Raw genomic sequence first — 57671 nt, forward strand, 5'->3', positions numbered from 1 at the left:
CTTATAACCCTGAGGTTGATCCAGGAGCTTGGGGACCCGTCGATTGCCAAGGTGTGGATCGGCTGGAGCGGCTATCAAGCCCAGATGCAGTTCAGCGACATCCTCTCTGACACCAATCGCATCGATGACCTCTCGCTACGCTCCATGCTCGTGCGGGCAGGGGAGACATCCACCTTTGAGGCGGGTAGTGAGGTGAGTTACACGAGGTTCATCTACAAGACCGACGCCGAACCCTTTGCCACCTATAACATCGAGGGTCGGCCGCTTTATTCTTCCCTGTATCTCTCCTGGCGCTACAAGCCGCTGCCTGTATTCCTATTCCAGGCAGGCGGACGCCTAAGTCTCTACTACGGATCGTATCCTGACACCCTGCGGGATTCGCTTACAGGTGACGTTCTGGGTGTTGATACCCTGATAAGGCGTGATCTTCAACCCGAACTGAGGCTCTCAGCCAAGTACTTCCTCACCGCGGACGACGCCTTCAACCTCTCGGTGGGGAACTTCTACCAGAACCTTGCGATGATCATGCCGCAGGGAGGACGCATACCCACAAACTTCTGGATACCGGTGTTCGGCAAGTACGAACCCCAGCAGGCGATCCACCTAATCGCAGGATACGAGCACCTGTTTGCCGACGGTTCACGTGCAAGGATCGAGCCTTACTACAAACACTACCCTTATCTCCTGGTCTTCAACGAGGAGTTGGACATTGCGGACGCGACCGGGAACATCTTCACCCCTGGTGCAGGCCGCGCCTGGGGGGCCGACTTCAGCATTGAAAAGGCATCAGGCAATCTTACCGGCTGGATATCCTACTCGCTTGCGTTCAGCCGGTTTATATCCGACACGCTTGAGTTCTACACGAACTTTGACCGCCGCCACAACCTGAATGTCCTGGGTACTTACGACTTGGGCAAGAATTGGCGTGTAAATGCGCATCTTACCTTTGCCAGCGGCATGCCCTACGCCGGAACCCTTGGCCGCTACAGGATGTGGTACTGGGACACTGTTCGTCAGGAGTGGCGCTACCGGTGGATGACCATCGAAGCGGATCGCAACAGCCTGCGGTTTCCTGCCTATCACCGGCTGGACATCGGCGCAAGCAAAGCCTGGGAGTTCCGCTGGGGGACCCTGACCGTCCGCGCCGACATAATCAACCTTTACAACCACAAGAACGTCATGCTTTATTACTACGATTTATCTAATGAACCACCGGTGCAGCGGAGTGTGAACATGATTCCTTTCTTTCCATCTGTTGGGGTAGAGGCGAGGTTCTGATGAAGAGGTTGCTTCTTTTGGGTCTGACTTTGTTGTTATTTGCCAGATGTGAGTCGAGCGAAGATTACATTTTTGAATCCCAGCCGAACATCCTTGCCTTGATGCGGATAAAGGGAATTGAGCATTCTTATCAATACTCTGAGCAGGTTATTACCGTGAATCAGAGTTATGATATTAAGGATACAGTTAATCAATATGGTGTTAGAGGTGCACAGGTTACAGTGTGGGGTGAGGATGGATCCTTCTTTTTCTTTTCATGGCGTTCCCCTGAAGAAGACTATCGTACTAAAGCCAATTTCAACGATACAACTCTCTATCACCTGGAAGTTGCCTTACCCTGGGATGATACCGTAACTGCCGAGGCTTATATGCCTTCGCCTATTCAAATCTCTTCACCCGCGGACTCGGATACGGTTTCCATCTCGGCAGAGCCCTACGATCCGCATGTCATTACCTGGAACTCGTGCAAGAACACCGAGCTTTACGCCCTTTACTGCATCCCTGACGTGGATGACTCACTCTACAAGAACTACCCGAATTTCCTGTTCTTTCCGTCCTTTACCAACGACACGAGCTATGCGTTTTTCCTCCAGCGTGCGTTAGCCCCCTGGATTTATGATGAATACTACGTCCTGCGGGTGATGGCCGTAAGCCCTGAATATGCAGCCTACATGGGGTTCTTCGGCCCTGGCGAAGTCTATAGCAACCTTTCGGCTGGCTACGGCATGTTCGGCGGCATAGCCGAGGACTCGGTGCGGGTATATATTGTGGAGTAAGGGGAGCATGAGGTCAAGGCAATTTCTGTTACTGATGACAATTTTTCTTCTTCAATGCCAGGATTACAAGCAGGAGTTTGAGCCGGAGCCGAACATCTTTGCGGTGATGAAGATCAGCAGTCCTAAGTATGATTATCAAGAGATCTTGGTTGACCAGACCTATGATATAAAAGATACTTTGGAAAGTCCTGAGTTCTTTGAAGATGTGATCGGTGTTACAGGAGCGAAGGTGACTGTGTGCGGTCTCGACGACACCTTCTACTTTGAAGAAGCCCCTTGGGGATTGGATCAGCCTGGCCATTATTTTACTCTTTATCAATCGCCTCTATTCAATGACACCACTCTCTACACCCTAGAGGTCCATCTTCCCTGGGGAGATACGGTAACCGGCCAGGCCTTTATGCCTACCCCGCTTGAGATAATCTGGCCTGAGGAAAGAACATATGAAACCATCTCCATCTCCGCAGAGCTTCGAGATTCCCACCGTATCTCGTGGAATTCCTGTAACAATGTCAGCAAATATGTAATCTATTGCGAGCCATATTTCGGCCTTATCTCGGAAGGGATGTATTTCCCTTCGTTTACCGGAGATACCTCTTATGCGTTTTTTGCTGAACGCAACGTTTGGCCTTGGTCTTTCGGCAAAGAGTACGAGTTGATAGTAGTGGGTATAACCCCGGAATACGACCGGTATACCTACTCCTCCAATCCTGGAAAAAGCAACCTTTCATCCGGTTACGGGTTGTTCGGAGGGGTTACTTTGGACACCAGGCTTATATACATCGTAGAATGATCGATTAATATTAGCCTCAGAGAGCGATTTATCTTGAGAGGAGTGGGAAAATTAAGTATTATTGCGGCTTGACAAGCCAAGCCTCGCCGCTACAATAAACTATGTCAATGATACTCGACGGGAAGAAAGTGGCTGCCGAGAAGCGGGGACTCCTTAAAGCCAGGATAGAGGAACTCGGGGCTAAGGGGGTGACCCCGCAGCTTGCATTCCTTTCGGTGGGTGCAGATGAGGCCTCTCTTTCCTACCAGCGTTCCCAGGAGCGTGCCTGCAAGAAGGTGGGTATAGTTACCAGTCCTATCAACCTTCCTGCCGATGTCTCCGAAGACGAGTTGCTCAACACCCTCTTCGATCTCAACGAGGATAACAATGTTCACGGGATACTCATTACCCTGCCTCTACCCAAGGGGATAGACGAGGAACGCATACTTGGGGCTATCGAACCCACCAAGGATGTGGATTGCCTGAGTCCCATAAACCGAGGCCGTCTGGCTTTTGGCAAGTCTACATTTCTGCCAGCCACACCCGCGGGTATCGTCTCACTGCTTGAGGCATACGAGATTTCACTTACCGGCAAGCACGTCGTCATATTGGGTCGAGGCAAGGCGGTTGGTTGGCCACTGGCACAGATCCTTCTGCGCAAGACCAAGATGGGCAACGCCACCGTTACCGTCTGTCATTCACGCTCAAGCGATCTTGCCAAATATACCCGTAACGCAGATATAGTAGTTGCGGCGATCGGAAAGGCGCGTTTTGTAGGCCCTGAATTCGTACATGCCGATCAAGTAGTCGTAGATGCAGGTATCAACGGTGAAGATACGCCTGAAGGGTGGAAGATGGTTGGGGATGTTGACTTTGGGCGCGTTTCGGATATAGTTAACGCTATAACACCGGTTCCAGGCGGGGTCGGGCCTATGACCGTGGCTATGCTTCTCGCAAACGTAACCGCCGCGGCAGAAAGGAGACTTATAGAGAACGATACTCGTGGATGAGTGAACCGATCAATCATTTAGTGGTGAGGAAGGAGGTAAGGTGGATCTGGCCGCTTTAATAGAGGGGAAGTGTCGGACTATCGAGGCGGCACTTGAGCAATATCTCCCCGATGACGGGCACACGCTTACCGAAGCGATGCGCTACAGCCTGTTCGCAGGCGGCAAGCGGTTAAGGCCGATACTTGCGCTTCTCGCTTATGAGGCGGCCGGGGGGAAAGAGGCGGATAGAATTCTTCCCGCTGCATGCGCTTTAGAGTATGTCCATACATTTACCCTGATCCACGATGATCTGCCCTCGATGGACGACGACGACTTCCGCAGGGGTAAGCCCTCCAACCACAAGGTATTTGGTGAGGGCATGGCGGTTCTGGCAGGCGACGCCTTGATGATTGACGGCCTTGGTCTGATGGCGCGTTCAACTGCCCGTCCCGATTTAGTCAATCGTGTTTTGGCCGAGTTCAGCCGTATCCTGGGGGCTCGAGGTGTTACCAGAGGGCAGGCGGATGACCTCTACGGTGGTGAGGTAAACCCCAAATTCCTGCGTCATATCCATCTTCGCAAGACCGCACTTTTTATATCGTTCACCATGCGTTTGGGTGCGATTCTTGCCGGGGCGCAAGACGAGCTCATTGATTCCTTAGGTTGGGCCGGGATACTGGCCGGGATGGGATTCCAGGTGCGCGACGACGTGCTTGACGTAACCAGCTCCCTCAAGGAGCTGGGTAAGACCCCGGGGAAGGACGAGGCGGAAGACAAGCTCACCTACCCGATCCTATACGGAGTCGAGCGTTCAGAACACATCGCAATAGGTTATGCCCGCCGCGCAAGACGGATATTTGCTGATTTGGGTTCCGCGTGGTCCCGGCTTGCAGACCTTGTGGATTATCTCGTGGACAGGCGCAGATGAGTATCCTGGGTAGGATAGATTCACCCGCCGAGATCAAGGATTTGAAGCTTGCCGAGCTCAAGCAACTGGCCCACGAGGTGCGCCAGCGGATACTTGAGGTTACCAGCCGCAGGGGGGGCCACGTTGCCCCCAATCTGGGAACGGTAGAGTTAACCATCGCCATGCATTACGTGCTCGATGCCCCTGAGGATAGGATCATCTGGGATGTTGGGCATCAATGCTATACCCACAAGCTTTTAACAGGCAGGCGCGAGCGCTTCGATACGCTACGCCAGTATAAAGGCGTAAGCGGGTTTCCCAGACGAGAAGAAAGCATCTACGACGTATTCAATACCGGCCATGCGGGAACCTCAATCTCCGCCGCTTTCGGTCTGGCAAAGGCTCGTGATATGAGGGGCGAGGATTTCAAGGTGGTTGCTGTAGTCGGTGACGGCGCCATAATCTCCGGCATGGCCCTGGAGGCGCTCAATCATCTGGGAGATTCTCAGACGAATCTTTTGGTTGTTCTTAACGATAACGCGATGTCCATCGCCCGCAACCCTGGTGCGCTCTCCACATATCTTAACCGTTTAATAACAACCAAGTTATACCAGAGTCTTCGCGCAAGGGTGTGGAACTTTCTTGGGCGTTCCTTCCGCACCCGAGGTGACTACTTTCGCGGCTGGGCAAGGCGTTTGGAGAGTGCGTTTAAAGGCGTTCTTACTCCTGGAGCACTCTTTGAAGACCTGGGGTTCCACTATTTTGGGCCTATCGACGGCCATAATCTCAAAGAGTTGATTCGCTACTTCGAACGCATGAAGGAGATTCCCGGGCCGGTGTTGCTCCATGTAGGGACAGAGAAAGGGCATGGATTCAAGGGAGCGACCGATAATCCGGAAGTCTTCCACGGAGTAGGACCTTTCGATCCCAAATCATGCCTCGTTGCTCAAAGCAAAGCTCAGAGTTACTCCAACTTCTTTGGTTGTATCCTTACCGAGTTTGCGAAAGACGATCCACGAATAGTTGCCATCACCGCTGGAATGGCCCTCGGAACCGGTCTTACTGAGTTTCGCGAGCAGTTTCCGGACCGCTTCTTCGACTTCGGGATAAATGAGGAGCACTGTGCCACCTTTGCAGCTGGCCTAACCCTACGCGGTATGAAACCGGTTTATGCTGTCTACTCGACTTTTCTTCAACGGGCCTTTGATCAGATCATACACGACGTTGCCCTTCAGAACCTTCCGGTTGTGTTTGCCATAGATCGAAGCGGTGTGGTTGGGGCGGACGGTCCAACTCACCATGGGGTATTTGATCTCTCCTACCTGCGTATGATCCCCAACATGATCGTTGCCGCCCCGAAGGATGAGGCCGAACTGCGGGACCTTCTCTATACCGCCCTTGGCTACGAGGAAGGCCCCTTCGCCATCCGCTATCCCCGCTCGAATGTCGTAGGGGTAGGGGTGCCGTCACAGCCAAGAGAGGTCCCGATAGGCTCTTGGGAGAAACTTGTAGAGGGTAAGAAGGTCGCGATACTTGCGACGGGTACAGGGGTGCAAATGGCTGCCAAGACTCTAAAACTTCTTGGCAAGAGATGCCCTACACTCGTGAACGCAAGATTCATAAAGCCTTTGGACGAGAAGTTACTCGAAGAGATCGTCAAAAGGCACAGCGCGATTGTGACCGTGGAGGAGAACGCCCTTGCAGGAGGTTTTGGCTCGGCTGTTCTCGAGTGGTTACATGATCACAAGGCTGGTATCCCTGTAGAGCGCATCGGGTTGCCGGATCGCTTCATAGAGCACGGGTCGCAAGAAAGGCTATTAGCAGAATGCGGAGTGAGCGTTGAGGGGATCGCTCGCACGGTGCGCAGGGTGTGGCAGGCAAGATGAGTCTAATTTTGGCGTTCCTCATCATCGTGCAGACCGACGAGATCCGCGAGTCCGGTTATGGGCTGGAGATTCGTCCGGTGGTCGATTATGAGGCGGGACTGGTTTACTACGAGGAGTGGGTGGACTCGGTGTATCTGGGGGTGGAGGCTGTCCAGACGCTTGATGAGTATCTTGCATCTATGGAGCGAGGTCTCTCGTTTGAGAAGTTTAAGAAGCGTCTGCGCGAGCTGGCAGCTGAGAGCGAAACCAGGGGGGTTGAGGGGATTATACCGGACATAAAGATCCAGATAGGGAAGGAACGAACCGACGTTCAGGTAAGCGGCCAGGACAGGATTACCATGGGTTCATCGGCCTCCTTCTACAAGGAGCGATATCTTTTTGAAGAGGAGGAGAAACCCAACTTCCTATCCGGAATCAAGTTGGAGCAGGAGCTTGACGTTTCCGTAAAAGGGGTGATTGCACGAAAGACCGAGGTGGTGATAGATCATACCTCAGGAGGAAGCGAGCTTACCGATAAGAACAAGGTGCGCATCGCCTATACCGGTGACGAGGACGAGATCGTAAAAAGGATAGAGGCGGGTGATGTTGCCCTGAACCTGCCCTCGCACCAGTCCCTTCCGGCTCACCAGGGGCTTTTCGGTATCAACACCCAGGCGAAACTCGGCCCGGTTGATCTTTACGCGGTGGCTTCTCGTGAACAGACAAAATCAGGCACCAAGGAGTTCACAGGCAAATCCGAGTCGCAACAGGGCGAAATTCAGGACCGAGACTTTATACAACGCCGCTACTTCTACGTTTTCCATGCGGGGCTGCGCGACACCGTGAACCAGACGGGTATAAAGAACAACTTCCGGGTCTATCTTGATGATGGAACCGGTAGGGTACCTGAGAATCGGCAGGGATGGCCTGGTTCGGCATGGCTGTATCCCAACGATACGACTATCAGGAATGAGGTGCAAGAGAATAAAAACTTCTATCTGCTTATCGGCGGTGCTGATTATGAGCTGCGACAGTATCGGGAAGGTTGGGTTATCGAGCTTAAGAAAAGCGGTGTGCTTGCAGTGGCTTGTAAGAACTCTTCAGGGGTTACCTACGGTCGGATAGATACAATTCATGTTTCAGACACGACCGACAGTGTCGTAGCGAATCTTTTGCTTGTATGGCCCAAGAACCCTGATACCGATAGCAAGTGCTGGACGAACATGCGCCGCAATCATTACAACCTGCCTGGGAAGCTGTGGGTCGACGAGATCAAGGTTGAGGTTTACCATCTGGATCACGGGGTGTGGGTTCCGAGGGACAGCAAGGGGAACCGCTACTCCCACCTGCTCGGTCTTACCACAAACAACAGCACAAACATACACGAGCTCACCCCGGACGAGCAGCGCCTGGGAGAGTTGATCTTTGATGACCTCTATCCCTTTACTTCTTCTGCGCTTGGGTCGGATACCGTTCACGAGATATATTGGACGAGAAACCTGGGCCCCGAGCACGGTGGCGTTTATAAGATAGCGTATGAGTATGAATCGCTTGTCCAGAGCTATACACTTGATCCTTTTATAGAGAAGAACAGCGTAGAGGTCTGGGTGAACGGCGAGAAGCTCGATTCCACCCTGTACAACGTTGACTACACTACCGGGACAGTTACTATTCTTAAGGCGATCCAGAAAACCGATGAACTCAAGATAACCTATGAGACCAAGGAGATTCTTGCGCTTGACCGCAAGTCTCTTCTGGGCCTCAGGGCTGAGAGTGAAGTCGCAGAGGGGGTCAAGTTGGGAGGAAGCCTCCTTTTCCGCAAGGTAGGCTACTCGATTGAAGGCAGGCCTGTGCTTGGTCTTGAGCCCTTCTCCCGCACCATAGGGGAACTTGACCTTGCCGTTGAGCGCAAGCTGGGGTTTCTTACACGCTGGATTGACCGCTTACCGTTGGTTTCCACGGAGGCCCCTTCACAGTTTAATCTAAACGTCAACTCGGCGATATCCATGCCCAACCCTAATACACATAAGTCTGGATCTGTGTGGCTTGACGACTTCGAGAGCACAAGAGAGACTCGTGCCGTGGGGCTGAGTACCCCTGCCGATTGGTATACGACCAGCCTTCCTCTTGATGAGGAGACGAAGCTGCCGCTCGATACGGCTTACTACTCACGCAGACGCCCCCGCTGGCGCCTGCAGGATATCCCGGACGTGAGGTATGAGATATACGCAGAAGAGACCCCGGTAGGTCAGCTGCCGCAGCAGGGCAGCGCCCTGAAGATTACCTGGGACCCGCAAAGGGATACTTCTCACTGGACAGGCATAATAGGTTCAACATACGGCCGACTGCCTCTGGATATCAGCGAGGCCGAGAACCTTGAGGTTATCATAAAGACCGGAAGCGCCGGCGGCAGGATACACTTTGAGTTCGGTTCAGAGATCGACGAGGACCAACTCAGGCGGAACAAGAGCGGTGAACTGGTTGGGCTGGGTTATCTGAACAAAGAAGATAGAGACAACAACAACGAGTACAGCAACGATGAGGATACAGGTCTGGACGGGGTTGCGGGCGTGGATTCACTCGAGGTATCCGGTGACGATGCCAACGACGATTACAGCTCGGGTTCGAATCCGAATGGAACCGAACGCAATGGACGTCTGGATTCCGAGGACCTTTTGCGTGACGGTTTCAGCCGCAGCAACGACTACTATTCATTTACCCTTGATCTTAGAGATACCGCGTTCTTTTCCGAGTATGTTGACAACCTGGGGGAGAGGGGTTGGATTAAGGTAAGTGTGCCTCTGGGTGATACGTTTTTCCATGATACGTCCGGCTCGCCGGACAAGTCTGCGATCTCGATGTTCAGGATCTGGTTTGACGGGATGGATGATGATATCGAGATACTCTTGTACTCCTGGGATTTCGTGGGCAACAAGTGGAAAGACGCGAAGGTCTTCAGTCTTGACTCCACCGAGGTCGATACTTTGAGCGAGCGGGTATTTATAGACGTTATCGGTTCCCGAAGTGCAGGCTACACCCGGCCTTTTAAAGCTGGCAAGACAGCCACCGGAGAGACGGAAGAGGATAACTCGCTTCAGGTAAGGTATGAAAACATTGCCCCTTCGCACGGCGCAAAGGTATCTCGCTGGGATTACACCGCCGAGGACTTTCGAGGCTATCAAAGGGTTAAGCTTTACGTGCATAACGATGCGAACGATCCTTTATTCTACCTGCGCATAGGCACTGATTCCATGAGCTACTACGAGGTGCGCAGCCGCATCTCTGAGGGCCAGGCGCCCGGCCAGGCAGAAGATACCCGGTGGCAGGAGTTTACCTTTGAGCTTGAGGACCTTGCCAAGCTGAAGGTTGATTTCTACGACAGCCTTCGTTATCGTGATTCGCTGAAGTTAGGGGTTACCTCTGAGGACGACCCTCGGCTTCGTGTCCGCGGCGTTCCATCCTTTGCACAGATCAAGTACTTCGAGTTGGGTATAATCAACGAACGGGGTTCGGAGTCTATTACAGGCGAGATATGGTTCAACGACATCCGTCTTGAGGGACCATACAGTGAGGTGGGCACGAAGCTTTCGGCGAACAGCAGTCTGGTTCTGGCGGATGTGGGCCGGGTTTCAGCCAACTACAGCCGCGACGATGGTAAGTTTATTGACTTTATAAGTCCGCAGGGTCCCCGCACGAGAGGAAAAACCCACAGGGCAGGCGTAAGCGGAAACGTAAACGTCGAGAAGTTCGGTCTTGACCGCCTGGGCTTCAAGCTGCCCTTGAACTTTGGTTATTCCCTGACGCGCTCCATGCCGCGCTACTCTGCGGAGGTCACCGACTACATACTCGATGGGGAGGAGCTTGAGGTTCGTGAGGAGCGCAGCGACGTCAAGACCCTTTCCTTCTCAGCCTCACATCCACAATCCAAATCCAGACTCCTGAAGTATACCCTCGATGCAGTCAGGGCCTCGGCAAACTACAAGGTAAGTGCTTCAAATACCAACGCCGGGCTTGCGAAGGATACGTCCTTTACCCAGAACTACGCGGCCTCCTACTCCATTAACCCGGACCTTTACTTCACCATCTTCGAGAAGGAGAAGATTCGTTACTTCCCCAACTCAATCAGTCTCTCGGCGAACTTCGACAAACTCAACTCATCCTCGGAATATCGCAGCACCGTGGACGATACGGCAAGATGGTATCCAACCAAGTCAAACAACTCCTCCCTGAGTTGGGGCGCAGGGACCTCCTATTCACCGATCAAATATCTTCCCATTACAGCCAACTACTCTGAGGCGAGGTCTCTTAAAGGCGATTCAATCAAGCCGGATATTCGGTTGGATGATCTTTTCGATTCCGAATACGCCGTCAGAAACACATCGCTTTCAAGCGGTATCAAGAATATAAATCTTAGATCTTTTGGTCGGCCTTCGATCTCTGTATCCAGTTCGTTTACGGAGGATCGTTCAGAAGGTATCCATGAGCAGTTTGTCAATCTAGGTTATGAGTCCGAGACCGTTCGCAACCTCACCAACAATGGGAGAATAACCTTCGCCTGGAGCGGCTTCAACCCCAACGGGCTTATTACCGATGCCAAGAGCAAGGTTGAGAAGAACTTAAGGGAGGTAAAGGAGCAGCTAAGAGAATCGGGCAGAGATTCATTGAAGGATGCTGAAGAACCGAGGGACTCGTTGCCTCCGGATACGCTGGATTCCCCGCCTCCTGACAGCTTGCCTAGAGACACCTTGTCCGTCGACACCTTGCCACCGGACACCTTATCCACAGATACCCTGCCTCCTGACTCGGTTGCTGAAGAACCGCAGAGGAAGCTCTCGCCCGAGGAAAAGCTATACGAGGAACGTCTCTCACGCTTGGAGACCATAGGCAAGGTCACCAAGATCTTGATGCCTCTGAGTGCAGACGCGACCTTTAGCCGCTCCTCCGGCTATGGATGGTATACCGGTGATTTCGATTGGAGCAAGGAGTGGGACTATATTGTTGGTTTAAGTGACGTTATTGTGAGCGACTCCGTGGATACATTGTATAGCCATAGCCAGCCTAAGGCAAGCAGGGGGTGGAGCCAGTCATATAAAGCAAGCTCTGGCGTATCCTTGTTTGGATTGGTTGCAAACGGAAGTGTGAGCTACACCTACTCGGAGAATACCCAGTATTCAGGAAGGCTCGCTTACAACAACTCCTGGACTTTGCCTTCGGTCTCGGTTTCATACAACAAGATCGGGGAGCTTCTCAAGAAGTGGGCCAACTCTTCTCAGTTACGCATGAGTGTTTCTCACATCCTCACCCAGAAAGGCGAGATCTACGATTCTCTCGGCGTAGACACCATTTTGCCTACAGAGGAGTATCCTGACACCACATACAGAGACTACTCTGTCCAGGTGAAGGACACATACGAGACCTCAACTCAGCTTAACTTCTCGCCGCTTCTCGCCTGGAGCACCTCATGGAAAGGACGTGTGAACACCGACGTTTCGGTCAACTACAGCATCGGAGAAAACAACAATACCTACGGTGGGCAGGACGTTACCAGTGAGATGATCTCCAAGGGCGGCTTGCTCTCAGTGGGCTATACCTTTAACAAACCTTCGGGTTTCAAGCTTCCGTTCCTTAAACATCTCAAGTTCAAGAACGATCTGAGCTTAACCGGAACCATTAACTATAACGAAACACTCACCCGCTCCACTCTACGCTTGGACACTACCGGTAACAAGAAAGATTTGAAAAATACAACCACCTCGGGGACCGTTCATGCGCAATACACCTTTTCTGACGCCTTTGACGGCGGTGCCGACTTTACGGTTACCAAGTTCACCGATTCGGATAAATCAATAAACGACCGCACCGACGTAAAGTTGGACGTCTTCGTGGTCTTCAGGTTCTGATGATGAAGAGAGTTTCGCGTGAAGGGGTAGTGCTTGTTATTCTTGCGACAGTCCTTGGGGTAGGAATATTGATCGGTGTGGTTCGTCATGGTGCCCGCTCGGAGATAAAACTTGAGGCTGTCTCGCATGCACCGATGAGGATCCATCTAAACCAGGCAACTGCAGAAGACCTCTCCCGGCTTCCAGGCATCGGCCCCGAACTCGCTTCACGGATCATTCTCTATCGAGAGGAGCATGGGGATTTCCTGCACCCCGATAGCCTTTTGAACGTGCGCGGGATAGGCGAGGCAAAACTACGAGAGATCAAGCCCTACCTGGAGGTTCCCTGATGGGGCGCGTGATGGCGATTGATCTGGGTAAAAAACGTGTGGGCGTGGCTTTTTCGGATGAGCAGGCTCTTATGTGCGTGGATGCGTTGGCTTTTGAGGTCCGTGACGATCGTGATCTTATGAGAAAGATAGAAAAACTGGTAGCAGGGCGGGATGTTGCAGAGATTGTGGTTGGTTACCCGATAAACCTCAACTGTGAACGCACCGAGACTACCCGTTGGGCCGAGAGGATATACACACTCCTGCGGGAACGCTATCACTTCCCGGTAAACCTGCTGGATGAACGCATGACCACCGCACTTGCCGAGCGGTTCGTGCCTGTAAAAGAACGAAAGAGGGATAAATCCAAGGTGGACGCTGTTGCTGCATCTTTACTCTTGGCCGACTACCTCAGGAGGCGCTCTGAAACGTAACCTTGTGCTTGCACTGCTCACCCTTTTGCTGCTGTTGCCTTTTTGTAAGAAGAAGGAACCCGAGGAGTCGATCGGGGAGGTGTTCTTCGAGGTCAAGGCAGGTGAGTCCACCTCACGGATAGCCATGAGGCTTGACTCCCTTGATATCATCTCACACCCCAGACTCTTCGTGATAAGTGCAAAGCTCAAAGGGCTTGATAGAAGCCTGCAGCAAGGGGTGTACCGTCTGCATACCAACATGAGTGAGGATTCGGTTCTTCTTATGCTTTCTCGAGGTGCGATTGCAACCGTTGCGGTTACCATACCCGAGGGTTTGAGGCTTAGAGATATCGCTTCCCGGCTTACCAAGGCCGGTGTGGTGAATCAGGATACATTCCTTGCGCTCTGTAGGGATAAAAAACTTCTTTTGGAGTTCAACATACCCTTTGGGTCATTCGAGGGGTTGCTTTTCCCTGATACGTACAGCTTTCCCTTAGGCATCTTGCCCGGGGATGTGTTACGGGTAGGCATCTTGCCTGAGGATGTGTTACGGGTCATGGTGCGGCGCTTCTTTGAGGTTGCAGAGCCGATGCTTCGGGAGGTTCCTCTGGATACCCTCCTTATCCTTGCCTCGATCGTTGAGCGCGAAGCCTATCTTGAAGAGGAAAGGCCTGTGATCGCTTCGGTTTTCTTGAATCGGTTGAAGGAAGATTTACCCCTTGAGAGCTGCGCCACTATCGAGTACGCGCTGCCTCGCCACAAAGAACGCTTGACATACGCCGATTTACGGATACCCTCACCTTACAACACGTACATAAACACGGGGCTGCCGCCCGGTCCTATCTGCTCGCCGGGCAAGGCCTCGCTTGAAGCGGTTGCAAATCCCAAGAAAACGAAGTATCTTTACTTCGTTTCGAAGGGGGACGGTTCGCACCACTTTTCCGAGACCGCTTCCGAGCATGAGCAGATGAAGCGCAAGCTTAACAAAGAAAGGAGCCGGAATGGGGCATAGGATCCTTGCCTTAAATCCGGGAGGAGGCTCAACCAAGGTGGCACTTTACGAGGACTCAAAGGCAATCCACGAAGACAAGATCCGTCATCCAGCAGATGAGATCGCCGGGTTCGCGTCCACCTTAGAACAACTCGATTACAGGCGCGAAGCGATCGATTCACTCCTTGATGCGTGGAAGGTAGATAAAACAACGTTTTCCGCGGTTGTGGGCCGTGGAGGGCCGTTCAAGCCTCTTGTTTCAGGCACCTACCGGGTGAACGAGCGGATGCTTTCAGATATCCGCGAAGGCCGGGTGGCAGCGGATCATCCCTCAAACCTGGGAGCGCTACTGGCCGCAGAGATCGCATCACCTTTGGGGATACCTGCGTTCATAGTTGATCCTGTTTCGGTGGATGAGTTCATCCCTGAGTCCCGCATCTCAGGCCTGCCTGATATCGAACGGCGTTCCCTATCTCACGCCTTAAACATGAAGATGGTGGGCCGCAAGGCGGCGGCCAAGCTGGGCAAGCGATATCAGGACCTCAGCCTGGTCATCGCCCATCTCGGGACCGGAATCTCCATAGGTGCGCACCGCAAGGGCCGACAGATAGACGTCAACAACGCAAACGACGGCGGACCCATGTCCCCACAGCGTACCGGTTACCTTCCAGTTACCCAGCTAGTCAAGCTCTGCTTCTCTGGTTTCTACGACGAAAAAGCCCTGAAGAAGAAGATCACCAAGGAAGGCGGATTACTTGCTTACCTCGGATCAGATGATATATCACCACTTTATCGTAAAGCTGAAGCGGGTGATGAAAAGGTTGGGCTGGTCCTTCGTGCCATGGTCCAGCAGATAGCCAAGGAGATTGCGGCACAGTCTGCTGTCCTGGATGGGGAGCTTGATGCTATTGTTCTTACCGGGGGAATGGCGTATGAACCCAATCTTATAGAAGCGATCAAGCGCAAGATTTCGTTTATTACCCCGAACATTCTAGTCTTCCCGGGCGAGGATGAGCTTGAGGCGCTCGCCTTGGGCGCTCTGCGTGTCCTCACCGGAGAAGAGGAGGCCATGACGTATGAGTGAGAAGAAGTTCCTATCCGGAGACGAAGCGGTTGCGCAGGGAGCCTGGGAGGCAGGCTGTCATGTAGCGGCATCGTATCCTGGAACACCGGCTACCGAGATACTTGAGGCTGTAGCCACCTACCCGGAGATCTACTGCGAGTGGTCGGTAAACGAGAAGGTGGCCTACGAGGTGGTGCTTGGTGCATCCATGGGCGGTGCCCGCGCTTTATACGCGTCCAAGCACGTCGGTTTGAACGTAGCCGCCGACCCCTTCTTCTCATCGGCATACATCGGCTCACGCGGCGGCCTGGTGGTGGTTACCGCAGACGATCCTTCCATGCACTCCTCCCAGAACGAGCAGGACAACCGCTACTACGGCATCGCGGCCAAGGTGCCTGTGCTTTCCCCATCTGACAGCCAGGAGTGCAAAGACTTCACCAAGCTTGCCTTCGAGATATCGGAGCGTTTCAACATACCGGTTATCGTTCGGTTAACCACCAGAACCTCACACGCCAACGGCGTGGTGACCTGCGAGGACAGAGTCGAAGTCCCGGTCAAGGGCTACGAGAAGAACATCCAGAAAAACCTTATACTGCCCATGTTTGCCCGTAAGCTGCACGTATCACTTGAGGAACGCATGCTGGCTCTCAAGGAGTTTTCAGAAACCAGCGATATTAATCGAGTTGAAAAAGGGGAGGAGGGCGTGGGCGTTATCGCCGACGGCGTAGCCTACACCTATGCCAAGGAGGTCTATCCTTCCGCGTGGTTCCTGAAGCTGGGAATGATGCACCCTCTGCCTGAGAAGCTGGTGCGTGAGTTGGCCTCCAAGGTGAAAAAGATCTATGTGGTTGAAGAAAACGATCCGGTGATCGAGCAAGCGGTCAAGGCGATGGGTATTGCATGCATCGGCAAGGAAAAGGTGCCTCGTGTGCTTGAGCTTAATCCGGATCGTCTGCGCTCCGCGTTCTTCGATGAGGAGCCTGTCAAAATAGATACCGGTGACGTTCCTGCACGTCCCCCGGCCCTCTGTCCAGGTTGCACCCATCGCCCTGTGTTCCACATCCTCTCCCGATTGAAACCCGTTATCACCGGTGACATCGGCTGCTACACCTTAGGGGCGCTTCCTCCGCTTAACGCGATGGACACCTGCGTGGACATGGGTGCCTCCATTACAGTAGCCCACGGCATCCGCAAGGCGCTTGATCAGATCGAAGATGAGAAGCAAAAGCAGAAGAAGATCGTTGCGGTTATCGGCGACTCAACCTTCTACCACTCAGGCCTTACCGGGCTTGCCAACGCGGTATACAACTCCTCGCCCATCACGGTGGTGATAATGGACAACCGGATCACCGCGATGACCGGTCATCAGCAGCATCCTGGCACCGGCAAGACCCTTATGGGTGAAGAGACCACAGAGATCGACGCAGCAGAGGTTGCGCGTGCATTAGGGGTCAAACACGTATGGGTGGTTGATCCCAACAACTACAAGGAGACCAAAGAGGTGCTCAAGGAGGCGATTAGTCTTGATGAGCCCTCGGTTGTGGTCGCCAAACGAGCTTGTCCACTCTACGACCGCAGCGAGTGGCAAAAGCCCTACTGGATAAACACAGACGAATGCAACGGCTGCAAGATCTGCGTTGGCCTGGGATGTCCAGCCATCAGTTTCGACGCTGAGACTGAGAAAGCCAAGGTAACCGAGGTTCTTTGCACGGGCTGCTCGATCTGCGCCCAGGTCTGTCCGAAAGGAGCGATCCATGCCTCAGAAGACAACTAATATCTTCGTTGCCGGCGTAGGCGGCCAGGGGATTATCAAGTTCTCCAACCTTCTGTGTGAGGTTGCCATGCGTGCCGGTCTGGACGTGAAGAAGTCCGAGATCCACGGCATGGCCCAGCGCGGCGGATCGGTAACCACCCACGTTCGATTCGGCGAGAAGGTTTACTCACCCCTGATCCCCCAGGGCGGTGCCGACTTCATCTGCTCCATGGAGCACCTGGAGGCGGTTCGCCACATTGCGTTCCTAAACCGTGAGCAGGGTCGCCTCATCTACGACCCCTATGAGATCGCTCCGCCCGAGGTCTACACCGCGCAGCGCTCCTACCCCAAAGACATTGAGGAAAGACTTGCCAAGCTCGCTCCCAATCGGATAGCGCTGCCTGCGTTCGAAAACGCCTTGAAGATCGGCAATTCCCGTGCGCAGAACGTGATCATGCTGGGAGCACTCTCCACCTTCCTGCCGTTCGAGGACTCACTCTACGAGGAAGCGATCCGCGCCGGATTCAAGCCCAAGTACGTGGATATAAACATCAAGGCGTTTCACCTGGGTAAGGAACTTGCGTCACAGTGAAGAAGGAATAAAACCGCAGATTACGCAGATTATAGGATGAATCATAACCAGACTGATCAAAGGAGTCCACACTTCGTCATACCCTGCCGATTTTTACTCTGTGTCCTCTGTGGTTATTGTAAGGTAAATCATGCAGGATAAGATCACCAAGGCCCGCGATGCGATAGCGCAAGCCTCGAAGATTCTTGTGTTCACCGGAGCCGGTATCTCCAAGGAGTCAGGCGTCCCCACCTTCCGTGAGGCAGACGGATTGTGGGAAAAGTTCAAGGCCGAGGATTTTGCTACTCTGGATGCGTTCAAACGCAATCCTCGCGAGGTGTGGAAGTGGTATCGCGAGCGTCGTGCTCTGGCACTAAAGGTCAAGCCCAATCCCGGACACTACGCGGTGGCCAGTCTGGAATCCCTGCACTCCGATTTCCTGGTGGCCACCCAGAACATCGACAACCTCCACACCCGGGCTGGTTCAAAGAATGTAATAGAACTTCACGGCAACATCATGCACTCCTACTGCATGAAGTGCGGACACCTGGTGGACGAATCCGCTGGTGAACTCCCTGGTGAAGTCCCGAGTTGTCCCTGCGAGGACTGCGACGGCCTGATGCGGCCCAAGGTGGTATGGTTCGGTGAACAGCTTGACCCGCATGACCTTGAACGTTCATTCCAGTTCGTCTCGGAGTGCGACTGCTGCATAGTTATCGGCACCTCGGGTCTTGTCTATCCTGCCGCCCAGATTCCTTTCCTTGCGCGCCGCAACGATGCTACAATCATCGATGTAAATCCTGAGCCATCCGCGATTACACCGATCGCAGATTACTTCCTTGCGGGCCCTGCTGGCCAGATAATGCCTCAGCTTGTTGAAGAATAGGGGAGAAGTGCGTTACACATACGGACCCGTAGCCTCGCGCAGACTTGGGCTGTCCCTGGGCGTGGATATACTGTCCTACAAGACCTGCAGTCTTGACTGCATCTACTGCCAGCTGGGACGGACCTCGGATCTCACTATAGAACGCAAATCCTTTTTCCCCAGGGAAGAAATCCTTGCCGAAGTCGTGGAAATAGCAGCCCAGAATAACCTCGACTACGTCACATTTTCAGGCTCGGGCGAACCGACGCTCAATTCCGACATAGGCTGGCTGATCAGGGAGATCAAAAGCAAAAGCGGTAGACCGGTTGCGGTTCTTACCAACTCCACGCTTTTGTGGATGTTGGAAGTCCGTGAAGAGCTTATGGCAACAGATCTTGTTGTTCCCTCTCTCGATGCCGCCACCGAGGAGACCTGGCGCAGGCTGAACCGACCACATCCGGATCTGGAGTTCGATAAGGTTATCGAGGGTCTTGTGACCTTTGCCAACGAATACTCCGGCAATTTATGGGTTGAGATACTGCTGGTGAAGGGGGTAAACGATTCATCTGAGCACATCAAGGCATTACGTAGGGTTTTATCCCGAATGCGCTACACCAAGATTCACCTGAATACGGTGGTTCGGCCGCCGTCTGAAGGTTCTGCAGTAGCTCTTAGTTATGGGGAACTTGAGGAGATCGCCAAGCGCCTTCCTGCTGATACCGAAGCAGTGCTTCCCTTTCGTGAGAAGGTCAAGCAGATCAGCGCTCACGGCGAGGCTGAACGCATTCTTGCCGCAATTGCCCGTCGCCCCATGACTGTCGAACAGATTAAAGAGAGCCTCGGCATCACTGCAACCCGCGCGGGGATCATTCTAAGCGAGTTGATATCTAACGGCAAGGCAAAGCAAGTAACCCACGAAAATAAAGAGTTTTACGAAGCAAACCAAGAAGTTGCTTGAAGAGATAATGTGGAACAGGCTCTCCAGTCTGTTGAATAGTATCCGCAGGAACTGAACCACAGATTGAAACTCGTTTCACTCGTTTCCCTTCAGTAGAACTCCTTACGGTCGTTCTCCTTCGGAACGCAGATTGCACTGATCAGGGGTGTTTTAAATCTGCGTTAATCTGTGAAATCTGCGGTTTTGAACTAAGGTATCCACTCCGCGTCAAAGAATCCGGCCTTTATTACCCCGCCCCAGCCTTTGTCGTGGACCGCATCTGAGAAGATGATGTAGTCAGGGATGCCTGCGCCCGAATAGAGGCTCGAGAAGTAGCCGGAAAGCTTCAGGCCATCGGAGCCGATACCTTCAAAGATCAAGACCTTTTTTGCATCATTTAAGGGATTGGGATAGACGAAAACCGCAGCTATGGCTTCCGGGGGAAGTATCTCTTGGCTAACGACAAAACGATCCTCCTCGATCCTGATCGGTAGATCTTTCTCGATCCTTGCAGTAACCGCGTTCTGCTCCGCGTTGCCGAACAGGATGAGGTTGTAGGAGCTTATGATCTCTTCGGTCACCGCGGTATCCGGCACAATCCTTACAGTGCCGTTTGCCACTACCCACCATCGCTGCGCTTCGCCTGCGGCCTTATGCAACAGCTTTGTAGTGGTTTCATCGTCTGCTTGAGTCCCATAAACAAGGATGAAAGGTTCGTAGTAGGCACCTTTGATCGGCGGATGGGGGAGGAGGTAGGTATCGGTTTCTGCTACCTGCCAGACCCTTTCGGTCGTTGTCCCGAACTGCGCACCCTTCCTGGTTGATAGCAAGAGGTGGCGGGTTTTTTGAATTGCTTTCTCGAACACAATCGAGTCTGTCTTGGCTATCGTGGAGAGTGTGTCGTCGTCAATTATCAGCGCAATTTTAGTCCCTGCTTTCTCCTCGCGTAAGCGTAAGGCGAAACGGCTCACGTTGACCGTCCTGATGCGGTATCCATCATCCTCAACCCAGCCTTCAATCACTGCGTCCTGCCTTCGATCCTTTATTGCATGGATGTGCAGCCAGTAGGCGCCGTTGTTCTGTGTAAGGTCGGCGCTGCGGTAGTAAACGTGTTCAGGATAGGGATCGCGAACCTGTTTCTGCATGAACTCCATCATGCGAGGCCAGTTCACGCAGGCAATGCCGTCGTCTGACCACCAGTGGGGCTTCTCCGGCACCTCCTCGTAATGATAATCGAATCCCAGCCGATTTAACCTTTTAGCGTATAGCCTTGCCTGAAACGCGGGAACGTTGTCGTCGGCACCGCCCTGAAGGATGTAGATGGGCAGGTTGGATGCGTTCTCAAGCCGGGCAAGCTGGTTGTCTGTTCGCAGGACATGGTCGCGCACAGCCAGCTGCCAGGGTTCTGCGTACAGTATTGACTTCTGCCACGTCCATGGAACGTAAAGCTGATGGTTTGTCCAGCCTGCACCCGGAGATGCGGAGGCGAAGAGATCAGGATGCGTAAGTCCCACGTGCCAGACCCCGTGCCCGCCCATGGAGTGACCTGTGAGATGGATTCGATCCTCGTCTATGGGGTATCGTTCCTTGACCTGTTCCAGCACCTCAAGAGCGTCCAGCCTGCCCCAGTCCTGCCAGTCGAATCCGAACGGCCTGCGGTTGGTGGGCGAGACCACGAAAGCCCAGTCCTTCTGCGTATAGGCGTTCACAAGACCTATGGCCTCGACCCCTGCGCCGTGCAGGGAAAAGATTAAGGGGTATTTTCTGGCGGGATCGTAGTTTCGAGGAGGCATTATCCCGTAATACTGGACCGAGTTGTCGATTGCGGATATGAAGGTCTCTTTTCTCGACTGATCCGGCTCTCTGCAGCGCAGCTTGAGGGTGGCTTCGGTTCGACCGTTTTCCCAGACCACGGACACCGGCAGTATCAGGGTATCGCCGGGGATGGAGTCAGGGAGGAGGGCGCCGAGCGAGAACTTAAACGGGGCTTTGTAGAAGCTCATGGGAGCTACAGGAGGCAGATCAAAGGTATCCGAAACGAATCCATCTCCGCCGACTACCAGCTTTACATCCTCCAGCCAATCTTCCGTACTGTTGGAGAGGGGCAGGGCGGCAAGGAACGGGCCTGTGGAATCGGCATATACCAGATCAGGAAGCGCTGCGTCCTTTGTGATTAGCCTTACGTCATCATCTACAGGAATGAGCATGAACTTTACCTTATCGTCGCCCGCACCGCCCAGGCGCAGCCAGATGTGGTTGAGACCGGAATCGAGCATCACCGGCACCTGAACGTAGCCTTTCCCGTAGATGTCTCCTGCGTAGCTCTGGCTGTTGACAAGGAAACCGCACCGCATGGCAACTGCCAGGGCGCAGGAACGTTCCGGAACCTCGACTTCCGCATAGGCGTAGCCTGAGTTGAAAAGGGCTGAGATTCCGTAAAAATCCTGCAGGGTATCCCACTTCACGTTTGGATAGTTGGTGGTAAGCCAACCGCTGGAATCGAGTTCTACTTTCTCCCAGACTACCCATCCGCCGGTGGCCATCACACTGAAATGAGTATCGCCTTTCTTGGGGATGTAGCGTGAGCCGTCTTCAGGCTCTGGCAGGTTTCGCCAGCCTGCCTCGCGCACCCCTCTCAGAAACGGGCCGCACACCAGGTACTCCTGTGGAAAGATGGTGTCCTGGATTGAAGGAACTGCACAAAGCAAACTCAAAATCAAAAACATGGAATGCCTCCTTGGGTTGGTAGGATGTTTTCAGGATGCTAAGCGAAGCTTGAGGAAAGTCAAGGGAATTAGGTATGTAGTGCGGGGCTTTAGCCCCGCTAGAAAGGCTAGGCGAACCTAAAGGTTCGCGCTACAGGGCTATTATTAGAATCAGGGGGTAGTCAAAGGTCGACCTTAATCAAGGCACGTCAGATATATGAGATCGCCGCGCTCCCTTCGGGAGCTCGCGATGACACCCTCACCTCTGCGATCTTTTTAGCCGAAGGGTAAAAAGGAGCATTAAGGCCCGATTGAATAAATTGCGGGCTGACCTAAAGGTCAGCCCCTACTTTTAACTTAGTCGGTCGCAATGACGGGATGTTTTGGAGTGCCTTGTTGCAGGAACTTTCCTGTCGAAAGTTTGGGGGTGAGAGTTTTGCGATCTTTTTAGCCGAAGGGTAAAAAGGAGCATTAAGCGACACGGTCGTTGCACTCCATAATTTCATTCCAATCTTTTCCCTGCAGGGGAAAAGGAGGATATAAAGGTTGACTCGTTAGGAGGAAGTGGTATAATTCCGCGTGGCCAAGCCTTTTCAGTTTTTCACCGAGCAGGGCATAGTCTATTACTCAGGTTACAAAGCCGACAACCTCAAAGCGCTTTTGACCGGTCTGCGCGGGGTGCCGTCATCCTCTATATTCTATCACCTCTATCACTCGCTTCTGCGCCGGCACTTTACCACCACCGACTACATGAACGACTTTGCTCAGTGGGTATGGGGGGTGCTCTGGCAGAAGACGTTGGGGGAGAAGCTTGCCTCGTTTGATCCTTTAGAGTTTACGCGTCTGCGCGACGCACGCGCTCGGCTTATAGAGATCGTTGATGCTTACGTAGGGGAGACCGAGTACTTCCTGCGCGTATCCGAGGAGCAGGCCTTCTACTTCCTGTGTATGAAGAGTTTCGTTTATCCCTTAGGTGTTCAGGCCTCGAGTCTACCTGAGCTCATGCAGGCACTGCGTGTGGTCTCACCGCAGAGCATTTTTTATCATCTCATAGAGTCCAGGCTTCGTCTACGTGAGCCTACCAACGATCTTTCCGACTGGCTTAAGACACAACTGGATATGCCTGATCTTGCCGCGACCATCAACACCTTCTCTCCCTACGAGTACAACCTGGAAGAGTTAAGAAACAAGATAATAGCCGTGGTCCATGATGCCATCAAGTAACAACAAACATCACCTTGAGGATTACGCCCCGATCGTTACCTCGGGTGTTATCAGGGAGATAGAGGAGCTGGCGCGTTTGCTGGGTCCGGTAAGGATCGTCCACGTTAACTCAACCAAGGAGGGGGGAGGCGTTGCAGAGATCCTCGGCTGGTTCATACCGATTATTGAAGAGTTGGGTATGAAGGTGGATTGGGAGGTCATAACCGGCGAGAAAGATTTCTTCACCATTACAAAGAAGTTCCACAACGCCCTTCACGGCCAGCCCGAGGAATTCACCGAGGAGATGTTTGCCGCATATCTTGATAACGTTGGCAAAAACGCTCCCAAGATACCTGAGGATGTCGACTTCGTGGTGATACACGATCCCCAGCCGGTGGCGATGATTGAACGCTACCCTGATCGCTCCAATCGCTGGGCCTGGCGCTGCCACATCGATCTATCCGAGGCCGATCTCAGGGTCTGGGGTTTCCTGAGGCCGTTCGTTGAACGCTACGATGGGGCGGTGTTCCATCTGCCTCAGTACACTAAGAACCTGATGGCGCCGCAGTTCATCGTCCCGCCGGCGATAGACCCACTTGCACCGAAGAACGAGAAACTCTCCGAGGAGGAGGTCTCTTCGACACTTCACAAGCTAGGTGTAGCGAATGACAAACGCATCATTCTGCAGGTCGCGCGGTTTGATAGATTGAAGGGTCCCTTTGGCGCCATAGAGGCCTTCAGGCTGGTGCGACGCTGGTATGACTGCCGCTTGATACTTGCCGGAGGTTCTGCCACCGACGATCCTGAAAGTCAGGCGGTGCTTGCCGAGATTCAAGATATGGCCGGAGATGACCCAGACATCCATATCCTCAACCTGCCGCCGGACTCGCACCGAGAGATAAACGCGCTTCAGCGTGCGGCCACCGTAGTTGTCCAGAACTCAAGGCGGGAAGGATTCGGACTCACCGTGACCGAGGCGATGTGGAAAGCCAAGCCGGTGGTGGGAACCGATATCGGCGGCATCCGGCATCAGATAATGCATGGGGTTTCCGGATTCCTTACCCACTCGGTAGAAGGTCTTGCCTATCGAATCCGACAACTTTTTGGCAACGAGAACATAGCAAAGCGCTTCGGTCAGCAGGCACGGGAGTATGTGCGCAACAACCTGTTGGTTCCGCATCACATCCGCCGCTGGCTTCTTGTATTTCACTCCTTGCGCAGGAAGAACGGCGACCTGATAACACTGTAACACCCCACGAAATCACAGAGTGATTTCGCGGGGACCCCAATTAAATGCTCCTTTTTCGTCTGGAAGGCTAAAAAGATCGCAGGATTAAAAAATGTCGGGCCGGTTTATAACCGGCCCTTTCGTTGTTTTTTTGCGAACTTTTTGACGTTAGTCAAAAAGGAGCAATTAGCTTCGGGGTTCCCCGCGAAGTTACGCAGTAACTTCGTGGGGTGTCATTCTACCTCGATCTCTTTGGCCCTGGCCTTGTCAGACTTGGGGAAGGTTATCTCCAGAACGCCTTCCTTATAGCTGGCCTTGGCCTTGTCAGACTCAACCTCGATCGGTAAGGAGACCACACGCTGAAACTTCCCGTAGGCATGCTCTACGCGATGGAAGTGCCGATCCTTCTCCTCGGCCTCATGCCGCCGCTCCCCTGAGATCACAAGGTTGTCACCGACGGTCTGGATCTTGATGTCTTCCTTCTTCATGCCCGGGATCTCGGCACGGACAACGAGTGAGTCCTTGGTCTCCTCAATATCAACAGCTGGGCCCCACAATGTTGGATACCCCTCGCTTGGCCAGCGGCCGAAGAACGAGTCGAACAACCGATCCATATCACGGCGGAATGAGTCAATTCCCCAGAAGGGGTCGTATCTCTTTATCTTACCCATTTTTGCAAACCTCCTTATGGTCTTGAAGTTTCCTGACGGCTTTTAACCCGTCAACTATATTATAGTTTGCTAAAATGGATTGTCAAGCCCGTTAAAAGGTCTGCACCTCAAGAGATAGTTACTAAGGTTACGCAGAATGAAGGGAGGGTAGCGATCTCATAGGACTCCTTGCAATGACACCCCCTCCTTAATCCTCCCCCATCAAGGGGGAGGAGACAAGGAGTCATTGCGAGCAAGCCGAAGGCTTGCGTGGCTCAGAAGGATGAGGCTCGCCGAATAATCTTATATGTGGCACGATGTGAATGTAGAGGAGTCCTTTTAAGATCTCTCGATAGCTGGTGATTTAAGGACTCGGATAATCCGCGGTTCGATGATATATAGGTACATATGAGATTGCTCCGTAGCCGTCGTCCTTCGGAGCTTCGTCCGTCCTTGCAATGACAAAAGCAATGTGGATCGGAGGCTTTCGTCCGTTCGGATACAATAGCTGGAAGGACACAACCAAGCATCCTCCGTCATCGCGACTGACCGAATGAAGGGAGGCGATCTCAACCCCTTGCTACCTGGTAACGATGTATTGCTCAGTCGCCGGACGGAGATTAAGCAACAGGCAGGGGTAAGGTTTCGTCTTAATGGAAAAGATGAACTCTTTGATTGCTCGCTACCGGATATTGGCTTCCAGACAACTTGCTCGTAGGGGATGGATGCGTTGTCTTATATGGGGGGCAGTCAAGGCAACGCTCGAGGGGGTGGCGTTTTTCTTCGGCATAACCAACGTATGGATGCGTGTTAGCATCGGGCTTATCTGGGTGGGTATCGTGGCGGCGGCAATTATACTTTTTATTACTACCAAACGCAGCCTTAAGTTGCTGGAGCAAGAGAAAGGTCTGCGGGTTTTCCTCAGGCTTCAGATTGTTGCTTTAATACTTCTCGGCATCCAGTTACCCCTTTTATCTTTTGCGGTTTTCTTTGCTGATGGTCTTGTGACTATAGTTTCCACATTTCTCTTTGTTATTTCGGGCTACTCTGTATCGGTAAGGCTTCGCGACAAACACTGACCTTTTCTGGTCGCGTTAACCTTCTTTAAGGGTGACTTAGCATTTACCCTCAGCATACTTGACAATTCCTTTTTCTAAGATAGGATGATGCCGTGAGATCAGAGAGAAGCAAAAAGACCGGGCAGGAGAATTTATCCGGGCGTTCTTCAAAAAAGAAGAAACGTCGTCTTCTGGTGGTCTCCAACCGTAGTCCCTATTACCTGGAATCAACAGGTGGCACCATGCGCATGGTCCGCAACGTCAGTGGTATGGTTACCGGTCTGGAACCGGTGCTTAGCTCAACAAAAGGGATGTGGATAGCATGGGGAACGGCTCCTGAGAACTGTTCTGCCGATACCTATCGTATTCCACCCTCCAATCCTACCTTTGATCTTAAACTTATCCCCCTTGATTTTGACGAACTCAAGCACTTTTACCTGGGTTTTTCCAACTCCACGCTCTGGCCGCTTGCCCATAATTTCCTTGGCCGTACCGCTTATCTTGAGGAAGACTGGCGGGTCTATGTGGCTGTGAATCAAAAATTTGCCGCCGCGGTTGCCCAAGAGGCAAAGCCTTCTGATCTCATCTGGGTAAACGACTATCATCTGGCCCTTGTTCCAATGATGCTGCGTTCGCTGCGTGTGCGTTCGAAGATCGGTTTCTTCTGGCACATACCTTTTCCCCCTTTTGATCTTTTCAGAACACTGCCCTGGCGTAAGGAGTTTCTTGAAGGGTTGATCAAAGCCGACCTTATTGGGTTTCACTGCCGGTCGTACGTTCAGAACTTCCTGCACGCCGTAGAGGATATATTGAAGAGGGATGTTTCCTTTGGCAAGGGGTTGATTCGTAATAAGCGGACGGTTAAGGTGGAGGCATTCCCGATGGGGGTGGATTACCCAGGGATTCAAGAGCTTGTCCATAAAGAAGAGACCCAGGAGGCGGCCAAGCGCCTGCGGCAGGATATTGGGGTGGAGCACATCGTTCTGGGTGTGGACAGGCTTGACTACTCCAAGGGTATACCCGAGCGTCTTGCGGCAGTGGAGAGGTTCCTTGAGGAGAATCCTCGTTACCTGGGCAAGATCTCGTTTGTACAGATATCGGTTCCGAGTCGCATTCAGATCCCTGAATACTATCGAATGAGACAGGAGGTTGAGAATGCGGTTGGAAGGATAAACGGCCGATTTGCACATGCTGCCTGGACCCCGGTTTACTACTACTTTCGTGCCTTGCCTTTTGAGGAACTCGTCACCTATTATCTCGCCGCGGATCTATGTTTTGTTACACCCCTGCGTGATGGCATGAACCTTATAGCCAAGGAGTACGTGGCGGCTCAGGATCCACAAAAAGGGATGCTTGTGCTTTCGGAGTTTGCGGGTGCTGCCGAGGAACTGAAGGAAGCGGTGATCGTGAATCCTTACAGTATACCTTCGCTTGTCCGTGGGCTCAAGGAAGCACTTGAGATAAATGTTGCAGAAAGGCGCACACGTATGAGCCGGATGCGTAAACGTCTGCGCCGCAAAAACGTTGAGAAATGGGGCAGGGCATTCCTGGATCGTTTGAAGGAGTCTTCTTACGATGGTAAGAGGGTACGGAGGAAGAAGGTATGAGCCAGAAGGATGAGTTGTTGAATCGCATTAAGTCTTCTTCAGGGCTTTTGTTGCTTTTTGATTTTGACGGGACCCTTGTTGATATAGCCCCGACACCTGATTCGGTTATCCCTCCGCCTGAGTTAAAGATAGTCCTGCGACAGCTTTTAGAGCGTCCCATGACTAACGTGGCGATCCTCAGCGGAAGAAGCCTTTCAGAGCTGCAGGAGTTTATTCCATCTACAATCCCTGTTGCGCTTGCCGGATGTCATGGGTGCGAGCTTCAGATGCCTGGAGAGCTTGAACAGTCCATACTTGATGATGAAGCGATTCAGCAAGATTTAGATGTTTTTGCGACAAGCCTTGAAGAGCTCGCGGACTGGCCAGGCATAATTATCGAGCACAAAGGATGTGCCGTTGCCATGCACTACCGCCTCGCCGATGAAACGACGGTAGAGCACGCCTACGAGGAGTTTTACTCTAAAGCCGAAGCTCTTGAGAGCTACGAGGAGATGGAGATCGTCGAAGGCAAGGAGGTTGTGGAGCTGCGTCCTTCAGGCATGAACAAGGGGATTGCGGTCTCCTTCCTTGTCGAAAACTTTTGTCCCTCAGACAACGCGCTGATCGTCTACTTTGGTGACGACACCACCGACCGTGATGGTTTTGCAGCGTTGCCTGAGGGTGCACTTCGAGTAGCGGTGGGGGAGAAGCTGGCCGATCAAGCCGATTACGTGTTTTCCTCCCCGGCCGAGTTGCTTGAACTGATTCGAGGATTGCTTCAATGACCTATAACCGTTTACTTGAAGAATACTCCCCAACCGAGGCGCGGAACGCCGGGGAGTTCGGTCTCATTGAGTGGTTGTTCCTGCTTTACGAGATAGCCGCGATTATCCTTATCTTCGGCACACTTGTTAAGATATTGGATAGAACCTATGTCGGGCCGGTGCTGGATGTTGTTTCCCAGAATGCCCCTGCGGCGATCCTTCTGGTGCTTTTGTTCTTACATATAGGTGTCCTGCTCGTGTTCTTTATCCTCAGGAAGCCGATCGCCCTGTACCTGGTTATTGGATTCCTCGGCCTGATGGCGGTTTTCTCCATTGTTGAGTTTTTTATGGGCAATGCAACCGGCTACAACATAGCGGGTTTGCTTGTTTCGATCTTTTGGATTGCCTACCTTAGCTACTCAAAGCGAATGAAGCTGCGCTTCTTATACAATGGGTGGTTTTCTGCGGCCCTGCGTCGTATCTACTGCCCTCACTGTAAAAGGGAAGTCACCCTGGATGCGGAAGGCTGCGGCGACGAGTTAACTGAGGATGAACGTTTTGAAGCGTTCTGTGAACGGATAACCAACGTAGAGGTTCCTGCAGACGTGCGCGTGGCACAGATAGGGCTTCTTGAAAAACGCTTCGGAAAAAAGGCCCTGGGTTTTCTCACCGAGCAATACAAAAAGCAAGAGTCCTCTGAGTTTGCTTCCGCCAAGATACTCTCTGCGCTTTCCCATGCTCTTGGAATGGGCAAAAAGCAGGATTAGTGTTTTTCACTTAAACCGTCTGGGAATTAGCCATCACAGGGTGGTGATTTGACGAGTTGCAGATTGATAAGCCATCTTGACCTGATGTGGTAACTCCCGCACTCATACCGACAGTCCGAAAGAGAAAACAATCTATGATCACCACACTTAAAACATTACTGCCGTCTCCAGTGGAACAAGGAAGATATGTGCGACCCTACATTGTTATCAGGCAGCAAGGGATCGAGATCGTCAAGCAAAAGACAGGGAAGTTGATGAAGTTCCTATCAAGATGATTGTAGCCGATGGAGCGGAGTCCGGCTTCTGTCCTGCGGGGGTGCAAGAAGCGATAGAGAGGCACTCTTGTCTGCGCCACACTGGACTGGATAATCTACACCCCTCCCTTGACGGGAGGGGGTAGGGGGAGGGTGAACTAATGCTCCTTTTGTCCCTTTGGGATAAAAGATCGCAAGCGGCCAAAGGTTTCTATGGAGAAGCGGAAGGAAAGATTGAAAACGATTCTTCGGTGGTCCCACCGCAGCTGCCCAGCAGACCTGTGGGGTGGAGTTGTGCTGTTGTATCCGAACGGACGAAGCTCCGAAGAACGACGGTTACGAAGCGAATCGGTTGAATGTCCAAGCTCATCTCGGCTTTAGGTTTTTGCTGTGTCTTTGGCCGCTACAACTTTAGGAGTTGCTGCCTCTGGGGGAGAGGGAAAGAGATGTGTGTTACGGGTGTTACGGGTGTGTTACGGGGGGGGGGTTGACAAATCCTGATTTTTGAGTAGAGTAAACATATGGACTCTCAAGAGAAGCTGGAAGCCCTGGGGGTTGCTGCCCAGTATGACCTGTGCGGTGCGTGTTGTAATCCCAAGAACGATCCAAAAGCGCATCGCCAGCGTGGGCATATGGAGCGCTGGGTTTACCCTGCCGCCCTGCCTGACGGCCGTTCCATACTTCTAATGAAGGTCCTTATGTCCAACGTCTGTGAGAACAACTGCCTCTACTGCGTTAACCGGCGAGGCAACGACCAGCCTATCCTATCCTTTGCGCCACAGGAACTTGCCTCGCTCTTCATGAGGATGTTTCACGCCAACCTTGTGCAGGGGCTATTTTTGTCCTCGGCGATCTTCAAGAGCGCTGTCCAGACGATGGATCGGATGATCAAAACGGTTGAGCTTTTACGCTATCGGTATCGGTTCCAGGGATATATTCATCTTAAGGTTCTTCCAGGAGCCGGTATATCGCAACTTGAACGTGCGGTAAAGCTTGCCGACAGGGTAAGCGTTAACCTTGAGGCCCCATCCGTGTCCAGGCTTTCAAAAATCGCACCTCAGAAGAGATTTAGTGAGGAGCTTCTCAGCCGCATCCGCTTACTCTCCAGGTTAATAAAACAGGCCAATCACGGCAAGCGCTACGGCCCAAAAGGACAGACCACACAGTTCGTGGTGGGTGCTGCAGGTGAGTCGGATACCGAGATTTTAGGCATCTCCAAGAATCTTTACGATAAGCTTGACCTTTCACGTATCTACTTCAGCGCGTTTCAACCTGCAGTAGGTACGCCGCTTGATGGGCTTAAGCCAACGCCCCTACTGCGAGAGCACCGGCTCTACCAAGCTGACTTCCTCTTTCGACGCTACGGGTTCTCAATGGAAGAGATCGGGTTTACTGAAGAGGGGAATCTTCCTTTAAGAAAAGACCCCAAGACGATCTGGGCCGAGGGACATCCGGAATACTTTCCTGTAGAGGTAAATACCGCACCCAAAGAGCTTCTTCTAAGAATCCCAGGGTTCGGCCCCATCACCGTTAAACGAATCCTGCGTATCCGCACAGAACACCGAATCCGCAGCCTTGATCAGCTTAAACGCATGGGGGCAGTTACCAGGAACGCGCTCGGCTACGTCCTGCTTGACGGACACCTGCCAGGCAAACCTTCCTCCTCACAGCTCGATATCTGGCAGCCTGAGCCGGTTAGCTTTGCCGTAACCCGTAACACCCCGTAACATCCCGTACCCCTTCGGGGTAGAGTCTGCCCCTTGAAGTATTTTATACTTCATGCTGCTTCGATTCAATCGGTTAAATATTCAATCCCTTTGGTAATTTCTTAAACCTTTGCCTTTGCCAGAAAAGGGGAGATTTACTTGACTTGCTCCTTAATCATGTTACAATCCAATTGAACGTAAAATCTTACATGTGCATGGCGCACTTGCACTTAGGCCCAAAAACAGGTGTAACATTTGCATTACAGTTGACAAGGGCTATTTTTTGACTATTCTTATGTATGGAAGTTATAGTTGACAAAAAGACCCAAGAATTTTGGGCGAGCCGCATGCTCAACCCTGATCTTCTTGACGGTGCGATCGATCTTATCAAGGATAAGTTGGGCACCCGCATCGAAGAGGTCAGGGCGGATAAACTAGGTATCCACTTTATCTCCGACGGTCGGATCATAATGTCCCTTTACGCCTCCTACCCTTATCTGCGCGTCTCGTTTGCCCCTGCAGCCGGGCTTCTGCTTCAAGAGGACGAATCATTCGAGGTACATCGGTACAACTTCTGGGAAACAACCTGGCGTATGACTCATGAGTGCTACACCGGAATGTCTATCTGGATCGCTGAGCGTAAGCATCTTAAGGCCTTTGACAAACTTCTTGGAAGGATTAAGGAAGGTCGCGGTTGACGGAATCCGCAGGATTCCTTTAATCCCTGGAAAGGCTTAGTTAACGTTAAAAAGGCCCCGGTTTTGCGGGGCCTTACTCTTTATGTCACCTGAAGTGGTTGAGAGGATATCCGGTCGAATCATTCAGGGACTTATAACATCAGTGGATTGTTCTCGGGGTCCCCGAGCGAATACGAGGTATTCGCTTGGGGTGAATTAACTCCCCGGGAGGGATTCGAACCCCCGACCTAGTGGTTAACAGCCACCCGCTCTTCCGCTGAGCTACCGGGGAATTTGAGGGAGTATAGTCGAGAAAAATCGCGTGTCAAGACAACCTGTGGAGGCTGTAGGCCAATCCAAGATTGAATTGTGATACTATTTAGTTTGATTATGTCTAAAATACTTGACAATGAGGGGGGGGCTATAATGAAGGTACCCGGGGGTGCATAAGGCATCTTCGTGAAAAAATCAAACAAAGGAGGACGTAATGTCCAAAAAACTCCTTATCATCGCCGCGGTTGCGGTGATGCTCGTGGGCGGGGCAACCGCCCCCACTTGACAAACGAGGATTTTGTCTTAACATTAATAAACATTAATAGCGGAGGTCTACATGAAAAGGATTTGCCAGCTTAGTGTAGCAGTAAGCCTGCTACTTGTTACCATCCCGCTCTATGGGGGCTGGATACGCACCTATGGAGGGGAATATGGTGACCGCGGTAAGTGGGTGGAGCAGACCTCAGACGGAGGCTACATCATTACAGGACACTTCGGACTTCCCTATAATCCTTACTTACACCAAGATCTTTATCTTCTCAAGGTAGATTCCGTAGGCGATACCCTATGGGCACGCAATTACTGGGCATTGCCAACACATATGGCGGAAGGCTACTGCGTTCAGCAGACCTCGGACGGAGGATATGTTATCGTAGGGATGAACTTCACACGACTATGGGTCTTAAAGACTGATGAGAATGGCGACACCTTGTGGACTCTAGAATGGGGAGTTTCCGGCCCCTGCGTGCGAGAGGCCCAGGATGACGGTTATATAATCACAGGCTCCGCGTCCACCCAAGAATATGGTTATGAGCTATTAGTCTCCAAAATCGATACGGGACGCGTGGTGTGGACGCGCGAGTACGGCGGAGAATATCGGCAGGAGGGTACCAGTCTGCAGCTGACATCAGATGGAGGTTACATCGTCACTGGGGTAACAGAGCAGGAACTTGGCGGGCCAAACGATCCATGGTTATTGAAGACCGATGTAGATGGCGACTCCCTTTGGGCACGCGCCTATAGCGTGGGGGACGAGGAACTAAATGCCAGGAGCGACTGCGTTCAGGAAACATCGGACGGAGGCTATATCATAAGCGGAATAACGAATGGGAGCTTATTCATCTTGAAGACCGACTCGGTGGGCGATTCGTTGTGGGCGCGCATCTACGGCGACGGCGTCACTGATGGCACCTTCCGCACCTCCATTTGTCAGACAGCTAATGGTGGATATATCATCGCAAGTACGAAAAGATACTCGGACTCTACAAGCGCAGTTTGGCTCTTAAAGGCCAATGAGCTGGGCGATACGCTTTGGACACGTACCTTTGGCAACGCTTGGGATAGGAACAGAAGCAACTGCGTTCAAGTAACCTCAGATGGAGGTTATATCATCACTGGATACATGGAATCTTACAGTCCTGGCGGCTCAAAGGACATCTTGCTCATAAAGACCGATTCTCTCGGCTATGTGAGCGTTGAAGAGGAGCCAGTTATGGAGTCTGTCATCCAGCTTTCAGCATCCCTCAACCGGCTCTCATACGACGTCCCCGGCGAGGCGCAGCTTACCCTCTACTCCGCCGACGGCCGCAAGGTACTCGAAGAAACTATCGAGGGCAAAGGCATCTGGACGCCCTCCCCGCCCTCCTCCCTCCTCCCCGCAGGAGTGTATTTCGCCAGGGTGAAGTCCAACTCAAGCAGTGCTGTTGGCAAGATTGTAATCCTCCACTAAACCTTGACAAATCCCTGGTTTGTCTTATATTAACGTTGGAGGTATACATGAAAAGGACTTCACGTATCATCATAGTAGCAAGCCTGCTACTTGTTAGCGTCCCGCTCTCTGCAGGGTGGATTCATACCTATGGAGGGATAGGTGAGGATGGTGGTTACTGGGTGGAGCAAACCCCGGATGGGGGCTACATCGTCGCAGGTCACTCCATGAAAGGAAGGTGGGATTATTTTTACCTCGTCAAGACGGATTCCCTAGGAGATACATTATGGACCCGTACCCCCCTGTCGAGTGGGGACGGATCCGAACGTGGAGCTCGTTGTGTTCAGCAGACCTCGGACGGGGGCTACATCGTCGCAGGAGAAAGGGCAGGCTGGACAGCGGTTTTAAAAACTGATGAGAATGGCGACTCCTTGTGGTGGAGGATTTTCACTTCCATGCGGCCCACTCTAGGCACCTGCGTGCGAGAGACCTCGGATGGAGGATATGTAATATCAGGGAGATACGGGCTTCTAAAGCTCGACTCGGCGGGTGACTCGGTTTGGATGCGTTTGTATGAAGAGAAGAGCAGGCACTTGCAACTGACCCATGATGGTGGCTATATCACTACAGGACAACAATATGCTGGTGACAAGGGATGGTTAGTACGGTTAATGAGAACCGATGGGGACGGCGATTCCCTTTGGGCATGCCTCTATAGTTTAGGGGAGGAGAGACCATTCGCTATGGGCTGCTGCGTTCAGGAGACCTCGGACGGCGGGTATATCATAAGCGGAGAGACGAGGCGTGTTGGTGTGCCCGATTCAAGCAAGTTGTTCATCTTAAAGACCGATGCAAGCGGGGACTCTCTTTGGGCGCACCTCTATGGTAGCGAAGGTTACAACATCGGTTACTCCATTTGCCAGACCCCTGATGGCGGCTATATCATCACAGGTGTGAAGGAACTCAAGCAGTTCACAGGTGGGGTTTGGCTCCTAAAGACCGATGAGCACGGGGATACGCTTTGGACGCGCACCTTTGGCAACAAAGCTGAGGACAAAGGGCGCTGCGTTCAGGTGACCTCAGATGGAGGTTATGTTATCTGCGGGTCGACAGGCTCCTACTGTCCCTGGGGCAGAGGAACGGAGGTTCTCTTGATAAAGACCGATTCTCTCGGCTATGTGAGCCTTGAAGAGGAGCCAGTTATGGAGTCCCCCATCCGCCTTGAAGCGTCCCTCAACCGCCTTGCCTACGATGTCCCTGGCGAAGCAAAACTTACCCTCTACTCCGCCGACGGGCGTAAGGTGCTTGAAGAAACCATCCAGGGCAAAGGCACCTGGACGCCCTCCCCGCCCTCCTCCCAGCCCTCCGGCGTCTACTTCGCACGGGTTGAGGGTGGGGCGTCATACCAAACGAAGAAAGTGGTCTTAGTCAAATAACTTCCCCTCCCCTGGTGGGAGGGGATTAAGGGGAGGGGGATAAGCCCGTCGGGGCCGACCTTCAGGGCGATATGTAGAACAGACACTCCTGTCTGTTTGCGCAGGCTGGAGAGCCTGCACCACATTCTTTTCAGCCGTTAAGGGTTGCATCTGGATTGTTTTTGCGTATTATTGAGGCAAACTGAGAGGAGTTGGCTTCATTCTTTAGGTTGAAGTTGAATCGAACATTGCCAATTTAAGCGTCTATAATAAGTGCCCTTAGGAACTTCGTCTTAATCGCAACTCTGTTCATTAAGGTTTAGGTATGAAGATTAAAGGAGAGTAAGATGATTGACAGTAAACGCCAACGCGCGCTGAATCGTGCCCAGAAACTGCGCGAGCGAATCGAAGAATATCTTGAATCCAGAAAGACAATCCACACCGGCTTTGACGTGGTTGAAGATGTCGAGGTACGCAAGCGTCGTATCCTGGACGCCTTGGGTGGAACCCAGGAGCAGTGGAACGACTGGCACTGGCAGCTTAGAAACCGTATCCGTGATGTGGACACCCTGGCCCGGCTAATCGAACTCGAGGAGCAGGATCTGGCAGACATCACCAGGGTCGGAAGGCATTACCGCTGGGCGGTCTCGCCCTACTACCTTTCCCTGGCCGACTTCTCCGATCGTTTCGGTCCCATAAAGCTTCAAGCTATTCCATTGATAGCCGAGCTTACCGTGTCGGGTGGAACACTTGATCCCATGGGGGAGGAGTATACCTCGCCTGCCCCTGCCATCACCCGGCGCTACCCTGACCGGTTGATAATCCTCGCCTCAAACATCTGTCCCACCTACTGCCGACATTGTCAGCGCCGAAGGCTTCTCGGTCAGAAAGACCATCACACAGATTGGGGAAAGATCGAATCCTCGATCAAGTATATCCGCGACAACCCCGAGATTCGTGACGTTTTGATCACAGGCGGCGATCCACTGACCCGGGAGGATGAGGATATCGAACGTATGCTTTCGACTTTGCGTAAGATAGACCACGTCGAGATAATCCGCATCGGCTCACGCACACCGGTAACCATGCCACAGCGCATCACACCTGAGCTGGTAAAGATGCTTAGCAAGTATCACCCCTTTTTCTTCAACACCCAGTTCAACCATCCGCGCGAGATAACACCGGATTCTGCCAGAGCCTGCCAGATGCTTGCCGATGCTGGCATCCCCATGGGCAACCAGATGGTGCTTCTGAATGGGATCAACGACCGATGCAGCGTGGTTAAGGCACTCAATCAGGAACTCTTGAAGATCAGGGTGAAACCTTACTACATCTTCCACGCCAAGGAGATCAAGGGCGCGCTCCATTTCGTGACCTCGGTGGACAAGGGGATCGAGATAATGGAGTTTTTGCGCGGCTACACCTCTGGCCTTGCGATTCCCTGCTACATCATCAACGCGCCTCACGGTCTTGGCAAGACCCCGATACTGCCTCAATACGTGCTCTCCCGGGGCCCGGATTTCATAACTATCCGCACCTGGGAGAACAAGGTCGTGCGCTACCCCAACCGCCGGGAAGTGGACATACGGCAATTCTAATTAACCGCAGATTTCGCAGATTTCACGGATTAAACCACCTACCCCTTGATAGGAGAGGGTAGGGTGGGGGTGAGGAAAGTCCCCCTTATCAAGGGGGAATAAAAGGGGGATCCCTCCGTCCGCTCTCGAAGAGCGTCCACCTCCCTTATCAAGGGAGGCTTTTGTTTGGAGTGCGACAACCATGTTGTCGCCGCAACGACACGGTCGTTGCACTCCAGAGAAGCAGTTTTAATCCGCAGATTAGAACTCCTTACAGTCGTTCTCCTTCGGAACGCAGATGGCGCAGATTAAATCCCCCTCCTTGGTGGACAGCGTGCCCCTTGGGGTGCCAATTTTACTGCACCCCATAGGGTAGGGGGTTAGGGGGCGGGGAGTTCGATACCCCTTCCCCCGGCGTTTTGTCAGCGGCTAATTGACATCCCACTGGCCCACTGGCCAGTTGGCTGTTAGCCGTCAGCCGTGAGCTTTTAGGAGGGTGAGCTGAAGCTTGGCGATAGACTGTAATCATACCTCCCCCTCAACGGGGGAGGGTAGGGTGGGGGTGATCTACCGTTTCCTCAGCGACGCTTCACCCTCCCCTTTATCCCCTCCCGTCGAGGGAGGGGTACTTTTGGAGAGCACTTGACACCCAGCATAACCCACGTTAAAATCGCCAGCCCACGTAGTGCGAGGCTTTAGCCTCGCAGCGAACCTAAAGGTTCGCGCTACATGTTCGCCTTGACTTAAATCAACCTTTCTTATACAATACCTGATGGCTAAACCAAAAGAACGTAAGCCCCAACCCAACCCGAAAGAATGGAAGTGGTGCAAGCACCCGGAGTGTATGAAGCAAGCTCAACAGCTTGAGGGGTTCGGTGGAGTAAACGAACAAGAGTTAATGAGAGAGTATTCGGAGCTTTGCGCCATCTTTCTTGAGGATTACTGCTGGGGACACCTTAGTAACAAAGCTGAATATAGAGTGAAAATTCAAAAAAGTATCCAAGAAGGCCACTTACTCATCGGTCGCCGCAACGACGCGGTAGTTGCGCTCCAGAGTTATTCTCTCGGATTATTTCCCCCCTCCCTGGTGGAGGGGGACAAAGGGGGAGGGGATGCTTGACACCTCGCATAACCTACATTAAAATCGCACATGGCTAAACCCAAAGGGCGCAAACCCGCAAAAGATTCCAAACCCCCCGACCCGAAAGTATGGAAGGGATGTAAAGCTGAAGGATGTACGAAGTACGCCCCCTTCCTTGAAGAATATTGCTGGAAGCATTTGTCCGATGATAAGAAAACCGCTTATAAAAGGAAGATTGAGTTGTGGGCAAAAACGGAACAACATTTAGAGAGAGCCAACCTTCAAGAAGTCAATCTGGAGGGGGCAGACCTCTCTAGGTCTTTACTCGACAAAGCAGTTCTACGAAATGCGAATCTGAAAGGTGCTTATCTTCGAGACGCTAGGCTCTATGGGGCCCTTCTCTTTGGTTGTAGTTTAGAAGGTGCACACTTAGAAAGGGCTTTTATGTGGAAGGCTGATCTTAAAGATACCAACCTTGACAAAGCGATTTTCAGCGGGGCCAACCTTGGTCAAGCCTATTTGAGCGGGGCAATATGGCGGGATGCATACGACTTAACTTGGGCCAACATTCAAGAAATCGGTGAAGAGGTGGACCGAGATTGGATAGAAGCCGGTGATGTATATAGAGATCTAAAAGCCTACTTCAAACAAAAAGGCCAGTATGGCGATGAATCTAAAGCTTACTATAGAGAAAAGCTGATGGCGAAACACAATGCGTTCTGGCGTTGTTTCTATGGCCAGCAGCCTCCAGGAATTTTTTTAAAGAAATCGCGTCCCCATACTAAGCGTCGCTCAAAAGTTAATACCTTCTTCCGATGGCTCGTGTTGTGGTTTTCGTGGGCGGTTATGGGTTTCGGTGAAAGGTGGTGGCTGACCGCGTTCTGGGCGGTAGGCTTCATCCTCGGCTTCGGGCTTCTTTACTTCTGGGGTACAAACGCTGGGTGGGGACAACTGCTTTACAAAGGGAACCAGCAAATCAAGAGCATCTGGGACTGCCTTTACTTCAGCGTGGTTACCTTTGCAACCCTGGGGTTCGGCGACATCTCGCCCGCCCTGAAAAGCTGGGCCAAGCTTCCGGTTATCGGTGAGGTCATCATGGGTTACGTCTTCCTTGGCACATTGGTCACCCTCATCGCCCGCAAGATGGGGCGGTAAAATACCCCACGCGGTTGCTTCGCATCCGCGCGGGGACCCCAGATACTTTGTATATCCCACAAAGTTACTACGCAGTTACTCCGCAAGCGTCGTCATTTCATGTCGCGGGGACCCCGAAATTTTGTCCATCTTTTGTCTAGCTTTTGACTACCTTTTTTCACCCCACAAATCTGCTACGCAGTTACTCCGCAAGCGTCGTCATTTCATGTCGTGGGGACCCCGAATTTTGACCACCTTTTGGGTACCTTTTGACCCATTTTTGACCAGGTTTTGACCAGCTTTTTTGTAACGAGTGCGATGTAGGGCTGACCGGGTTCCATGAAGAGGGACTTGAAATTTTTCACAAGTAGAGTATCATAAGTTATGGTAAAGCTGACACTTCTTTCGTGGAACGTAAACGGGATAAGGGCCGCGCACCGCAAGGGATTCCTTGAATGGCTCAAGCAGGCACAGCCGGATTTCCTCGGCATTCAGGAGACCAAAGCCCAGCCAGAACAGCTCACCAACGATCTCTTGGAGATCCCAGGTTACCACGTCTATTACTCAAGCGCAGAGCGCAAGGGATATGCGGGCACCGCAGCGTTCTGTAAACAAGAACCCCTCAAGGTGGAGTACGGATTAGGCGAGGAGCGGTTCGACAACGAGGGCAGGCTCATCATCCTTCACTTTCCGGAGTTCGTGCTTTTTAACGTGTACATACCAAACGGCGGTGCGGGAAACTACCGCGTCCCCTACAAACTTGCCTACTCGGACAAGATGCTCGAGCTTGCCGAGGGATTCAGAAAAGAGGAGAGGGGTGTAATCCTCTGCGGCGACTTCAACACCGCGCACGCCGAGATCGACCTTGCCCGGCCCAAGCCGAATCGGAAGAACACCGGGTTCTTGCCAGAGGAATGCGCCTGGCTGGATAAGTTCACCGAACACGGATACATAGACACCTTCCGCCACTTCTATCCTGACCGCAGGGAGGCCTACACCTGGTGGGATCAACGCTTCAAGGCGCGTGAGCGCAACGTTGGCTGGCGCATAGACTACTTCTTTATTACGCCTGACCTCGCGGATAACCTCAAATCCGCCTTCATCCTATCCGATGTGATGGGCTCAGATCACTGCCCGGTTGGGATAGAGCTTGAGTTTTAATGAGATGCGGGCCGACCTGAAGGTCGGCCCCTACAGTCTCCTAACCTCCCCCACCAGGGGGGAGGAATATAATAGATTGGAATCCCCCTCCCTTCGTGGAGGGGGTAGGGGGAGGGGTAAAGGGGTATGAATGCCAACATCCTTTATGCGCTTGCGCTCTCTGTGTTTGCCGGTTTATCTAGAGCGAGCGACGTGGAACGGCCTCTCTAGCCTCCAGTGCAATATTTGTAGATGCGTCCCTAAGGACGACACCTAGAACAGGGAGTGTACCCCCTCCGAATAGCTTGTGATTTAGAGATTGCTATCCTGCTAGAGTGAAGGTACCCGCATGAACCCCTATGATATTTTTTCCCAGTCCGTGTAATGTATACTGTTACATCTCTCTCTTGAGGCGGTTTCTTAGGAGGCGGTGCAGTAATCTCCTTAGGATGGGTAGAAGTAACGTCGAAAGTCCAAGCCGATTCTATTCGGCTTTCCAATGCCATCTCTAATGGATCTGGAAGATCAGAAAAAAAATTTATTCCGGTCAGCGTCTCTACAGAATCTATCGTTACTGCATAGGTTTTTAAACCTTGGTATGATCCTTGATTCGCCAGAACAAATCCAATCCCCTTCACTTCGGGAGGCTTGAGATCAAGTATTACTTTGTAAAAGTAGTTTGGAACAGCGACGCGATTCGGTCCTATTGTCGGCAGATTATCCGGCAAAACTGGTCCAGTAACTATGTAGATTTCTTCGTATCGCTTTGCCCAATTCCGTACCTGTTGTTCTAGTCGTTTCCATATGCCTCTGTTGAAGTTCGGCCTCTGAGGACTCATATTGCTCATGAAGAACGATTCAGACATTACAGTTGGGGACCAAGCCATATCTGCCGCTGGTGCCAAATGACCTCTGTCATAACCCGAATTCCGGTAATCTGACAACTCTGCAGAACCAGTTTCTACCATCGGGTCCGGGCGAAAATCATTAGTTCTTGAATAAGTACCACTTGCTCTTTCAGCTGTTAACTTGTATGCTACCCACTCGGCTTGCTCGCAATTTTCTCTGTATTTGAGTGTATAAGCGGTATGCCTGATTATCTCGTCTTCAAATGTATAAGCTGGAAGGCCAAATTCATGAGTAGGTTGCGGAAGGTAATTGGCAGGGGTCTGAGGACCAGATTTTGATTGATGTGATCCACACGAGTTTAACAAGGGCATGCTGAATAAAACTAGTATCAGCATACTAACGTAAGCAAGCTTGCTCTTCACCACTCCTCCTTTTAGTTAAGCTTACTTAAAACGATATAAGATTATGCTGGGGCAAAAATAAAACTGCCGCCAGGACTCCTCCTTACTCGCTTACATAAGTATATTCAATAAACTGGCCTTGTCTAGTCCCAAAGGGAGAAGAAAATTTTTGTGAAATGTTATTTAGGGTGGGTGAGGGGACTTGAACCCCCAACATCTTGAGCCACAGTCAAGTGCTCTGCCAATTGAGCTACACCCACCAAGTAGCAATTGATTCTAATCGAAATCACCGGGGTGTCAAGATTACCCTGGAGCAGTTCCTGTTTCCACCAAGACTAAACGGACTTGACTTTCTACATTTTTCCGGTATGGTTAGTCATCTTTAACCATGGAGGCTTGCATGAAGAGGATCCTTGCAGCTACGCTGCTGGCGGCTGTGGCGTTCTCCCTGGCATGCGCAGGTAAAAAGAAAGCCGATACACTGACAGGCGAATACTTCGCGAATAAGGTCGAAAAGACAATAGAGGATTCAGGTCCATTTGACGTTGAAACCCGGCTTCAAAGAAAGGGCGATGCTTACAACGTAAAGGTTGATCTTGTAAGCGTATCCAGGAAGGATTTGGACTGGAATGTTCTTTCTCCGGAGGAGAAGTTCAGTTACTTCATTAAAGCCTGTGCATTTGCCGTAGGGCTCCATGCCATAAAGGCCCCGGAAGATCTCGTTTTTGCCGATCTCCTCATACGGTATGAAGACGAGGTGTGGTCACTGTCGGTAGATTTCTGCTCCTACATCGCATCGGCAAATATCAAGGGAACTATGACTGAAGAGGAAATTGACACAAGACTCATTACAGAACGCAGACAGGTGAAATAGCTCTCAGCGAAGCGGGGCTTAAAGATTTAATCTTAAGCTGAAAGAAGGCGATAAATGACGTTCTCTTTTTATATCGCTGGCCTTCCTATTATTCCTTTACGCTTAGCTTGACTATTATTAAATCGGAGGTCTAGGATGAAGAGAGCCCTTACTTTAACCGTCCTAATCCTTGCTATAGTTGCTGTTAGATGTGGGAATAAGTCGGCAGAAAAGGGTATAGTCAGAGTCTTAGGTACTCAGATCAAGAAGGCGATTCAGAAAGCAGGGCCCTTTGATGTGGATGTAGAGTTGATCCGCAAGGGAAAAGTCTACAACGTACGCGTAAATTTAAAAAGCCTTACCATCTCGGATTACGAATGGACCAGGTATCCACCTGATAAAAGGCGAGCCTACTTTGCCTTGTCATGTGCCGTACCTGTAGGGATGACCGCGATGGAGTACGAAGGCCATCTTGAGTTTAGGAATCTAGTCATGGGTTACAAGAACGAGGTCTGGTCCCTTTCCATTGACGACTGCGTTTATCTGGCATCTAATCGTGTTGCAAAGACGATGAGTAAGAAAGAGCTGGAGGAGGAAGTCCTCAGAAGGATAGAAAAGCAGGATTAACCCCTTTGTAGGGTGATCTTAAACTGGAGGTTTTTGGTGAAACGAATCTTAATGATAGGCATGCTTGGGGTGGTGGCGTTTGGCCTTGCATGCAGCGGAAAGAAGAGAGCCCAGAAGGGGTATATCAAGGCGATAGCACCCGAGCTTGAGAAGGCAATCGCACAGCAAAGCCCATTCGAAGCGGATGTAGAGATAATCCGTAAAGGAAAGGTCTACGACGTACGCGTTGACTTTAAGGGGCTTGTTAAAGAGAACCCGAGATGGAAGAAAGCCTCTCACGAAGAGAGGCTGGCCTGGTTCGCAAGGGTTTGTGCTGAGGTCGTAGGACTTACCGCAGGCGGCGCAGAGGAAGCAGGTTTTATGGATTTCGAAAATCTTATAATAGGTTACGCCGGCCAGGTATGGTCTGTACCTATGGAGTATGCGGGCTACATCTCCTCTCATGCCATATCCCGATCAAAGAGCGCGAGGCGGCTGGAAAAAGAGCTGATGGAGGAGATGGAGCGGGTAGAGTAAGGGCCAGACATTTCTGTCTGTTCAGGCGTATAGGCTGACTTATATTAGGAAAATGGAGAAGGCACCGGCTGAGATCGGCTGAGCTGATATGAACAAGAAATCTTTCTGGGAAGAGTCTTACAAGGGAGCAGGTCCAGCTAACACATTCGGGGGAGGTAACCCCGGTCAGGAGTTCTACGATCTTGTTAAGGTGCTACCACGCGGTGGAGACTCCCTTGTCGACTGGGGAGCCAACCGGTAAAACTCAGTCCAATGAGTTCGTGACCGCCGATGCGCTTTACGTGCTCAAGGCGGCAGGGCGGCTGTGATGATGCGGTAGGAGCCATATGAGAGTATCAGACAAAGAAGTAGGCAGACATTGGAATCAGGATGCGGATCGCTGGGCAGAGGAGGTTCGCAAGGGATACGATACCTATCGCGATCTATTCAACAACCCCGCCTTCTTTGAGTTCATGGGCGATATCAACGGCAAGAAGGTTCTGGACGCAGGCTGCGGCGAGGGCTATAACACGCGAATCATGGCCCAAAAAGGGGCGCAGGTGATCGGGGTTGACATCTCCTCAAGAATGATCGAACTGGCCCAAGAAGAAGAACAACGCAACCCGCTGGGGATCTCCTACCACGTGGCATCTTTCTCTAATCTTCCCCCTTTCGAATCGGAATCCTTTGACATGGTGGTTTCGTTCATGGCGCTCATGGATGCGCCTGACTACGAGGGTGCTGTTGGTGAGTTCTTCCGGGTTCTTCGAAAAGGAGGCGAACTTTACTTCAGCATATCCCATCCTTGTTTTATGACAAAGGAGATCAACTGGATAGAGGATGAACAAGGACACCCCGTGAGTATCGTGATCTCTGATTATTTTTCTCCCGAACCGTACGAGGAGTGCTGGAAGTTCCCCAGCAGTGAGAACCCCGAGAAGTTTACCATAATCTACTTCCCCCGCACGCTCTCTGCATACCTTAACGGACTTATCAATGCAGGATTCGTTCTGAAGCGGATAGCAGAACCAAGGCCATCAGAGGAAGTGTGTAGAAAGTATCCAGGCTTACGAAGATGGCGTGAACACGTTGCTATCTTCCTGCACGTACATGCAGTGAAACCACAATAAAGGACGATGGATATGCTTACCAAATCAGAAGTTGATAAGTGGCTGGCCGATTTTCTTGCCAAGCTCCGCAAGCGCTTCGGTGATAGATTGATATTCGTCGGGCATCACGGCAGCTGGGCTAGGGGAGAGGCCGGGCCGGAAAGCGACATCGACTGCACCGTGGTTCTGGATCGCGTCGAGGACGATGATCTAACCACTTTCCGAGACATAATAAATATCATGCCGAATGCCCAGTCTGTGGCATCAGGGCTTCTGCTCTCGGTTTCTGAACTCAAACAGATGCCCAGATACGAGCACATGCAGTTCTTTTACGGATGCAAGGTGTTCCATGGTTCAATTGATCACCTAATTACCCCGCCACCTTCTGAAAGTTTGATTGCGGACATCAAATTCAAGGCATCTGACAACCTGCATGCCGCCCGGCACTACCTGCTGTTTCCGCATGATCTGCCCAAGGTGGTTCACAAGCTCAAGTATCACTTCAAGAACTGCTTCTATGCGTTGCAGTGGTGGGTTCTTATCAATGAAAGCAAGTTCATACCTCGTAAGGACGATATAATTGAGATGCTGGATGATACCGATGACAAGGAGGTCGTCCGGGTGGCCAGAGACTGGCACAAGTTGGAAGATGATCGGACTCAAAGACCAGCCTACTACATCGAACTCCTGGAGCGCTGGAGCCGGGGGATGATTGCCAAGCTGGAGACTTACGAAAAAATTAGGGGGACAAATGAAACCTAAGCCCAAACATCTTGGGCCAGAGTATAGCGTTCCGTTCAAGGATCGAAGCGTTGCAAAGGCATATCGTTACCGCGCTCCCTATCCTCCGGTGACCTTTGAGATACTCTCTGACCTCATTACCGACGAACCGAGAGCGGTTCTCGATGTAGGTTGTGGTACCGGATTGATTGCCCGAAATCTCATAGATCTTGTGGATAGAATAGATGCTGTGGACTTCTCCCGTTATATGATCGAAGAAGGCAAGAAGCTCCCCAACGGAAATCATCCCAGACTGCGCTGGATACTCGGTTCTGTCGAGGATGTTCCGCTTAATCCTCCTTATGCGCTAGTCACAGCGGGATTGAGCCTGCACTGGATGGAGTGGGATGTTGTTCTTCCCAGGTTTAGAGAGGTACTTACCCCGAATGGATATCTGGCTATCGTAAGCTACGTATTCTCACCATTTCCATGGGATGACGATCTGAAGAGGATTATACCCAGATTCTCAACCAATCGGGATTACAAGCCATACGATCTGGTCGAAGAGTTAGAGAGCAGAGGATTGTTTCAGAAGCGAGGGAGCAAGCAGACGGCCCCTGTGTTATACACGCAATCTCTGGATGCTTATATCGAACACTTCCATTCCACAAGCAGCCTCACTAGGCGACGGATGGGTAGGAAAGCGGCCGAGGCATTCGATCAGGAAGTGAGAGACTTGCTATCGGGATTCGCCTCGGACGGTATGCTGGAATGTGAATTCGGCGCTAAAGTCATCTGGGGCAAACCTTTGAGTCCATAGTATGCTGACTATTAAATGTGCCAGGTGCAAGCGCAAGCTGTTCAAATACAAGAAGATAGGTGCGGACCGGTTGCTTCACCTGTGGTCGGATCGAATAATCGAAGATCACTCTGTGCATGAAGGGAGAGAGGTAAAATGTAAGTGCGGCAACCTGGTGGGTATTGACGAGGGCCGCTTTATCAAGATGAAGCCGCGCTCGTTCACCCGATCCGGCTCGTACATAAGGAAGTAGCACTTTACATCTTGGCTCCTTTGAGTAAAGTGTAGGAAAAGAGGATGACATCATGATCGCTCAGTGCAAAGCCGAGATGTCCGCTGCAGCCGAGGATATGGAGAAAGCGCTGGCTTTGATTAATTAAAGAAGGAAGGAGGATATGAATCCGATGTTTCTCGCTCGTGAGTTTAATGATCCGCTTTTAAACCTTACGCTTGAGCTGTTCATCCGTATGATCTCTGAGCAGTTTAAGGAACGCTTGCTTTCGGTGGTTTTGTATGGCTCGGTAACCTTTGACGATCTGGCTCCAGGTTACGGCGATTTGGATTTCCTGGTGGTGGTTTCTGATGAACTTTCAGAGAAGGACTTCGGTGAGCTTACCAACCTTCGTAACCCTTTTCGCAGCGGTAAGTACGGGGTTTTCGCCCACATGCTAGAAGGAGCTTTTCTTCCCCGTAAGATGTTGAATCCAGCCGTTAAAGGCAAAGCCTTCTGGTGGGGCACCAGTGGTGAGAGAATGTGGACCGAGAATCAATTAGGCTGGCTGGTGCTTCACGTAATTCGTGAACGGAGTGTAGTTATCTGGGGTAAGGATTTGAGAATGGAGTTTCCGGTAGCAAGTCGCGAGGCGCTACTTGAAGACGTGGCTAATTTCTGCAAAGGAGTCCGAGCAAATCCCTTGATTGGAGATATTCATTCCATTGAGTGGCTGTTGTCAGGTGCTAGACTTCTCTTGTGGTTAAAGGAGAACCGGTTGAGCGCTAAGAGCGAAGCGGCAGACTGGGGTGTTGATAATGTCCAAGGAAAGTGGCGGGAATTGCTTCCCAAAGCAAAGTATGTACGGTTGAACCCTCATGTAGCGAATACAGCCGATTGGAAGGATTGGTTTAATACTCTTGAGCCATACATCTATGAAGCGGTCAATGAGTTGGAGATGGAGTTAAAAGCTCAAGGAATTCAGGTTACTCGGGAAGATTAATTTGATGATGGTGGACTTTGATCGAGAACGTGAATGGTGGGACGCCAACGCCCATAAGGAAGAGCAGGATATAGCCGATGAGGCCGTAAACCGGGCGCTGTGGGGGCGAGGGGGGACTTGAATCGTAATGAATACTGTAATGGCTGAAAGCAGGCTTTGAAAGGAGATTTGGATGAAGACCTTGCGACGGGTAATCGTATTTGCAGTGATACTGAAGGCGTTCGCCGTGATATTCCCCGGCCCGGGCCAAGAACTGCAGGCCGGGAATATTCATCGCCAGGTCTTTGACGGAGAAATCCCCCCAGGGGAGTACGTTGCCTTTCGATGGAACGGACGCAGGCTCCTCCCGTGGAAAGTTCCGGAAGAAAGCCTCACGAAGAAAGCAAGACGGGCGATTGCTGTCTCGCCTGCGTGGCTCCGGTCAGACCTGGCCGCGAAGCTCAACAACCTGTCTGCGGAAAAACAGGACAGCCTGGCAGGGATTATCCTCGCCGAAACCGATCCCCGGCTCATAGATGAGATTGCCTTCTCGATAGCGCGTCTTTCTGCAAGGGAACTCACCGGCAGGCGATTTAACCCGCGGATTATAGCAGAAAACGCGCGTCTCATCTATGAAGCGGATTCCCTCTATGATTACGTCGAGCTTATTGACTATGGGAAACCGAGCAGAGGCGGGGATTGGATGAGCACCGCCCGCTACCGGCTCGAGGGAGGCGAGGGTTCAGAAGAGTACTACGAACTGCCCTGTGAGGTATACTACTGGTACGTTGTCTTCCCCAGGCTCGGCAGGGAGGCTTTAGCGTTCATTGATCCACTTACCGGCGAGTATGCCCCACCGGATTCAGGCGGGGTCTTCTGGCGGGATTACCTGATGCACGAGGATCGAGACCCCAAACGCTGCGCCTCAAGGCACTTTGTCATGGAATACCCCAACCTTATCGAGCAAGTTCCTGCAAGCGCCACAGCCGCTGAACTCGTTCTCACCGAGTTCTCAATCGACCCCATACCCTTGATTATCGATTCCGAGGGCAGATCATTATTGTGCGTTTTTGCATGGCCGGGCAACCAGTTGGACGGACAGGTCATTGCCACCACCATCCCGGTTGAGCTAGAGGAGACGGGCGAGGGAACCGGGCTCTTTGAGAACCTGCTTCGCGCAGGCAACGCATCGGCCATGCTGGATACTGCCATTGTCCCTGAGGGATTTGAAGACGTGCGTATCGCCATTCTTAAGGATCGCGATCCGTTCGGAGAACCGACGATTGAACGTGCTTTAGGCTCTATGGGTTTCCGGTTCCGCGTTTTTGGCTCCGATGAGATTCCTGAAATGCTCTTCGCCGACAGCGGGTTCGTCAAGATTATCATTCCATCCGGCCAGCCTCGAAGCTTCTACGAAAGGCTGGCAGAGAGCGATTCGCTGTGGCAGGTGTGGATGAGTACGAGGGAACTCTCCCCGAACCGGGTTATCCAGTTCCACGGAGCACCAGACCCGGCCTATCCCGGCGACGATTGGAGCGGACTGCATATGCCGTGGGGGTTCAGCTGTGTTCCGCGAGGAAGCGGTGAGTTATCTCTTGCAGGATACCCCCGCCTGCCGGATGTGCTGTCTGGACCCCGGTTTTTGTGGAATCACCAACCCTTGAACATCTCAGGCGATCAGACGCTCTCCCAGAAAGCTTCGGCACTTGAGGTGATAGGCTACTTCGTTACCCAGAACCTTCCTGACCGCTGCGCCGAGATTCCGTTCTATTACAGGGGATCGGATCTCGACACTACCTTTGAGGGCGACGCATCTGAATACGTGCAGTCTTTGAGGACCCATTATCCACAGCGCAGCCTGTATCTGCACTACGGCAACTGCGGCGAGATGATGGATATGCTATCGGCGTCATCTAGGGCCGGATTGGTGCCGGTGCGCAACATGATAGCGCACCCTGTGGATCACGTATGGAACGGCGTCTATCTGGAAGGGAGATGGCGTACCTACACCGCTGTTCGCTCAGACCGGGGCACCCGTTTCGACGACGGTGTATATGAGAACAAGAACCACTATTCAGTCATGGGATGCCGTGCCGACGGCTTTGTTAGCAACTACATCGGCGAGTATTTTGATTCGACCTTTATTGCCGAGGTGCGGGTGAGTGATTCGGCAGGCCGCCCTGTGGACGGAGCAACCGTGACCATCATGACGCACTGGTATCACGGTGACCCGCCGCCCAAGATCCATGCAGGTATCGGCTGGACCGATCCTGCCGGTGTTGCGCGAGTTGAAGTAGGCATCAGAAGGGACTATTTTGTGCAGGTATTTACCCCGCTTTTAGACTGGCCCGAGCTTGTGCAGGATACATCCGAGCGTGCCAGGAAAGACACCATACCCAGAACCGACCCTGTTCTGGAACGCAGACGGGGGATGAGGCCGGAGCCGATTCCGTTCGTCTCCGCAGATGTCGATACGATCCCCGGTGACACGATACGATATGAAGTAACCCTTCCCATCGCTCTCCTGAAGGATCAGCCAGATGTGGATTCGAATGTTGTTTTTACATCTAGAGCGGCTCCACGATTCTTTCTCCAAACGCCGGAGCGCATCCTTCACGGTTTCTCAAGTTACTTAGGCTGCAACTTCACCCGGGCCGAACCGCAAGGATCGGTCAATCTGTACGTCATGGATTTGCCAAATTACGACCGCTTCGCTGCCGGGGAACCCTTTGTGCCCGCTTGCGCCTTCGAGGAGGCAGACTCTTTGGATTTCACGCTACCCTCCGCAGACGATAAGTGGTTCGTCGTTTTATCCAACCGGCACAGAATGGCCTATGGGCAGGTGGTTCGGCTCTCCGTTGAAGCGAGGTATCGCTGAACGTGAGGGGCGGTGACAGAGAAACGACATGAAGCGCTCGATTGTAATGCCCCTAATGGCCGATCCTGTATGAGGAAGAGGAGGAAGATTCGTCATGACGCAATGGGGTAAGGAAGGCTACCAGTGCAGCGTCACCAGCCGTGCGTGGTCTTACAGTCCATATGATGTGGAATGGGAAAAGCTTCCTGCCTCGGCTGAACTCCAGGAGATATTTGAAGAGGAGATGGTTCTTGACGAAGTTCCTGAGTGGGCAAGCAAGATAATAGAGAGGATGTTTGGGCCCCCTCCGTGTGGCCATTATACGTTCCCGCGACCCGTGCTCCAGGTGTGTGAGGCGATAAACCAGGAAAGATGTTCTGAATTCATCTACGGCTGTTATACCGCCGATTCGGAGCGCAAGACCCTTATGTCCTACTACGGGTATTGCCTCGACGCATGGCTTAAGGAAGCGTCCCTTGATGTCGCCATAGCCGAGCTTGGGATGCGATCCGATCTGAGCAAGGATTGGACAGAGATCGTTACCGCAATATTTGATACTCTAGGCGAACCTACCGAGCACAAAAAACTGGTTGTTGAAAGACTCATACATCGTCAGCGCTGGTGGATAAAGACTCTCGTCTGGACCGATGACAAGCGTAATCGCTTCATGCTGGATCGCTACTCCGGCGATGCACGAGGAGCAGTCGATAGCTGGGGCTGCTACGGAAACCCACCTTTCGGCGATCCCTACTTCGCGGAGCTGAAATTGCCGCGCATCAAGGAACTCACGCAGAAGATCAAGGATACGGTGCCCAAGGGAGAAGGATTCATTGCCAGCTGTGAGCAAAGCTGGCTGTGTGCCCCAAAGGCGTTTCGCTATCTTGAAAAGCTTATCCACCGGATTGGAGTCATCGGTTCGAGCAATCCCTCCGGGGATAACCCCATCCTCCAATGCGAAGATACTTATCCTAACGTTGACGCCTGCCGCAAATGGTATGCTGGATTCATGTCTTCTCTTGACGCTTGGCTTGCAGGCGATCTCCAAGATCTTCCTGAACTTGGCGAGATAACCCCGGTCAAGCACTGGCTTGCTCGGATACTTAAGCACAAGCTGGAACTCTACGAAAAGCACGCGAACTTAGGCAAACTTGTCAGGACCAAGCCCTCCGGCAAGAGTGGAACCAAAACCATCTAAGGAGGCTTCATCATGGAGGATTACAAGACAAAACCTTTCGTGCCCTACAAGATGCTTACTCCAGGGTTCGAGGCGGTATGGACAGGGAAGAGACTTGAGCAAGGGGTTAAGTTAAAGAAGGCTGGGGAGTCGAAAGACGAAGCGGGAGCAGTGCTGCAGGAAGGTGAGTTAGCCGATGAAGAGGGCAACATCTACTACAAGTGGTCGTTGTGGTCGTTCACACTCGATGAGGAGACCTGGGACGAGCGAATCCGCTACATCAACCAGATGCAGGAAAAACTGGGACCGCTCAGTGATGATGTTCGTCGCATCCGCGCCCAGATCGCAGGACTTGTCCACTGTGACAGCGGCTTCCCTGTTACTGCCGACCAGATCCTGGATGCCATCGGTCGAGGAAAACTCCCTGATCCTGCGTTCCACTCCGGGTGCTGGCACCCCATGGGCACAAAAACCACCCAGCCGCGTCAGCCGGAGGCTATGCAGGTCATCGAGGAAACCCTCCTCAGATACCTTGACGGTAAACCAGCTGAAGAATTAATCTCAAAGTACCCCTTTGCTCGTGGGTTCATCAAGCGCACCTATGGGTGGTTCGGGCCGCTGGAGCGCTTCACCGATCTCCAGAAGCTCATGGTAAAACGCCTGCTCCTTCCCTTCGAGTTCTTAACCACCCGTAACACACCAGATTCAGTTAGAGAAAAGGTCCACAGTCGTTGTTATGAACCCGGAAGCGAAGGGTTCAAGCTGGACGACGAGATATCCAAGTCCACCGGTTTACCCGACATACACGTAGATTACGGAGATTACCAGAAGAACATGGAATCCCTCACCGATCCAGCAAAAAAGAAATTGTATCGCATCGCCTACACCATGCGCTGGGGATTGCCTGAGCTTTCCGACTGCCATCACGCCACCTTTCGCAAGATGGAGCGCTGGTTGTACGGCATCGGCACGGGTGAGCCGGAAATCCCCACCCGGATCAAGGGCACGGAACGAAAACGCCTGCGCCAACTCATCTTCGGCTACGCCCTTGCGCTGGACAAGTGGCTTTTAGGTATCCCAATGCAGTTCCTGTTACTCGACCTCGGGCACATTGACCTGGGTTTCGATCTAAAAAACGAGATACTTCGTGTCTACGCTCACCTTGGTGAAGAGCGCACCCCGGTCAAGGAATGGCTTGCCGCATGTCTGTGGCACAACTTCTGCTACAACACCACTGGCGGCTGGGAGTTCGGCATCCTGAACAAGCGCCATAGAAAGTTCTACGAAGAGACGACAGCCAAAGGCGTAAGCGTGCACCAGTGGATGGACTCGGTGCTTGCAAAAGCTTCAAGCAGATAAGAGATATGGAACGCCCGGTTGTAGTTACAGACTACGATCCCCAGTGGCCGATCATGTATGAGGAGGAAAAGGCGCAGATCCTTAGCGTAATCGGAGGCAAGATATTGGCGATAGAGCACATCGGGAGCACAGCGGTTCCCAGCCTGGGGGGAAAGCCCATAATTGACGTCATGGTTGGCGTCCGCCGACTTTATATTGCGAAAAAGTGTATCGAACCGCTTGCAACCATCGGCTACGAGTACGTTCCTCAATATGAGGTCTCAATTCCAGATAGACGCTATTTCCGCAAGGGTCCGCCTGAGAGACACAGGCATCTTCACATGATCAAGCTAGGAAGCAATTTCTGGGAGAGCCACATCCTGTTCAGGGATTACCTGCGTGCCCATCCGGAGACAGCTCAAGAGTATTACGAATTGAAAAAGGAGCTGGCTGCCAGATTTGGTTCGGACAGTCTAGGCTTTACCGATGCCAAGTCGGAGTTCATCGAGTCGGTGGTCAAGAAGGCTCAAGCCAAAAAGTCAAGATAATCTTGAGGATTATGAGAAGGGAACGGAAAATCCTAACCTATTTCGACGAGGCGGCCTGGGACATCATCTGGAAGTGGAAATGGTTTGCTAAACAGACCTGGAAGGCGGATTTCAGAGAATCGAAAGAAGGCACCCGTCGGGCTTTAAGCTCTCTTCTTCCCAGGCTGAATGTTAAAAGTATCCTGGACTGCTCGTGCGGTCTGGGATGGAAGACTATACTACTTGCCGAGATGGGCTATGAGGTCGAAGGTTCGGACGGCAGCGCGATTGCGGTCAAGTATGCGTCTCAGCTGGCAAAAGAGGAGGGGCTAAGGATAAAATTCTTCCGTTCCCGCTGGGAAGAGTTAGAGAAACACTCCAGGCGCAAGTTCGACTGTGTCTACAACGATGCTTTCGCGTGGATTATGAGCCGAAAGTCCCTTGAGGCATCTGCCAGAGGTATCTATTCAGTGTTGAACAAAGGTGGGAAGTTCATCTTTCAGGGCGCACACCAGTGGTCTGAGGACTCGGATAAAGAGAAGCTGATAGAAGAAGATTTGAAGAAAGAGGGACGATTCCAGGTGCCTGCGCCTTATGAGAAGGAGGGAGTCAAGTTGATCGTACTGATAACTCGCGAGAAAACACCTGATGGGATCCTGGGAAACCGGATACACATTATCGAAGAAAAGGACCAGATGCGAGTCGAGGTGGCATCCGTACTCGATCTTTTCAAGTGGACATGGCAGGATTACGTGAGTGTTCTGAAAAAGGCAGGGTTCAGAGAAGTCTACAGCGCCAAAGAAAATGGGAGGGGAGCTGAATCCTATATTTTGAATATAGGGGTGAAATAAATTGGAACGATCTCGACTCGGATGCGTTATCTGAAGTCTCAATAGGAGGCATTTATGAAGATAGTTGATCCTGCACTATGGTGGAATCTGTCCGTAGGAGGCCTTAAAGACCCCGAGCGCGTGTTGGCAAGGTGCTGAGGGCCGCAGGGTTGACAGATCGGGAGGGGGTAGGTATATTTCAACGAACCTAAAGGAGGGCGTAATGTCTCGTATTAAAAAGAAGCTTCCCTGGTGGGTGAAGCTCTTGCGCTACTTTGGGCGAAGTGTGGTGATTCTCTGGGCCATTTTATTATTACTCTTTGCTGCGATGGAGGCGTTGGAGGCTTCTAACGTATTGGTTTTCATTATTCCTGCTGTAATCATCATAGCCAGCGCCGTTATTCCGTGGATATGGGAAGGAGTAGGGAGCTTCATCGTGTTAGGGGAAGGTCTCTTAATACTGGTTTTGTTCACGATTATATCTAATTAGAGACCTAATATCTTTATGTTTGCAGCAAGCCTACCCTCTTTGGTAGGCGGAGGCCTGTCCCTGGCAAGCTGGCTCGTGACCAGAAAGGCTCCGCCGAGGGAAGCCTGAAGCAGGTGGCTTGACACGCTGGTAGGGGAGGGTATGATATACTGGATGAATGGGATGATTGTCTGGATCAACTTCAGCGTACTGGTTGCATCCACCATTATATTTACTTACTTCTACCTGGCGAGTGTCCGTACAGGAGAGCTTGAGCGCAAGATGGGGGAGAGGGCCTATAGGATCTCCACAGTCAACCGCATCGTTTCGGCCCTTTTTTTGGCCCTCGCCGTAGCCAACTACGTGATCTACATCTTCTATCCTCTTCGGATCCCGGAACTTACCCGCTTTCCCTGGCCTTATTTGGTATCGGCGCTCGCAGGCGGTATTCTTGCAATCCCCTCCATCTATCTCCTGGGTAGGGGCATGATAGATGCGGGTAAAGGTTCACTCATCGTCAGCAAGGACCAGAAGCCCTACGGCGGCATCTACAATTCGATTCGTCACCCTCAGGCAGCAGGTGAGCTTATCTGCTGGTTCGTGCTGGCGTTCTTCTTCAACTCGCCCTTTTTAGCCATCTACTCGGTGGTGTGGATTCCTATCATTATCTGGATATCGTTAGCTGAAGAAAAGGACCTCATCATCCGCTATGGAGATAGTTACAGAGAGTACATGGAGCTTACCGGGTTCTTCCTGCCTAAATGGAGGGGTAGAGAGGTATGAGTCAGGTTGCGACTACAAAGGTCATTCTCCTTGGCACAGGCACCCCGAACGCCGATCCTGACCGCTGGGGACCGGCGCTGGCGATTCTTTCAAATAACCAACCTTACATCGTAGATTTCGGACCCGGAGTGGTCCACCGTGCAGTTGAAGCCGGTATTGACGTTACCAAACTCACCCGGGCGTTCCTCACTCACCTGCACTCCGACCATACCGTAGGTTATCCTGATTTGATCCTCACCCCCTGGGTTCTGGGCCGGGCCGAACCGCTTGAAGTCTACGGGCCGCCGGGTATCAAATACATGACCCAACATATACTTCAGGCTTACAAGGAGGATATCAGGGAGCGCTCGGAAGGTCTTCAGCCGGCGAACGATCAGGGATGGCGGGTTAATGCTCGTGAGATCGAAGCGGGAATCGTTTATAAGGACTCCAACGTTCAGGTGGAAGCTTTTGAGGTAGATCACGGCTCCTGGAGGGCGTTCGGGTATAAGTTCATAACCACAGATAGAACCATCGTTATCTCATCTGATACCGCGCCGACTGAGACCATCGTTGAGAAAGCGAGGGGGTGCGATGTGCTTATCCACGAGGCCTACTCGCTTGCGGGATTTGCAAAACGTCCTGCAGACTGGCAGCGCTACCACTCAAGCGTTCACACCTCATCACGACAACTGGCAGAGATGGCGTCAAAGGCAAGACCGAAACTCCTTATCCTTTACCATCAACTCTTCTGGGGCGTCTCTGAAGAGGAACTCCTTAGAGAGATCACAGAAATCTACGATGGCAAGGTTGTTTCAGGCAAGGACCTTGAGGTCTACCCGTAACACCCGCGGTGTAACACCGGGTAGGGGATAGGTATCTTAATGGCAAGATGAATAGGGCGACTTATGACGCTTGAGGAGTTGCAACGCATCGCTCGTTCCGTGAATGAGCGTCGGGGCTGGGATTTCTCGCGTGTGCGATCCGACCGTGATCCCGTTCCCTGGGACTACACCGACGTTGTGCGCCGCTATCTAGAGCCTTCTGCTCGCGTGCTCGATATCGGCACCGCAGGCGGCGAGATTTTTCTCTCCCTGGCTCCCTGCTTCGGCATCGGGATAGGCATAGATAACGATCCAGCCATGATCCAGGCAGCTTGCGAGAATACGCCGTCATCCTTGACGCACAAGGTTTCTTTCCAAAGGATGCACGCTGAGGTCCTTCGATTCCCCAACAGCTGTTTCGATGTGGTTCTAAACAGACACTCTCCTGTGTTTGCCGGGGAGATCGTTCGCGTGCTTCGCCCTGAGGGTGTTTTTATCACCCAGCAGGTGGGATCAAGAAATACACAGAACATATGTTCCGTGTTCGGGTGCGGACCGGGAGGAGGGTATGAACCTGATCCTTCGCAGGATATAGAGAGATTAGTCGAGGCATTTGTCAAAGCCGGATGCAGGGTTGTGGCTCGTGCATCCTACGACGTTCGTTACTGGTTTCGCGACGTGGAGTCTTTTATATTCTGGCTAAAAGCCATTCCACTTCCAGAGGATTTCGATATAGAAAGGCACTGGCAGGAAGTCGATAAGATAATTACAGAATATTCAACCTCTAAAGGTATTGAAACCAATGAAAATCGGGAGCTTTTGATTATATGGAAACGTTAGAGATGGGAATTACGGTTAGCGGTGTGCTTGCGATTTCAAAGTTCAAATATCTCAGACCCCTCCTAAGCATGTGGATTTTGTTCTTGGGACATCGGGGATGATGATGGAGGAATACGTTTCAAACGACGAATATCCAAGGTATTTTTCAAAACTAGAAGGGTTGCGCGCCAGGATCGCCGCCGATCTACCCCTCGCATCAGACATAAAAGTCCTCGATCTTGCAACAGGTTACGGGTACTTTGCTATAGAGGTGGCGAAGCGCGAGTCCAGCGTGAAGATCATCGGGATAGATGTATCTCAAAGCGATGTCAACGTATTTCGAAGAAACGTTAAGAGACTGGGGTTAGGTGATCGCCTAAAGGTCGTCAGGATGGATGCTACTCAAATGGAGTTCCCGGATGAAGAATTCGATATGGTGATCAATTTCCTCGGGCTTGAGGATATACACATGAGCAGGGAGCGGGAGGGGGTCAAGAGAACATTTAACGAAGTAGCCAGGGTCTTAAAACCAACCGGATACTTCTGCTTTACGGCGATGCCTCCGGAGGAGAGCCAAACCGAGGCGCAGAAGATTGAGGTGGCTTTGTTCTCCTATATCTGCAACTGCGCCTGGCTTGCTGCCAAGGAATACGAAAAGATGCTTGAGGAGAACGGATTTCAACTTCTTGATAAAAAGTCCTACTACACGGG

General features: G+C 52.0%; 51 protein-coding genes, 2 tRNA genes and 1 pseudogene (2 of these 54 running past the window's edge). 48 read left to right on the forward strand and 6 right to left on the reverse strand.

Features of this window, described 5'->3' with window-relative positions:
- From CEE36_04495 to CEE36_04570, 16 genes and pseudogenes are all read left to right on the forward strand, one after another.
- Nucleotides 1-110 (forward strand): annotated as a pseudogene (locus CEE36_04495) (hypothetical protein); it begins 949 nt to the left of the window's first position.
- On the forward strand, nt 85-1278 hold the full coding sequence (locus CEE36_04500; GenBank protein ID TKJ43298.1) for a hypothetical protein: 1194 nt from the start codon (nt 85-87) through the stop codon (nt 1276-1278). Before CEE36_04495 ends, CEE36_04500 begins: the two are co-directional and overlap by 26 nt.
- Entirely contained in the window at nt 1278-2054 is a 777-nt protein-coding gene (locus CEE36_04505; GenBank protein ID TKJ43299.1) for a hypothetical protein, read from the forward strand. Before CEE36_04500 ends, CEE36_04505 begins: the two co-directional genes overlap by 1 nt.
- Nucleotides 2055-2088: 34 nt before the next feature.
- Nucleotides 2089-2847, forward strand: a complete 759-nt coding sequence (locus CEE36_04510) for a hypothetical protein (protein ID TKJ43300.1) — start codon at nt 2089-2091, stop codon at nt 2845-2847.
- Between the two features lie 101 nt (nt 2848-2948).
- Nucleotides 2949-3836 (forward strand): bifunctional methylenetetrahydrofolate dehydrogenase/methenyltetrahydrofolate cyclohydrolase, encoded by an 888-nt coding sequence (locus tag CEE36_04515; protein TKJ43301.1) that lies wholly within the window; start codon nt 2949-2951, stop codon nt 3834-3836.
- Between the two features lie 40 nt (nt 3837-3876).
- On the forward strand, nt 3877-4743 hold the full coding sequence (locus tag CEE36_04520) for a hypothetical protein (GenBank protein ID TKJ43302.1): 867 nt from the start codon (nt 3877-3879) through the stop codon (nt 4741-4743).
- A complete protein-coding gene (dxs, locus tag CEE36_04525; protein TKJ43303.1) occupies nt 4740-6608 on the forward strand; it encodes a 1-deoxy-D-xylulose-5-phosphate synthase in 1869 nt (622 codons plus the stop codon). Before CEE36_04520 ends, dxs begins: the two co-directional genes overlap by 4 nt.
- Complete coding sequence (locus tag CEE36_04530; protein TKJ43304.1) at nt 6593-12487, forward strand: hypothetical protein; 5895 nt, start codon at nt 6593-6595, stop codon at nt 12485-12487. The genes dxs and CEE36_04530 overlap by 16 nt, the downstream gene beginning before the upstream one ends.
- Nucleotides 12487-12816 carry a hypothetical protein gene (locus tag CEE36_04535; GenBank protein TKJ43305.1) on the forward strand — a complete coding sequence of 110 codons (330 nt, stop codon included), beginning with the start codon at nt 12487-12489 and terminating at the stop codon, nt 12814-12816. Before CEE36_04530 ends, CEE36_04535 begins: the two co-directional genes overlap by 1 nt.
- Complete coding sequence (locus CEE36_04540; GenBank protein ID TKJ43306.1) at nt 12816-13229, forward strand: Holliday junction resolvase RuvX; 414 nt, start codon at nt 12816-12818, stop codon at nt 13227-13229. The genes CEE36_04535 and CEE36_04540 overlap by 1 nt, the downstream gene beginning before the upstream one ends.
- Nucleotides 13156-14220, forward strand: coding sequence for a hypothetical protein (locus CEE36_04545; GenBank protein ID TKJ43307.1), 1065 nt, complete (start codon nt 13156-13158; stop codon nt 14218-14220). The genes CEE36_04540 and CEE36_04545 overlap by 74 nt, the downstream gene beginning before the upstream one ends.
- Complete coding sequence (gene buk, locus CEE36_04550; protein TKJ43308.1) at nt 14210-15283, forward strand: butyrate kinase; 1074 nt, start codon at nt 14210-14212, stop codon at nt 15281-15283. Before CEE36_04545 ends, buk begins: the two co-directional genes overlap by 11 nt.
- A complete protein-coding gene (gene iorA / locus CEE36_04555; GenBank protein TKJ43309.1) occupies nt 15276-17036 on the forward strand; it encodes an indolepyruvate ferredoxin oxidoreductase subunit alpha in 1761 nt (586 codons plus the stop codon). Before buk ends, iorA begins: the two co-directional genes overlap by 8 nt.
- Nucleotides 17017-17607 (forward strand): indolepyruvate oxidoreductase subunit beta, encoded by a 591-nt coding sequence (locus CEE36_04560; protein ID TKJ43310.1) that lies wholly within the window; start codon nt 17017-17019, stop codon nt 17605-17607. The genes iorA and CEE36_04560 overlap by 20 nt, the downstream gene beginning before the upstream one ends.
- Nucleotides 17608-17737: 130 nt before the next feature.
- The gene (locus CEE36_04565; GenBank protein ID TKJ43311.1) at nt 17738-18472 is read left to right on the forward strand and encodes an NAD-dependent protein deacylase; all 735 of its coding nucleotides are present in this window, start codon (nt 17738-17740) and stop codon (nt 18470-18472) included.
- Entirely contained in the window at nt 18459-19409 is a 951-nt protein-coding gene (locus CEE36_04570; GenBank protein TKJ43312.1) for a radical SAM protein, read from the forward strand. The genes CEE36_04565 and CEE36_04570 overlap by 14 nt, the downstream gene beginning before the upstream one ends.
- A 188-nt stretch (nt 19410-19597) precedes the next feature.
- Here CEE36_04570 and CEE36_04575 read toward each other — a convergent pair whose 3' ends face one another.
- Nucleotides 19598-22114, reverse strand: coding sequence for a hypothetical protein (locus CEE36_04575; protein ID TKJ43313.1), 2517 nt, complete (start codon nt 22112-22114; stop codon nt 19598-19600).
- 558 nt (nt 22115-22672) lie between these two features.
- On the opposite strand from CEE36_04575, the gene CEE36_04580 reads away from it, so the two are divergent.
- Both CEE36_04580 and CEE36_04585 read left to right on the forward strand, forming a co-directional pair.
- Nucleotides 22673-23317: a hypothetical protein gene (locus CEE36_04580; protein ID TKJ43314.1), complete on the forward strand. Its 645-nt coding sequence runs from the start codon at nt 22673-22675 to the stop codon at nt 23315-23317.
- The gene (locus CEE36_04585) at nt 23304-24545 is read left to right on the forward strand and encodes a glycosyl transferase family 1 (protein ID TKJ43366.1); all 1242 of its coding nucleotides are present in this window, start codon (nt 23304-23306) and stop codon (nt 24543-24545) included. Before CEE36_04580 ends, CEE36_04585 begins: the two co-directional genes overlap by 14 nt.
- A gap of 212 nt (nt 24546-24757) precedes the next feature.
- On the opposite strand, the gene CEE36_04590 is transcribed toward CEE36_04585, so the two are convergent.
- Nucleotides 24758-25195: a molecular chaperone gene (locus tag CEE36_04590; GenBank protein TKJ43315.1), complete on the reverse strand. Its 438-nt coding sequence runs from the start codon at nt 25193-25195 to the stop codon at nt 24758-24760.
- A 632-nt stretch (nt 25196-25827) separates the two neighbouring features.
- On the opposite strand from CEE36_04590, the gene CEE36_04595 reads away from it, so the two are divergent.
- The 6 genes from CEE36_04595 to CEE36_04620 all read left to right on the forward strand — a co-directional run bounded on the left by CEE36_04595 (nt 25828) and on the right by CEE36_04620 (nt 32007).
- Nucleotides 25828-26253, forward strand: a complete 426-nt coding sequence (locus CEE36_04595) for a hypothetical protein (protein ID TKJ43316.1) — start codon at nt 25828-25830, stop codon at nt 26251-26253.
- Nucleotides 26254-26345: 92 nt separating this feature from the next.
- Nucleotides 26346-27839: a trehalose-6-phosphate synthase gene (locus CEE36_04600; GenBank protein TKJ43317.1), complete on the forward strand. Its 1494-nt coding sequence runs from the start codon at nt 26346-26348 to the stop codon at nt 27837-27839.
- Nucleotides 27836-28603: a trehalose-phosphatase gene (gene otsB / locus CEE36_04605; GenBank protein ID TKJ43318.1), complete on the forward strand. Its 768-nt coding sequence runs from the start codon at nt 27836-27838 to the stop codon at nt 28601-28603. The genes CEE36_04600 and otsB overlap by 4 nt, the downstream gene beginning before the upstream one ends.
- Nucleotides 28600-29349 carry a hypothetical protein gene (locus CEE36_04610; GenBank protein TKJ43319.1) on the forward strand — a complete coding sequence of 250 codons (750 nt, stop codon included), beginning with the start codon at nt 28600-28602 and terminating at the stop codon, nt 29347-29349. The genes otsB and CEE36_04610 overlap by 4 nt, the downstream gene beginning before the upstream one ends.
- Nucleotides 29350-30124: 775 nt before the next feature.
- Nucleotides 30125-31330 (forward strand): putative DNA modification/repair radical SAM protein, encoded by a 1206-nt coding sequence (locus CEE36_04615; GenBank protein TKJ43320.1) that lies wholly within the window; start codon nt 30125-30127, stop codon nt 31328-31330.
- A 278-nt stretch (nt 31331-31608) separates the two neighbouring features.
- A complete protein-coding gene (locus CEE36_04620) occupies nt 31609-32007 on the forward strand; it encodes a hypothetical protein (protein TKJ43321.1) in 399 nt (132 codons plus the stop codon).
- A gap of 199 nt (nt 32008-32206) precedes the next feature.
- Here CEE36_04620 and CEE36_04625 read toward each other — a convergent pair.
- Nucleotides 32207-32278: transfer RNA gene (locus CEE36_04625), tRNA-Asn, on the reverse strand.
- Between the two features lie 318 nt (nt 32279-32596).
- Here CEE36_04625 and CEE36_04630 point away from each other — a divergent pair.
- From CEE36_04630 to CEE36_04640, 3 genes are all read left to right on the forward strand, one after another.
- On the forward strand, nt 32597-33988 hold the full coding sequence (locus CEE36_04630) for a hypothetical protein (protein TKJ43322.1): 1392 nt from the start codon (nt 32597-32599) through the stop codon (nt 33986-33988).
- 47 nt (nt 33989-34035) lie between these two features.
- On the forward strand, nt 34036-35403 hold the full coding sequence (locus CEE36_04635) for a hypothetical protein (GenBank protein TKJ43323.1): 1368 nt from the start codon (nt 34036-34038) through the stop codon (nt 35401-35403).
- A 326-nt stretch (nt 35404-35729) separates the two neighbouring features.
- Nucleotides 35730-36980, forward strand: a complete 1251-nt coding sequence (locus CEE36_04640) for a lysine 2,3-aminomutase (GenBank protein ID TKJ43324.1) — start codon at nt 35730-35732, stop codon at nt 36978-36980.
- Here CEE36_04640 and CEE36_04645 read toward each other — a convergent pair whose 3' ends face one another.
- The gene (locus CEE36_04645) at nt 36981-37163 is read right to left on the reverse strand and encodes a hypothetical protein (GenBank protein ID TKJ43325.1); all 183 of its coding nucleotides are present in this window, start codon (nt 37161-37163) and stop codon (nt 36981-36983) included.
- Between the two features lie 568 nt (nt 37164-37731).
- Between CEE36_04645 and CEE36_04650 the strand changes: the two genes are divergently transcribed.
- From CEE36_04650 to xth, 3 genes are all read left to right on the forward strand, one after another.
- Nucleotides 37732-38079, forward strand: a complete 348-nt coding sequence (locus CEE36_04650; protein TKJ43326.1) for a hypothetical protein — start codon at nt 37732-37734, stop codon at nt 38077-38079.
- A 30-nt stretch (nt 38080-38109) separates the two neighbouring features.
- Complete coding sequence (locus CEE36_04655) at nt 38110-39195, forward strand: hypothetical protein (GenBank protein TKJ43327.1); 1086 nt, start codon at nt 38110-38112, stop codon at nt 39193-39195.
- Nucleotides 39196-39558: 363 nt separating this feature from the next.
- Nucleotides 39559-40335, forward strand: a complete 777-nt coding sequence (xth, locus tag CEE36_04660; GenBank protein ID TKJ43328.1) for an exodeoxyribonuclease III — start codon at nt 39559-39561, stop codon at nt 40333-40335.
- A gap of 239 nt (nt 40336-40574) precedes the next feature.
- On the opposite strand, the gene CEE36_04665 is transcribed toward xth, so the two are convergent.
- Nucleotides 40575-41534 carry a DNA/RNA endonuclease gene (locus tag CEE36_04665; GenBank protein TKJ43367.1) on the reverse strand — a complete coding sequence of 320 codons (960 nt, stop codon included), beginning with the start codon at nt 41532-41534 and terminating at the stop codon, nt 40575-40577.
- Between the two features lie 214 nt (nt 41535-41748).
- Nucleotides 41749-41824: transfer RNA gene (locus CEE36_04670), tRNA-His, on the reverse strand.
- Between the two features lie 140 nt (nt 41825-41964).
- On the opposite strand from CEE36_04670, the gene CEE36_04675 reads away from it, so the two are divergent.
- From CEE36_04675 to CEE36_04760, 18 genes are all read left to right on the forward strand, one after another.
- Nucleotides 41965-42438 carry a hypothetical protein gene (locus tag CEE36_04675; protein ID TKJ43329.1) on the forward strand — a complete coding sequence of 158 codons (474 nt, stop codon included), beginning with the start codon at nt 41965-41967 and terminating at the stop codon, nt 42436-42438.
- 135 nt (nt 42439-42573) lie between these two features.
- Nucleotides 42574-43044, forward strand: a complete 471-nt coding sequence (locus CEE36_04680; protein ID TKJ43330.1) for a hypothetical protein — start codon at nt 42574-42576, stop codon at nt 43042-43044.
- A gap of 51 nt (nt 43045-43095) precedes the next feature.
- A complete protein-coding gene (locus CEE36_04685) occupies nt 43096-43560 on the forward strand; it encodes a hypothetical protein (protein ID TKJ43331.1) in 465 nt (154 codons plus the stop codon).
- Between the two features lie 326 nt (nt 43561-43886).
- Nucleotides 43887-44669 (forward strand): SAM-dependent methyltransferase, encoded by a 783-nt coding sequence (locus CEE36_04690; GenBank protein ID TKJ43332.1) that lies wholly within the window; start codon nt 43887-43889, stop codon nt 44667-44669.
- 6 nt (nt 44670-44675) lie between these two features.
- On the forward strand, nt 44676-45410 hold the full coding sequence (locus tag CEE36_04695) for a hypothetical protein (protein TKJ43333.1): 735 nt from the start codon (nt 44676-44678) through the stop codon (nt 45408-45410).
- Nucleotides 45400-46188 (forward strand): hypothetical protein, encoded by a 789-nt coding sequence (locus tag CEE36_04700; GenBank protein ID TKJ43334.1) that lies wholly within the window; start codon nt 45400-45402, stop codon nt 46186-46188. Before CEE36_04695 ends, CEE36_04700 begins: the two co-directional genes overlap by 11 nt.
- A gap of 1 nt (nt 46189) precedes the next feature.
- The gene (locus CEE36_04705) at nt 46190-46420 is read left to right on the forward strand and encodes a hypothetical protein (GenBank protein ID TKJ43335.1); all 231 of its coding nucleotides are present in this window, start codon (nt 46190-46192) and stop codon (nt 46418-46420) included.
- A 142-nt stretch (nt 46421-46562) separates the two neighbouring features.
- Nucleotides 46563-47381 (forward strand): hypothetical protein, encoded by an 819-nt coding sequence (locus CEE36_04710; protein ID TKJ43336.1) that lies wholly within the window; start codon nt 46563-46565, stop codon nt 47379-47381.
- A gap of 172 nt (nt 47382-47553) precedes the next feature.
- Nucleotides 47554-50238: a hypothetical protein gene (locus CEE36_04715; GenBank protein TKJ43337.1), complete on the forward strand. Its 2685-nt coding sequence runs from the start codon at nt 47554-47556 to the stop codon at nt 50236-50238.
- 94 nt (nt 50239-50332) lie between these two features.
- On the forward strand, nt 50333-51412 hold the full coding sequence (locus tag CEE36_04720; GenBank protein TKJ43338.1) for a hypothetical protein: 1080 nt from the start codon (nt 50333-50335) through the stop codon (nt 51410-51412).
- Nucleotides 51413-51424: 12 nt separating this feature from the next.
- Nucleotides 51425-52750 (forward strand): hypothetical protein, encoded by a 1326-nt coding sequence (locus CEE36_04725; protein TKJ43339.1) that lies wholly within the window; start codon nt 51425-51427, stop codon nt 52748-52750.
- A 5-nt stretch (nt 52751-52755) separates the two neighbouring features.
- Nucleotides 52756-53277 (forward strand): hypothetical protein, encoded by a 522-nt coding sequence (locus CEE36_04730; GenBank protein ID TKJ43340.1) that lies wholly within the window; start codon nt 52756-52758, stop codon nt 53275-53277.
- An 11-nt stretch (nt 53278-53288) separates the two neighbouring features.
- Nucleotides 53289-54107 (forward strand): hypothetical protein, encoded by an 819-nt coding sequence (locus tag CEE36_04735; GenBank protein TKJ43341.1) that lies wholly within the window; start codon nt 53289-53291, stop codon nt 54105-54107.
- Between the two features lie 202 nt (nt 54108-54309).
- Nucleotides 54310-54576 (forward strand): hypothetical protein, encoded by a 267-nt coding sequence (locus tag CEE36_04740; GenBank protein TKJ43342.1) that lies wholly within the window; start codon nt 54310-54312, stop codon nt 54574-54576.
- A 141-nt stretch (nt 54577-54717) separates the two neighbouring features.
- On the forward strand, nt 54718-55338 hold the full coding sequence (locus CEE36_04745) for a hypothetical protein (GenBank protein TKJ43343.1): 621 nt from the start codon (nt 54718-54720) through the stop codon (nt 55336-55338).
- Nucleotides 55335-56162: an MBL fold metallo-hydrolase gene (locus CEE36_04750; GenBank protein TKJ43344.1), complete on the forward strand. Its 828-nt coding sequence runs from the start codon at nt 55335-55337 to the stop codon at nt 56160-56162. Before CEE36_04745 ends, CEE36_04750 begins: the two co-directional genes overlap by 4 nt.
- Nucleotides 56163-56225: 63 nt before the next feature.
- On the forward strand, nt 56226-56981 hold the full coding sequence (locus CEE36_04755) for a hypothetical protein (GenBank protein TKJ43345.1): 756 nt from the start codon (nt 56226-56228) through the stop codon (nt 56979-56981).
- A 97-nt stretch (nt 56982-57078) separates the two neighbouring features.
- Nucleotides 57079-57671, forward strand: partial view of a hypothetical protein gene (locus CEE36_04760; protein TKJ43346.1) — the 5' portion only. It continues 187 nt past the right edge of the window; 593 of the gene's 780 nt are visible here — the first part of the coding sequence; it begins with the start codon at nt 57079-57081; its stop codon lies off the right edge, out of view.

This window comes from candidate division TA06 bacterium B3_TA06 (assembly GCA_005223075.1).
Lineage (GTDB): Bacteria > Hydrothermota > Tepidihabitantia > B3-TA06 > B3-TA06 > B3-TA06.

Excerpts from the sequence above, each read along its gene's own strand:
- CEE36_04500 (TKJ43298.1), top strand. The coding sequence starts at position 85 with ATGCAGTTCAGCGACATCCTCTCTGACACCAATCGCATCGATGACCTC.
- CEE36_04505 (TKJ43299.1), top strand. The coding sequence starts at position 1,278 with ATGAAGAGGTTGCTTCTTTTGGGTCTGACTTTGTTGTTATTTGCCAGA.
- CEE36_04510 (TKJ43300.1), top strand. The coding sequence starts at position 2,089 with ATGACAATTTTTCTTCTTCAATGCCAGGATTACAAGCAGGAGTTTGAG.
- CEE36_04515 (TKJ43301.1), top strand. The coding sequence starts at position 2,949 with ATGTCAATGATACTCGACGGGAAGAAAGTGGCTGCCGAGAAGCGGGGA.
- dxs (TKJ43303.1), top strand. The coding sequence starts at position 4,740 with ATGAGTATCCTGGGTAGGATAGATTCACCCGCCGAGATCAAGGATTTG.
- CEE36_04535 (TKJ43305.1), top strand. The coding sequence starts at position 12,487 with ATGATGAAGAGAGTTTCGCGTGAAGGGGTAGTGCTTGTTATTCTTGCG.
- CEE36_04540 (TKJ43306.1), top strand. The coding sequence starts at position 12,816 with ATGGGGCGCGTGATGGCGATTGATCTGGGTAAAAAACGTGTGGGCGTG.
- buk (TKJ43308.1), top strand. The coding sequence starts at position 14,210 with ATGGGGCATAGGATCCTTGCCTTAAATCCGGGAGGAGGCTCAACCAAG.
- iorA (TKJ43309.1), top strand. The coding sequence starts at position 15,276 with ATGAGTGAGAAGAAGTTCCTATCCGGAGACGAAGCGGTTGCGCAGGGA.
- CEE36_04560 (TKJ43310.1), top strand. The coding sequence starts at position 17,017 with ATGCCTCAGAAGACAACTAATATCTTCGTTGCCGGCGTAGGCGGCCAG.
- CEE36_04565 (TKJ43311.1), top strand. The coding sequence starts at position 17,738 with ATGCAGGATAAGATCACCAAGGCCCGCGATGCGATAGCGCAAGCCTCG.
- CEE36_04575 (TKJ43313.1), bottom strand. The coding sequence starts at position 22,114 with ATGTTTTTGATTTTGAGTTTGCTTTGTGCAGTTCCTTCAATCCAGGAC.
- CEE36_04585 (TKJ43366.1), top strand. The coding sequence starts at position 23,304 with ATGCCATCAAGTAACAACAAACATCACCTTGAGGATTACGCCCCGATC.
- CEE36_04590 (TKJ43315.1), bottom strand. The coding sequence starts at position 25,195 with ATGGGTAAGATAAAGAGATACGACCCCTTCTGGGGAATTGACTCATTC.
- CEE36_04595 (TKJ43316.1), top strand. The coding sequence starts at position 25,828 with ATGGAAAAGATGAACTCTTTGATTGCTCGCTACCGGATATTGGCTTCC.
- otsB (TKJ43318.1), top strand. The coding sequence starts at position 27,836 with ATGAGCCAGAAGGATGAGTTGTTGAATCGCATTAAGTCTTCTTCAGGG.
- CEE36_04610 (TKJ43319.1), top strand. The coding sequence starts at position 28,600 with ATGACCTATAACCGTTTACTTGAAGAATACTCCCCAACCGAGGCGCGG.
- CEE36_04615 (TKJ43320.1), top strand. The coding sequence starts at position 30,125 with ATGGACTCTCAAGAGAAGCTGGAAGCCCTGGGGGTTGCTGCCCAGTAT.
- CEE36_04620 (TKJ43321.1), top strand. The coding sequence starts at position 31,609 with ATGGAAGTTATAGTTGACAAAAAGACCCAAGAATTTTGGGCGAGCCGC.
- CEE36_04630 (TKJ43322.1), top strand. The coding sequence starts at position 32,597 with ATGAAAAGGATTTGCCAGCTTAGTGTAGCAGTAAGCCTGCTACTTGTT.
- CEE36_04635 (TKJ43323.1), top strand. The coding sequence starts at position 34,036 with ATGAAAAGGACTTCACGTATCATCATAGTAGCAAGCCTGCTACTTGTT.
- CEE36_04640 (TKJ43324.1), top strand. The coding sequence starts at position 35,730 with ATGATTGACAGTAAACGCCAACGCGCGCTGAATCGTGCCCAGAAACTG.
- CEE36_04645 (TKJ43325.1), bottom strand. The coding sequence starts at position 37,163 with ATGGTTGTCGCACTCCAAACAAAAGCCTCCCTTGATAAGGGAGGTGGA.
- CEE36_04650 (TKJ43326.1), top strand. The coding sequence starts at position 37,732 with ATGGCTAAACCAAAAGAACGTAAGCCCCAACCCAACCCGAAAGAATGG.
- CEE36_04655 (TKJ43327.1), top strand. The coding sequence starts at position 38,110 with ATGGCTAAACCCAAAGGGCGCAAACCCGCAAAAGATTCCAAACCCCCC.
- xth (TKJ43328.1), top strand. The coding sequence starts at position 39,559 with ATGGTAAAGCTGACACTTCTTTCGTGGAACGTAAACGGGATAAGGGCC.
- CEE36_04665 (TKJ43367.1), bottom strand. The coding sequence starts at position 41,534 with ATGCCCTTGTTAAACTCGTGTGGATCACATCAATCAAAATCTGGTCCT.
- CEE36_04675 (TKJ43329.1), top strand. The coding sequence starts at position 41,965 with ATGAAGAGGATCCTTGCAGCTACGCTGCTGGCGGCTGTGGCGTTCTCC.
- CEE36_04680 (TKJ43330.1), top strand. The coding sequence starts at position 42,574 with ATGAAGAGAGCCCTTACTTTAACCGTCCTAATCCTTGCTATAGTTGCT.
- CEE36_04685 (TKJ43331.1), top strand. The coding sequence starts at position 43,096 with ATGATAGGCATGCTTGGGGTGGTGGCGTTTGGCCTTGCATGCAGCGGA.
- CEE36_04690 (TKJ43332.1), top strand. The coding sequence starts at position 43,887 with ATGAGAGTATCAGACAAAGAAGTAGGCAGACATTGGAATCAGGATGCG.
- CEE36_04695 (TKJ43333.1), top strand. The coding sequence starts at position 44,676 with ATGGATATGCTTACCAAATCAGAAGTTGATAAGTGGCTGGCCGATTTT.
- CEE36_04700 (TKJ43334.1), top strand. The coding sequence starts at position 45,400 with ATGAAACCTAAGCCCAAACATCTTGGGCCAGAGTATAGCGTTCCGTTC.
- CEE36_04705 (TKJ43335.1), top strand. The coding sequence starts at position 46,190 with ATGCTGACTATTAAATGTGCCAGGTGCAAGCGCAAGCTGTTCAAATAC.
- CEE36_04710 (TKJ43336.1), top strand. The coding sequence starts at position 46,563 with ATGAATCCGATGTTTCTCGCTCGTGAGTTTAATGATCCGCTTTTAAAC.
- CEE36_04715 (TKJ43337.1), top strand. The coding sequence starts at position 47,554 with ATGAAGACCTTGCGACGGGTAATCGTATTTGCAGTGATACTGAAGGCG.
- CEE36_04720 (TKJ43338.1), top strand. The coding sequence starts at position 50,333 with ATGACGCAATGGGGTAAGGAAGGCTACCAGTGCAGCGTCACCAGCCGT.
- CEE36_04725 (TKJ43339.1), top strand. The coding sequence starts at position 51,425 with ATGGAGGATTACAAGACAAAACCTTTCGTGCCCTACAAGATGCTTACT.
- CEE36_04730 (TKJ43340.1), top strand. The coding sequence starts at position 52,756 with ATGGAACGCCCGGTTGTAGTTACAGACTACGATCCCCAGTGGCCGATC.
- CEE36_04735 (TKJ43341.1), top strand. The coding sequence starts at position 53,289 with ATGAGAAGGGAACGGAAAATCCTAACCTATTTCGACGAGGCGGCCTGG.
- CEE36_04740 (TKJ43342.1), top strand. The coding sequence starts at position 54,310 with ATGTCTCGTATTAAAAAGAAGCTTCCCTGGTGGGTGAAGCTCTTGCGC.
- CEE36_04745 (TKJ43343.1), top strand. The coding sequence starts at position 54,718 with ATGATATACTGGATGAATGGGATGATTGTCTGGATCAACTTCAGCGTA.
- CEE36_04750 (TKJ43344.1), top strand. The coding sequence starts at position 55,335 with ATGAGTCAGGTTGCGACTACAAAGGTCATTCTCCTTGGCACAGGCACC.
- CEE36_04755 (TKJ43345.1), top strand. The coding sequence starts at position 56,226 with ATGACGCTTGAGGAGTTGCAACGCATCGCTCGTTCCGTGAATGAGCGT.